The organism is Ewingella sp. AOP9-I1-14 (genome assembly GCF_052375995.1).
In the GTDB taxonomy this organism is placed as follows: Bacteria; Pseudomonadota; Gammaproteobacteria; order Enterobacterales; family Enterobacteriaceae; genus Ewingella; species Ewingella allii.
This window is the reverse complement of record NZ_JBQSVA010000013.1, coordinates 1-46,548: the sequence shown is the minus strand read 5'-3', so window position 1 is coordinate 46,548 and position 46,548 is coordinate 1. Positions and strand designations below refer to the sequence as shown.

At 55.7% G+C, this 46,548-nt stretch carries 42 protein-coding genes; 13 read left to right on the top strand and 29 right to left on the bottom strand.

Annotation, left to right across the window (positions count from 1 at the left end):
• Window positions 1-173: 173 nt before the first annotated feature.
• The 5 genes from ACT3RT_RS21640 to trxC all read right to left on the bottom strand — a co-directional run bounded on the left by ACT3RT_RS21640 (window position 174) and on the right by trxC (window position 6,018).
• A complete protein-coding gene (locus tag ACT3RT_RS21640) occupies window positions 174-521 on the bottom strand; it encodes a YfiM family lipoprotein (RefSeq protein WP_496201035.1) in 348 nt (115 codons plus the stop codon).
• Between the two features lie 61 nt (window positions 522-582).
• Entirely contained in the window at window positions 583-1,938 is a 1,356-nt protein-coding gene (gene pssA, locus ACT3RT_RS21635; RefSeq protein WP_396131217.1) for a CDP-diacylglycerol--serine O-phosphatidyltransferase, read from the bottom strand.
• Window positions 1,939-2,052: 114 nt separating this feature from the next.
• Window positions 2,053-4,731, bottom strand: coding sequence for a bifunctional acetate--CoA ligase family protein/GNAT family N-acetyltransferase (locus tag ACT3RT_RS21630; protein WP_485903456.1), 2,679 nt, complete (start codon window positions 4,729-4,731; stop codon window positions 2,053-2,055).
• Window positions 4,732-4,763: 32 nt separating this feature from the next.
• Complete coding sequence (locus tag ACT3RT_RS21625; protein WP_485903457.1) at window positions 4,764-5,468, bottom strand: tRNA-uridine aminocarboxypropyltransferase; 705 nt, start codon at window positions 5,466-5,468, stop codon at window positions 4,764-4,766.
• A gap of 130 nt (window positions 5,469-5,598) precedes the next feature.
• Window positions 5,599-6,018 (bottom strand): thioredoxin TrxC, encoded by a 420-nt coding sequence (gene trxC / locus ACT3RT_RS21620; protein WP_034792689.1) that lies wholly within the window; start codon window positions 6,016-6,018, stop codon window positions 5,599-5,601.
• Window positions 6,019-6,246: 228 nt separating this feature from the next.
• Here trxC and ACT3RT_RS21615 point away from each other — a divergent pair, with 228 nt between their 5' ends.
• Complete coding sequence (locus ACT3RT_RS21615) at window positions 6,247-7,380, top strand: tRNA/rRNA methyltransferase (RefSeq protein WP_353503221.1); 1,134 nt, start codon at window positions 6,247-6,249, stop codon at window positions 7,378-7,380.
• A 99-nt stretch (window positions 7,381-7,479) separates the two neighbouring features.
• Here ACT3RT_RS21615 and emrB read toward each other — a convergent pair whose 3' ends face one another.
• The 5 genes from emrB to ACT3RT_RS21590 form a co-directional block, all read right to left on the bottom strand.
• Complete coding sequence (gene emrB, locus ACT3RT_RS21610) at window positions 7,480-9,024, bottom strand: multidrug efflux MFS transporter permease subunit EmrB (RefSeq protein ID WP_496203724.1); 1,545 nt, start codon at window positions 9,022-9,024, stop codon at window positions 7,480-7,482.
• 17 nt (window positions 9,025-9,041) lie between these two features.
• Window positions 9,042-10,238: a multidrug efflux MFS transporter periplasmic adaptor subunit EmrA gene (gene emrA / locus ACT3RT_RS21605; protein WP_353503219.1), complete on the bottom strand. Its 1,197-nt coding sequence runs from the start codon at window positions 10,236-10,238 to the stop codon at window positions 9,042-9,044.
• A 29-nt stretch (window positions 10,239-10,267) separates the two neighbouring features.
• A complete protein-coding gene (locus ACT3RT_RS21600; RefSeq protein WP_496203723.1) occupies window positions 10,268-11,722 on the bottom strand; it encodes an efflux transporter outer membrane subunit in 1,455 nt (484 codons plus the stop codon).
• 22 nt (window positions 11,723-11,744) lie between these two features.
• Complete coding sequence (mprA, locus tag ACT3RT_RS21595) at window positions 11,745-12,266, bottom strand: transcriptional repressor MprA (RefSeq protein ID WP_034792674.1); 522 nt, start codon at window positions 12,264-12,266, stop codon at window positions 11,745-11,747.
• Between the two features lie 570 nt (window positions 12,267-12,836).
• Entirely contained in the window at window positions 12,837-14,021 is a 1,185-nt protein-coding gene (locus ACT3RT_RS21590; protein WP_496203722.1) for an MFS transporter, read from the bottom strand.
• A 144-nt stretch (window positions 14,022-14,165) separates the two neighbouring features.
• On the opposite strand from ACT3RT_RS21590, the gene ACT3RT_RS21585 reads away from it, so the two are divergent.
• Entirely contained in the window at window positions 14,166-15,047 is an 882-nt protein-coding gene (locus ACT3RT_RS21585) for a LysR family transcriptional regulator (RefSeq protein ID WP_353503215.1), read from the top strand.
• 75 nt (window positions 15,048-15,122) lie between these two features.
• Here ACT3RT_RS21585 and proX (ACT3RT_RS21580) read toward each other — a convergent pair whose 3' ends face one another.
• The 6 genes from proX (ACT3RT_RS21580) to ACT3RT_RS21555 all read right to left on the bottom strand — a co-directional run bounded on the left by proX (ACT3RT_RS21580) (window position 15,123) and on the right by ACT3RT_RS21555 (window position 22,801).
• Entirely contained in the window at window positions 15,123-16,121 is a 999-nt protein-coding gene (gene proX, locus ACT3RT_RS21580; protein ID WP_485903461.1) for a glycine betaine/L-proline ABC transporter substrate-binding protein ProX, read from the bottom strand.
• A 56-nt stretch (window positions 16,122-16,177) separates the two neighbouring features.
• Complete coding sequence (gene proX, locus ACT3RT_RS21575; protein ID WP_496203721.1) at window positions 16,178-17,182, bottom strand: glycine betaine/L-proline ABC transporter substrate-binding protein ProX; 1,005 nt, start codon at window positions 17,180-17,182, stop codon at window positions 16,178-16,180.
• A 130-nt stretch (window positions 17,183-17,312) separates the two neighbouring features.
• Complete coding sequence (proW, locus tag ACT3RT_RS21570; RefSeq protein WP_485903463.1) at window positions 17,313-18,527, bottom strand: glycine betaine/L-proline ABC transporter permease ProW; 1,215 nt, start codon at window positions 18,525-18,527, stop codon at window positions 17,313-17,315.
• Entirely contained in the window at window positions 18,527-19,723 is a 1,197-nt protein-coding gene (gene proV / locus ACT3RT_RS21565; RefSeq protein WP_185689337.1) for a glycine betaine/L-proline ABC transporter ATP-binding protein ProV, read from the bottom strand. The genes proW and proV overlap by 1 nt, the downstream gene beginning before the upstream one ends.
• 599 nt (window positions 19,724-20,322) lie before the next feature.
• On the bottom strand, window positions 20,323-21,042 hold the full coding sequence (locus ACT3RT_RS21560; protein ID WP_353504023.1) for a response regulator: 720 nt from the start codon (window positions 21,040-21,042) through the stop codon (window positions 20,323-20,325).
• A 121-nt stretch (window positions 21,043-21,163) separates the two neighbouring features.
• Window positions 21,164-22,801 (bottom strand): ATP-binding protein, encoded by a 1,638-nt coding sequence (locus tag ACT3RT_RS21555; protein WP_034792739.1) that lies wholly within the window; start codon window positions 22,799-22,801, stop codon window positions 21,164-21,166.
• A gap of 312 nt (window positions 22,802-23,113) precedes the next feature.
• Here ACT3RT_RS21555 and ACT3RT_RS21550 point away from each other — a divergent pair, with 312 nt between their 5' ends.
• On the top strand, window positions 23,114-24,469 hold the full coding sequence (locus tag ACT3RT_RS21550) for a 2-hydroxycarboxylate transporter family protein (RefSeq protein ID WP_496203720.1): 1,356 nt from the start codon (window positions 23,114-23,116) through the stop codon (window positions 24,467-24,469).
• Window positions 24,470-24,606: 137 nt separating this feature from the next.
• A complete protein-coding gene (locus ACT3RT_RS21545) occupies window positions 24,607-26,247 on the top strand; it encodes an ABC1 kinase family protein (protein WP_496203719.1) in 1,641 nt (546 codons plus the stop codon).
• Here the strand turns inward: ACT3RT_RS21545 and nrdF are convergent.
• From nrdF to ACT3RT_RS21520, 5 genes are all read right to left on the bottom strand, one after another.
• On the bottom strand, window positions 26,244-27,227 hold the full coding sequence (nrdF, locus tag ACT3RT_RS21540; RefSeq protein ID WP_034792655.1) for a class 1b ribonucleoside-diphosphate reductase subunit beta: 984 nt from the start codon (window positions 27,225-27,227) through the stop codon (window positions 26,244-26,246). The genes ACT3RT_RS21545 and nrdF overlap by 4 nt on opposite strands.
• 20 nt (window positions 27,228-27,247) lie before the next feature.
• Window positions 27,248-29,410: a class 1b ribonucleoside-diphosphate reductase subunit alpha gene (gene nrdE, locus ACT3RT_RS21535; RefSeq protein WP_486031371.1), complete on the bottom strand. Its 2,163-nt coding sequence runs from the start codon at window positions 29,408-29,410 to the stop codon at window positions 27,248-27,250.
• Window positions 29,392-29,796: a class Ib ribonucleoside-diphosphate reductase assembly flavoprotein NrdI gene (gene nrdI / locus ACT3RT_RS21530; protein WP_034792650.1), complete on the bottom strand. Its 405-nt coding sequence runs from the start codon at window positions 29,794-29,796 to the stop codon at window positions 29,392-29,394. Before nrdI ends, nrdE begins: the two co-directional genes overlap by 19 nt.
• Window positions 29,797-29,806: 10 nt before the next feature.
• Window positions 29,807-30,046 carry a glutaredoxin-like protein NrdH gene (nrdH, locus tag ACT3RT_RS21525; RefSeq protein WP_100937547.1) on the bottom strand — a complete coding sequence of 80 codons (240 nt, stop codon included), beginning with the start codon at window positions 30,044-30,046 and terminating at the stop codon, window positions 29,807-29,809.
• A gap of 257 nt (window positions 30,047-30,303) precedes the next feature.
• Window positions 30,304-30,735: a carboxymuconolactone decarboxylase family protein gene (locus ACT3RT_RS21520; RefSeq protein WP_396131201.1), complete on the bottom strand. Its 432-nt coding sequence runs from the start codon at window positions 30,733-30,735 to the stop codon at window positions 30,304-30,306.
• Between the two features lie 91 nt (window positions 30,736-30,826).
• On the opposite strand from ACT3RT_RS21520, the gene pdxR reads away from it, so the two are divergent.
• Complete coding sequence (gene pdxR / locus ACT3RT_RS21515; RefSeq protein WP_485903467.1) at window positions 30,827-32,287, top strand: MocR-like pyridoxine biosynthesis transcription factor PdxR; 1,461 nt, start codon at window positions 30,827-30,829, stop codon at window positions 32,285-32,287.
• 260 nt (window positions 32,288-32,547) lie between these two features.
• On the opposite strand, the gene ACT3RT_RS21510 is transcribed toward pdxR, so the two are convergent.
• On the bottom strand, window positions 32,548-32,856 hold the full coding sequence (locus ACT3RT_RS21510) for a DUF883 family protein (RefSeq protein ID WP_034792638.1): 309 nt from the start codon (window positions 32,854-32,856) through the stop codon (window positions 32,548-32,550).
• A 280-nt stretch (window positions 32,857-33,136) separates the two neighbouring features.
• Here ACT3RT_RS21510 and ACT3RT_RS21505 point away from each other — a divergent pair, with 280 nt between their 5' ends.
• Entirely contained in the window at window positions 33,137-34,333 is a 1,197-nt protein-coding gene (locus ACT3RT_RS21505) for an MFS transporter (protein ID WP_496203718.1), read from the top strand.
• Window positions 34,334-34,481: 148 nt separating this feature from the next.
• Complete coding sequence (locus ACT3RT_RS21500; RefSeq protein WP_034792632.1) at window positions 34,482-34,817, top strand: DUF2002 family protein; 336 nt, start codon at window positions 34,482-34,484, stop codon at window positions 34,815-34,817.
• A gap of 66 nt (window positions 34,818-34,883) precedes the next feature.
• On the opposite strand, the gene ACT3RT_RS21495 is transcribed toward ACT3RT_RS21500, so the two are convergent.
• Together ACT3RT_RS21495 and ACT3RT_RS21490 are read right to left on the bottom strand one after the other, a co-directional pair.
• Complete coding sequence (locus tag ACT3RT_RS21495) at window positions 34,884-35,771, bottom strand: AraC family transcriptional regulator (protein ID WP_353503204.1); 888 nt, start codon at window positions 35,769-35,771, stop codon at window positions 34,884-34,886.
• A 135-nt stretch (window positions 35,772-35,906) separates the two neighbouring features.
• Window positions 35,907-36,347 (bottom strand): DUF1198 domain-containing protein, encoded by a 441-nt coding sequence (locus ACT3RT_RS21490; RefSeq protein WP_034792620.1) that lies wholly within the window; start codon window positions 36,345-36,347, stop codon window positions 35,907-35,909.
• A gap of 207 nt (window positions 36,348-36,554) precedes the next feature.
• Between ACT3RT_RS21490 and ACT3RT_RS21485 the strand changes: the two genes are divergently transcribed.
• Window positions 36,555-37,076, top strand: coding sequence for a class IV adenylate cyclase (locus ACT3RT_RS21485; protein ID WP_496203717.1), 522 nt, complete (start codon window positions 36,555-36,557; stop codon window positions 37,074-37,076).
• Here the strand turns inward: ACT3RT_RS21485 and ACT3RT_RS21480 are convergent.
• Window positions 37,073-38,392: a lysine N(6)-hydroxylase/L-ornithine N(5)-oxygenase family protein gene (locus tag ACT3RT_RS21480; protein ID WP_496203716.1), complete on the bottom strand. Its 1,320-nt coding sequence runs from the start codon at window positions 38,390-38,392 to the stop codon at window positions 37,073-37,075. The genes ACT3RT_RS21485 and ACT3RT_RS21480 overlap by 4 nt on opposite strands.
• An 89-nt stretch (window positions 38,393-38,481) precedes the next feature.
• On the opposite strand from ACT3RT_RS21480, the gene ACT3RT_RS21475 reads away from it, so the two are divergent.
• Window positions 38,482-39,363 carry a PhzF family phenazine biosynthesis protein gene (locus ACT3RT_RS21475; protein WP_496203715.1) on the top strand — a complete coding sequence of 294 codons (882 nt, stop codon included), beginning with the start codon at window positions 38,482-38,484 and terminating at the stop codon, window positions 39,361-39,363.
• A 17-nt stretch (window positions 39,364-39,380) separates the two neighbouring features.
• Here the strand turns inward: ACT3RT_RS21475 and ACT3RT_RS21470 are convergent, their stop codons facing one another.
• Window positions 39,381-40,250, bottom strand: a complete 870-nt coding sequence (locus tag ACT3RT_RS21470) for a LysR family transcriptional regulator (protein WP_396131194.1) — start codon at window positions 40,248-40,250, stop codon at window positions 39,381-39,383.
• A gap of 205 nt (window positions 40,251-40,455) precedes the next feature.
• Here ACT3RT_RS21470 and ACT3RT_RS21465 point away from each other — a divergent pair, with 205 nt between their 5' ends.
• The 3 genes from ACT3RT_RS21465 (at window position 40,456) to ada (ending at window position 43,709) form a co-directional block, all read left to right on the top strand.
• Window positions 40,456-41,643 carry a M20 family metallopeptidase gene (locus ACT3RT_RS21465; protein WP_496203714.1) on the top strand — a complete coding sequence of 396 codons (1,188 nt, stop codon included), beginning with the start codon at window positions 40,456-40,458 and terminating at the stop codon, window positions 41,641-41,643.
• A gap of 21 nt (window positions 41,644-41,664) precedes the next feature.
• On the top strand, window positions 41,665-42,456 hold the full coding sequence (locus tag ACT3RT_RS21460; protein ID WP_485903482.1) for a transporter substrate-binding domain-containing protein: 792 nt from the start codon (window positions 41,665-41,667) through the stop codon (window positions 42,454-42,456).
• Between the two features lie 170 nt (window positions 42,457-42,626).
• Window positions 42,627-43,709 (top strand): bifunctional DNA-binding transcriptional regulator/O6-methylguanine-DNA methyltransferase Ada, encoded by a 1,083-nt coding sequence (gene ada, locus ACT3RT_RS21455; protein WP_496203713.1) that lies wholly within the window; start codon window positions 42,627-42,629, stop codon window positions 43,707-43,709.
• Here the strand turns inward: ada and fos are convergent.
• On the bottom strand, window positions 43,696-44,106 hold the full coding sequence (gene fos, locus ACT3RT_RS21450; protein WP_485903485.1) for a fosfomycin resistance glutathione transferase: 411 nt from the start codon (window positions 44,104-44,106) through the stop codon (window positions 43,696-43,698). The two genes, ada and fos, sit on opposite strands and share 14 nt — an antisense overlap.
• 95 nt (window positions 44,107-44,201) lie before the next feature.
• On the opposite strand from fos, the gene ACT3RT_RS21445 reads away from it, so the two are divergent.
• Window positions 44,202-44,738, top strand: a complete 537-nt coding sequence (locus ACT3RT_RS21445; protein ID WP_496203712.1) for a GNAT family N-acetyltransferase — start codon at window positions 44,202-44,204, stop codon at window positions 44,736-44,738.
• Between the two features lie 5 nt (window positions 44,739-44,743).
• On the opposite strand, the gene ACT3RT_RS21440 is transcribed toward ACT3RT_RS21445, so the two are convergent.
• Together ACT3RT_RS21440 and ACT3RT_RS21435 are read right to left on the bottom strand one after the other, a co-directional pair.
• Complete coding sequence (locus tag ACT3RT_RS21440) at window positions 44,744-45,448, bottom strand: GNAT family N-acetyltransferase (RefSeq protein ID WP_353503193.1); 705 nt, start codon at window positions 45,446-45,448, stop codon at window positions 44,744-44,746.
• A 168-nt stretch (window positions 45,449-45,616) separates the two neighbouring features.
• The gene (locus ACT3RT_RS21435) at window positions 45,617-46,405 is read right to left on the bottom strand and encodes an ABC transporter substrate-binding protein (protein ID WP_496203711.1); all 789 of its coding nucleotides are present in this window, start codon (window positions 46,403-46,405) and stop codon (window positions 45,617-45,619) included.
• Between the last annotated feature and the right edge of the window lie 143 nt (window positions 46,406-46,548).

Sequence of the window (46,548 nt, the reverse complement as noted above, 5' to 3'; positions counted from 1 at the left end):
TGGCAAAGTGCAAAACAAAGAAGCCCCCCTGCTCTGGCGAGCCGGGGGGCTTTTTACGTCATGGCTTAGTGATCACTGTGCGCGGTTGTTAAGCCAGTGGATCACAAACTGAGCGACGTTTTCTATCTTACTGAAATATAGTGATATTAGATTGATGGCTGGCAGAATCAATTCTAATTATGAATCGCCTGATAAGCCCCATAGCCTGCAGCTGCCCCGGCAATATCCCAGGCAAAATCCTTCCAACTCCACCCTGTACCCGCTTCTCGGCTGTCATAAAGCTCTTTCCCTGCACCTAATCCGACAGAAAATAGCAGCCCGAAAGACCGGCTTTTAGCATCATTCCACCCCTGACGCTCACCATAAGATGTGCCCGCAGCGGCTAAGATTGCCGAACTCATAAAATGCTGAGCTTTGTCCTTGCCTGTCCAATTGTCATTGGCGTAATGGCTACATCCGGAGGAGAGTATAATAGGGATGAGAAGGGCTACAGTAGGTAAGCGTGAGAGCAAGAGCTTCATGACTGATATTCCTGACATAAAAAAAGCCTGATCACATCGATCAGGCTTCTAGTATAGCGGATCACAAAATTCGGCTAATTAATCTGTCGATTCGAATTCGGCGTAAACGCCTAATAAGCTTACGAACTTTGATTGGGTAGTTAGGAATGCTTTCCAATTCCATATAATGAGAAACGATCTGCGTATGTTCGCGGATCTCATCCAGCTCTTTAGAGCGCTGCACCACCATTTCGCGATGCGGGTCGTGGATCAGAATGGCGTTTTCTAAGTCCAGACGCCAGGCGCGCGGGTTGAGGTTGTTACCGGTGATCAGTTGCCAGCGATCGTCAACCCACATTCCTTTTAAGTGGTAGCTGTTTTCGCCATCTTTCCAAAGACGAATAATCAGCTGGCCGCTGTCGACAAAGCGCTGTAAGCGGCTGAGGAATCGGCGCAGGTTGATTTCATACAGATAAGGCAGCGCGCCGATGATTTTAAATGGCTGATCCTGCGGGATATAGAAGTCGTTTGCCGTTTTGTCGCCGACGATAATCTCGACTTGTTTACCCCGGCGCAGCAGAGCGACGATGTTACGAGCGAGCAGGGCAGGCATATTAAAATAAGGGGTGCAGAGAGTGAGCTTTTGCTCGGCGCTGGCCATAAGATGGTGAATGGTGCGATTAAGCGAGTTTTGCTTACCCAAACCCACCATTGGCGTCACCGTCAGCTCATCATTACCCGCAGTACCGGTAAAGTGATAGCTGCTGTCTTTTAGCGACTGCCTGAACTGGCGAGTTTCGTTTTTAATCTCAATGCTTTTTGGGCGATCCTGGCGATCAAGGCGTTGCACCGCGCTGGCAGAGAGAATCGACTTCTTCATAAAGTCGACCATGGAATCGGCCAATGCAGCATTGGTGATCAGATGGTAGCGGTCATAGCGGTATTTGGCGTGACGGTGCAGGTAGACGTCGTTGAGACTGGCGCCGCTGTAGATGACTCGGTTATCCACAACAAAGCCTTTGAGATGAAGAACCCCAAGAGCTTCGCGAGTGTTAACCGGGACGCCATAAATCGGCACCAGAACGTCAGGATGCTGCTGCGCCATGCTGCAATACCAGTCGGCATTGGTATTGGACGCGGCATCGCCAATACGACCACGCTGGGCGCGGTGCCAGTCGACCAGGATACAAATTTCTAGCTCAGGCCTTAGTTGTTTTGCAGCATAGAGTGCTGACAGAACATCCCGACCACCGTCATCATTTTCGAGATACAGCGCGGCCAGATAAATCCGTTGAGTTGCTTTGGCGATAGCCTCGAGCAGCGTTGTGCGGAAATCCGTTGGGCAGTACAGCGTCTGTACAGCGTCAACCGTTTGGGGGAGTTTTGGCAGTTGAGCAAGGTGTTGTTGATGTTTATTACGTTTAAATTTTGACAACATCACAGTGCGCTTCTTCTCTCTTTAGGTAATAGCGATAGCGGTACAGACAGAACATGTACACCGCACAATCGGTCGATAATACCATTAGTAATCCCCATTGTGCGTATGTTTTGCCTATTTATGGCCTTCAGCGGCGAGGTTATGGCTAGAATTGAGGGCTAGCGTGAGATTAACGATGCCATCCTGCAATTGGATATCCACCTCAAACCCAAGCTTCCTCGCCAGTGCCACCATACCCTGATTATTCGGCATCGTGATACCTGTCAGACGCTGTATTCCGTGCTCTGTGGTGTAAATGATCATCTTTTCGAGCAGGCGTCTGCCAAGGCCAAGTCCCTTGAGATCTGAACGAACCAGCACCGAGAATTCAGCATCAATATTGTCGGGATCGGACACTGCGCGCGTCACGCCAATGATTTCAGATTTTTCATCAAAATCTCTTACCGCCACGAAAGCCATCTCGCGATCGTAGTCGATTTGGGTCATGTTGGCTAAATCCTCGTGGGTAAACTCGTTGATCTCACTGAAGTAGCGATAGTAGAGATCCTCTTTAGTCACCTTAAGGATAAAGGCTTTCAGCAGCGGCTCATCTTCAGGAAGGATGGGGCGGAAGAGGCAGCCTGAGCCATCTTTCAGCGTGACCGGCTCTTCCAGCTCTTGAGGGTAAGGGCGAATAGCCAGTCTGGATGGCCCGATATCGCTGACGTCGCTAAGTTGGAGCGTGACATCCAGCAGATTCAGTTCATCGCCGGAAGCTAGCAGCGGGTGGATCTCCAGACGGGTGATCTGCGGGCAGTCAACAATCAGGTTGGAGACTTTGACCAACAGCTGGCTGAGCGCGGGAATGTCCAGCGGGCGTGAGACATTGTGCGCCCGCACTTTGCCGCCTTTCACTGCTTGCAGCACCAAATAGCGCGCCAGCGCCTGATTGAGTGGAGGAAGTGCCACCGCGGCCTGCTTCTCAGGCCGCCATTCGCTGCCTCCTTCGCCAAGCATAATCAACGGGCCGAACACCGCGTCTTGCTCAACTACGATTCGCAACTCTTGCGAGCCGGGGCGGTTGGCCATAGTTTGCACTAACAAACCGTGAATTCTGGCCTGCGGGAAAACCTGCCTGGCGCGATCAAAAATGGCGTTAGCGGCCTGCTCGACTTCACTCGCGGTACGTAAATAGAGCATAACCCCCTGAACTTCAGAGTTATGCGGAATATCCGGCGAACGCAGTTTCAGCGCCACCGGGTAACCTACTTGCCCGGCAATATGTACCGCCTCGGCGCTGTCACTGGCAATCCAGGTTGGCAGCACCTCCATGCCGTACGCATGCAAAATGGTGCGAACTTCATGGGTATCCAGCTGGGTTGCCCCCTCGGCCAGCGCCTGAGTGATTAACCTGTGTGCCTCATCGGTATTTTGCTGCAACCCAACGGGCAGGGAGGGCGTCTCCTTCAGCTGCTTTTGGTTGCGGCGGTATTCCACCATGTGCATAAAGGCCGTGACCGTGCCTTCTGGAGTGCGATAAGTCGGGATCCCCGCCTCAGTGAATAGTCTGCGCGCCTCTTGTGACGAGTATTCGCCGCACCAGTTGGTCAGCAGGGTCACGCGCTTGCCGCGCGAATGGCCTTTCAAAGTGGCAATTAGCCGCTCGGCCGTCACCGTACCGTGCGCGGCGGCGCTTGGCGCGTGGATAACCAGCAGGGCGTCATAGTCATTGCTGTCTAGTAGCGAAGTAAGCACTGACTGATAACGCTCGGGCGTGGCGTCATCATGCAGATCTAAAGGGTTGGATATGGCAATGCTCTGCGGCAACGCGGCGCGAAGTGCGGCCTGAGTCTCTTCGCCGAGAGCCGCCAGTTTGCCATTGCGCGCCAGTAGCTGGTCGAGGGCCATGGCCGCCGGAGCGGCTCCATTACTGACAATAAGCAAGCGCTCACCTCGCAGCGGGTGCATGTGGCTTAAGGTCTCTACGGCAGAGAACAGCTCGTGGGTGTCCTGCACGCGCAGCAAGCCCGCGCGCTGAATGGCGGCGTCATACGCCACGTCCAGACTGAGCGGGCTATTGAGCAGCTTCTGCGCCTGCGTGCTGCGACCGCTTTTAATCACCAGAATCGGCTTGTTGCGCGAGGCACTGCGCGAAGCCGACAGGAAGCGACGAGCGTCGCTGACGTGCTCGAGATAGAGCAAAATGGCGCTGGTTTTACTGTCCCGCGCCAAGAAATCCAGCAGGTCATCGACATCAATATCGAGGCTGTCGCCAAGGGAAATAAAGTAGGAGAAGCCCACCGAGCGCTGCTGCGCCCAGTCGAGGATCGTGTTAGCCACGGCGGCGGACTGAGAGATAAATGCCAGTTTGCCGGGCAGGATCGGCACCGGCGAGAAGCTGGCATTGAGCCTTTGCCACGGCGCGAGTATCCCAAGGCTATTCGGCCCGAGCAGGCGCATGGCGTAGCGCTGGGCACAGGCTTTGAGTTCGGTAAATTGCTGGGAGTGGGAAGAGAGGATGATCACCGTCTTGCAGCCGCGCTGGCCCAATTGCTCGAGCAGCGCGAGGTTGCGCTCGGCGCGGGTACAGAGAATGGCTAAATCGGGCGTGATGGGCAGGCTGGCGACATCTACATAAGCCAGCACGCCGCACACCGCGCGGTAAGCCGGCGTGACGGGCAGGACTGGCCCGTTAAAACCGCCACCCAGCAGATTGCGCATCATCAGATATCCGGCGCGGCCCGGCTTGTCGCTCGCCCCTAATACCGCAATGGATTTAGGTCTTAGTAAGGCTTCTAGTCCACGCTGGCTCATTCTCTTTCCTCAAATCCGTGATGCTTTTGATTCTAGAAGCTTTCCGGCTCTTTTGCTGTGAGTTGGTGCACCGGATGATGAGGTTTTCCGGCTAAATATTGGGTGCGGAAGTGGGTAAAGTGGCGCGAAAGGCCAGCCGAGGCGGCCAGATCTCCGGCTTTTTCAAGTGCTGCAGCTGCCACTTCTACCGTGCAGTGCAGTTCCGGGCGCGAGGCTTCGCGCAGGATGTAGTCGGAGCTGACACTCACATCGAGCGAGAACACCGGCAGGTTATCCAGATAAGGGCTTTTGCGGAACATCTTGCGGGCTTCGGTCCAGGTGCCATCGAGCATGATAAACAGCGGCGGCTTGCTGTCTGCCGGAATTTCAGTAAAGACCTGGCGCGGAGGCTGGGCGAAAGAGGCCGGGAACACTACGTAAGCCTGACGCATTGGGTCAGCAATGGCTTCCAGTAAAGCCGGATCGGTTTCAGTGCGCGACCACATAAAGGCTTGGGTATCAGGCAGCACGTCAGCGATCAGCCGCCCGGTATTGCTCGGCTTCATGGGTTCGGTGTCGAACATCACCAAGCAGAAGCGGCTGGTGGCCTGATGAATCTCCCGCGTGGCGCAGATGCAATTGCGTTTCGGCAGCAGGCAGGACTGGCAGCGAATAGCCCGCGAGCCGCGCGCCAGAAAGGGACGAGTAGATTGAGCTAAACGCTGCGCACGCAGGCGAAGAACGGCATTGTCTGACATAAGCATTCCGCGGGTGGAAAACCGGCTATTCTAATCGCCGTTGCCCGCAAGTGGTAGGTTCTTGTCAGCATAAAAACCAATGGCCCGCATCAAGCAGGCCATTGGTCAGGGCTTAATTCTGACTTATGCGTTACAATGATTCATTCAGCCAATTGTTGAAAGGCGTCTTGGGCATGGCACCGCCCAGAGAGTCGACCATTTTGCCCTCATTGAATACCATAATGGTAGGAATGCTGCGGATGCGAAAACGCGCACTCAGCTCCGGCTCGGCTTCAGTATTGACTTTAATGAAGCGGATTTTACCGGCACGTTCCTGCGCGACGTCTTCGAAGATCGGCGCAAAGCTCACGCACGGGCCGCACCACGGGGCCCAGAAGTCGATAACCACCGGCAGATCATCTTGCAGGTATTTATCCAGCGTACTGGCAGTTGCATGAACCACGCTGCCGGAAAATAGGGCATGGCCGCATCGGCCACACTTAGCGCCGTCATTGATACGATCCTCTGGCAGGCGATTAGTGGCCTGACATGATGGACAAATCGTATTCATAAAATAGCCTCTGTATTGCTCAAATGGGATCGGATCAACCCGAACCTGTTAGCGGTAACCGCGGGGCTGATATGTTACTTATTTGTTGTAAGTATGGAGAGATGCGGGCGAGCGAACAACGTGGTTTATTCAATGAATACGATAGTTTTAAGCTTTTGGTCCAAAGCAAGTGGCTTAGCACACAGACATCAGGTAATCTTCGCGCCCTGCGCGTAGGTGGAGAGAGAAATGAACGATTCATTCAGTGGCAAAAACGGCAAAGTCAAAGTGATGTACGTCCGCAGTGACGACGACGGCGATAACCGCAATAACGATAAACGTCCTTCCAACAATAAAGGACGTCCAGGCGATAAACCTCGCCAAGGATCCCGTCCAGACGATGCCCGCCGCAATGAGCGTCGTAGCAGCGATAACCGTGGTGATTCACGCGGTCCTGACGCACGTCGTGGCGATGCTCGCCCGCAGCGTACAGGTCGTGATGCACCTCGTCCTGCGCGTTCCACGCGTGACGATGACGGCCCGTATTCTTCTCCGTGGAAAACCGTTTCCCGCGCGCCAGACGATGAGTCAGCTCCGGATCACGGCGGAATCAGCGGCAAAAGCTTTATCGACCCAGAGCAGCTGCGTCGTCAGCGTCAGGAAGAGACCCGTGTCTACGGCGAAAACGCCTGTCAGGCGCTGTTCGCTAGCCGTCCTGACTCCATTGTTCGCGCCTGGTTCGTGCAGTCTGTGACGCCGCGTTTCCGCGAAGCGCTGCGCTGGATGGCGGCGAATCGCAAAGCCTACCACGTGGTCGAAGATGACGAGCTGGCGAAAGCTTCTGGCACCGAGCACCACGGCGGCGTTTGCTTCCTGATCAAAAAGCGTCAGGGCTTGGATGCAGACACTTATCTGCAAACGGCTCCGGCGAAAGATTGCGTACTGGCACTGGAAAACGTCGGTAATCCGCACAACCTTGGCGGCATTATGCGTAGCTGCGCGCACTTCGGTGTGAAAGGTTTGCTGGTTCAAGACCCGGCTCTGCTGGAGTCTGGTGCTGCGGTGCGTACTGCCGAAGGCGGCGCGGAACACGTTAAAGCCATTAGCGCTGACAACTTCCTCGACGTGCTGGCCAGCTTCCGCAAAGCCGGTTACACCATCGTGACCACTTCCAGCCACAAAGGCACCGCGCTCGGCAAAGCCGAACTGCCTGCCAAAATTGTGTTGGTGCTGGGTGAAGAGAGCGATGGTCTGTCCGACAGCGCATGGCAGCAGGGTGACATCAACATCTCTATTGGTGGTACCGGTAAAGTGGAAAGTCTGAACGTATCTGTCGCAACCGGTATCTTGCTGGCCGACTGGTGGCGTCAGAATCAGGGGTAATTCCCGCAGATTCACTCGCTTAAAGCATTAAAAAAGGACGCCTCAGGGCGTCCTTTTTATTTATGATTTACTTGGCGAAAAGCCTATTCAGTCAGCGGCTTAGTGCGCGCCGCCGCCGTCCTTGCTGCCACCCGCACCGCCAAACGGAGGTCGGGCAAACCAGATTAAGACCAGCAACACCAAGAAGGCTCCACCGGATAGCCAGAAAATCTCATTGGCAGAGATGATCAGCCCCTGATTGGTTATCTCCCGCGCAATCCAACCCGACGCCTGCTGGTGGCTCATTCCCATCCCTTCTAACTGCTGATAGGTCTGCTGCGCCTCTGGGTTGAACGGCGTGATGTTTTCAGTCAGGTGCGCGTGGTGCAGCGACTCGCGATTAGCCCACATGGTGGTGGTGACCGAGGTACCAATCGAGCCGGCCAGCGTACGAATAAAGTTCGACAAGCTGGATGCCGCCGCCATGCGTTCTGGCGGCAGGCCGGACAGAATAATGGTGGTCAGCGGCATAAAGAAGCAGCCGACGGCGAAGCCCTGAATAAACTGCGGCCACGCCGAAGCGCCAAAGTCCATGCCCGGCTCGAAGGTGTAAGCACGCCAGTAGAAGCACACCGCGTACATGATAAAGCTGAAGGTGATCAGCTTACGCATGTCCAGCCTGTGGGCGAAGCGGCCAATGATCGGCGACATCACTACTGGCAATATCCCCACCGGCGCTGACGCCAGGCCCGCCCAGGTCGCGGTATACCCATAGACCTCTTGCAGTAGCTGCGGCAGCAGAACAATTGCGCCGAAGTAGAGCATGTAAGCCAGACTGATACAGAGCACGCCGATGGTGAAGTTTCGCGACTTGAACAGCGACAGGTCGACTATCGGGTGGTTGTCGGTCAACTCCCAGACCACCAGGAAGCAGAGCGCCACCACCGCCACGGCGGCCAGCACGATAATTTCCGTGGAGTTAAACCAGTCCAGCTCTTTGCCCCGGTCGAGCATCACCTGCAAGCAGCCGATCCCCAGCACCAGCAGCACTAGCCCGACGCTGTCGATCGGCCGGATCTGCGTTGCCGTTTCGCGCCCTTTAAGGGTTTTCAGCGTCAAGGCCACCACGGCGATACCGATCGGCACGTTGATAAAGAAGATCCAACCCCAATGGTAGTTATCACTGATATAACCGCCGAGGATCGGGCCGCAAATGGGCGCCACGATCACCGTCATCGACCATAGCGCTAAGGCGGTACTTCGCTTGGCCGGAGGATAGTTATTCAGCAATAGACTTTGCGATAGCGGGATCAGTGGACCTGCCACCACGCCCTGCACCACACGGAAGAAGATCAACATTTCCAGACTGTTGGACATGCCGCACAGCCAAGATGCGAAAGCAAACAGTACCGTAGACCACAGGAACAGTTTGACCTCGCCGATGCGTTTCGCCAGCCAGCCGGTGATGGGGATCGAGATGGCGTTAGCCACCCCGAACGAGGTGATAACCCAGGTGCCCTGCGAGTTCGAGGCACCGAGGTTGCCGGCAATGGTCGGAATAGCCACGTTGGCGATGGTGGAGTCCAGCACCTGCATAAACGTGGCCATCGACAGCGCCACCGTCATCCAGGCTAACGGCGCGCCGACTAATGGTTTCTTATCCACGTTGGCCTCCGAAGCCGTTAGCCAGCATTGGCGTTGATCACATCAGCAATAATGGCGTTAACCGGTGCCAGATCCAGCGTTAGCGCGGTGGTCTGATACAGAGGTTCGGTACGCACTTTATCAGCCAGCACCAGGCCATTCAGGTCTTGAGTATCGACCGTCACCAGCGTGGACAAGCCAATGCGCAGCGGGTGCTTCGCCACTTGTTCGTCGTCGAGCTGAATACGCACAGGCAGGCGCTGAACCACTTTGATCCAGTTACCGGTGGCGTTCTGAGCAGGCAGCAGGGAGAACGCGCCGCCGGTACCCATATCCATCCCGACCACTTTGCCTTTATAGGTCACGTCGTCGCCGTACATATCGCTGACCACGGTAGCGGATTGGCCGATACGCATGTTCGCCAGCTGAGTCTCTTTGAAGTTAGCATCCACCCACACGTGATTGGCAGGAACCACCGCCATCAGCGCGGTTCCTGGGGTGATTTGCTGGCCGACCTGTACCGTACGGCGTGAAACCAGACCGTCGATTGGGCTGACCACCTTAGTACGTTGCAGGGATAGCCAGGCATCGCGAACCTGCGCGGCGGCCTGTAATACCTGCGGCTGTTTATCAACCGGGGTGTTCAGGATCATCGCCTGATTGGCGTTGTACTGCTGCACGGCCACGTCGAGCTGGGCTTTGGCGGTGTCGACGGCATCATGGGCATGTTGCAGCTCTTCGCGGCCAATCGCATCCACGTTTCCCAGCACCACGCGGCGTTTCAGGTCAGCTTCAGCCTGTTTCAGCTGGGTCTGGCGCAACGCCACGTTAGCCTGATATTGACGGCCATTGATGATTGACTGGTGCGTTTGGCGCACGCTATTGGCCAGCGCGGTTTTGGCGCGCTCGAAAGCCTGTTGGGCGTCGGTTGGGTCGAGGACAACCAGCGTATCGCCTTTCTTGACGTAGTCGGTGCTATCAAAGTTCACGTCGGTCACGCTGCCCGACACCTGAGCCATGATCTGCACCTGATTACCGGCGACGTAGGCGTCATCGGTACTTTGGAAATGACGCAGCACCAGCAGCCAGTAAATCAGATAGGCGATGGCGATGATGACAAATACCCCCGTTAAGAACAGCAAGGCAATTTTGCGTGATTTCTTTTTGTTGTGTGGCTGCTTAGTCGCAACCGGCTCCTGCGGAGGCGTTGACTGAATGCCCGCATTATCGCTCATGGTTTTCTCCATCCACGCTTAGGTTTTTATTATTGGTTTTTTTCCGCTGCCGGGGCCTGATAGCCGCCGCCGAGCTCGCGAATTAGACTGATTTTCGCCTGCAACAAATTACTGCTGGCATTCAACTGCGTCTGTTGCTGCTGCAACAAAGCGGACTGGCCGGTGAGTAGCTCATCGCGGCCAATCACCCCGGCTTTATAACGCGCATCTGCCACCCGATAGACATCTTCAATCGACTTCACGGCGGAAGAGGCTTGTTGCAACTGAGCCGCGCTGCTTTGCGCCACGGTCATGGCATCGGCAGTTTGCTGGACGGCGGTCAGGATGGTCTGGTTGTAAGACTCAACGGCCTCGTCGTAGCGCGCGGAGTCTCCGGCTAACTGGGAACGCAACTCTCCGCCGTGGAAGATAGGCAGGGAGAGGGCCGGTGTGATGTTCCACGCCTTGCTCGCCGCCTCTAACAGGTTCGGGTGCGTGCCGCCAAAATCAGTGGTGTTCAATCCGGCGAAGGCGCTGATGGTTAGGCTCGGGTAGAACTCTTTCTTGGTGGCTTTGACGGTCTGCAAATAGGACTCAACCAGCGAGCGCTGCGCGGCGATATCCGGGCGTTTACCCAGTAAGTCGAGCGTCAATTCACCCTTCGGCGAGATAGCATCGTCGGCAGGAAGCGGCACTTCGCGCAGATTGTTCATCGCGTCAGGACCTTGCCCCGCAAGGGCCGCCAACTGGTGTTTCAGTTGATCAATCTGGGATTGCGACTCAATCAGCTGCTGCTTGGCGCTGTCGGCCTGAGCCTGAATCTGCTGCGGCACGTCCACGCCGTAGATCCCTGCCTGATACTGCGCTTTACGCAAATCTGCCAGACGCTGATTGTTGTCGACTTCCTGTTTCAAGACTTTCTGCACCGCCAGATTCGCCTGCAACTGATAGTAAGCAGAGGCGACGGAGCTGGTCAGATTAAGCGCGGCCTGAGCCTGCTCGGCGCGCGCGGAGTCAACCTGCGCTTTGGCAGCATTGACCTGATTTTGGAACTTGCCCCACCAGTCCAGCTCATAGTTGAAGTTCAGCCCGAGCGCGTTACTGGTGTCATAGATAGGCGCTGACGGGTAGCTGGTCAGGAAAGGCGGGATGGTATTTTTTGAAATACGTTCGCGACGCCGAGAAGCCGTAGCATCAATATTCGGGGTCTGCGCCGCGTGGGCTCCTCCAAGGATGCTTTGCGCTTCGCGGACCCGAGCCGCGGCCTGGCGCAGTGACGGCGAATTTTGCAATGTCGTTGTCATCAGCGCATCAAGTTGCGGGTCGTTAAGACTGCGCCACCACTGCGGGCTTATCGACATTGAACTGACTTTCGGTTGTGCCAGTTTCAACTGCTGGGTATCCAGCAAGGTTGACTGCGGAGCGAGGTTATCGCTGGAGGCGCAGCCCGCCAATAACAGAACGGCGAACAGCGGCGTGAGTCTCCAGCTGGCTTGGAGTGACATGTGTGGTTTACCTGAACAGAAATTAGAAAAATTGTGTCGCGGTGACATCCATCTGATCGAGGCGGGTTAACAATTTGCGAGTCAGGATTTCCAACTGCTTTTGTTCATCAGCATCAAGAGTCGACCAAAGGAAATGCAGGCACTTATGTTGAGGCGGTAACACCTTCTGGATGAAAGCTTCGCCATCCGTCGTTAAATGCAAATGCAGGCATCGACGGTCATTATCGCTCTCACGGCGCTCAATCCAGCCGCGCTTCTCCAGTTCATCGGCAATACGGGTGGCGTTGGTACGCGAAGAACCCAGTGCGGAACTCAGCTCTGAAGGCTGAATGCTGTGGCTCTCCTGAGCATCCAGAGTCAGAAGCGCCATAAACAGCGTTTCATTAATACCCTGTGCTTTCAGCATCTTATTGCGATTTTCTAACAATTTACTTTGCATGTGCATCGACAACCGAGTCAGCAAAATTTCCTGATAAGGGAAATCTTTCTGTTTCTTGGCGCGGATATTTAACATGTTTTCAATTGGCGCGAACGAGCTGTCCATATGAGAAGCCTCATTAGTTACGGTTGACATAGTAACGATCGTAATTAGTAATATCAATGTCAGGAATCACCAAAGCTTTAGCAATAAGTGTGATTCATAACTCCGGTGAATTATTCGAAAGGTAATACGTTTCGCTGGCCAAATGGCGCCTCAGCCAACGAATGTTTTTCTGCCTGCCAGAAGCCAGAAATTAAACGCCTGCCCGATGAAAACAGTGCCAAAAGGCGCGAGTTAGCGGGCATCAATAAGACGCCAAAGCCAAAAAGGAATGCGAAAGGGAGATAACCAATAGTGATGGGCGGACCGTCAACCATTCCTAGCTTGAACATAGATTCATGCGGGGTAAGTGTCGTCTTTAAGACTCTGTGGGTTTGCATAGGACAGTCGGTGCGGCGTCAACGATGTATATCGTTCATGAATAATTTATAGGGCAAACATTACCAGACTGTCTGTAGTGATAACACCCTCGGAGGAAAATAAATTTCCATCATTATTATTTGCATGCTAATCAGGGGGCGTGATGATTGCCCCCGTTTGTCAGTTTTTATCAAGGCTTAGCCCGTCTGGGTCTCAGGTCATTTTGTATTTGTAACCCGACCACCAGACCAGCAGGTTTAAGGTACTCATCACCACGCCAGCGGCGGAAACGCCATACCATCCGGCCCACTCATAGGCCGAAGCAGACAAAACAGAACCTATCGCGCCGCCGATGAAATAGGTGGTCATGTAACCTGCGGTGAGGCGGTTACGCGCTTCCGGCATCGACTTATAAATCACGCTCTGGTTGGTGATGTGCACACCCTGCGCTGCCAAATCCAGCACGATAATGCCGATAATCAACGAGACCACCGAGTGCTGGCCGTAGGCGATAGCCGCCCATGACAGCAAGATAAGAATCAAACCGTAAGTGGTGGTCAACTGCGCCTTGCCTTTATCTGCCAGCTGCCCGGCGCGGGTCGCCGCCAGTGCGCCCGCCGCGCCGACCAGCCCGAACAGCCCAATCACTCCTTCGGAATAGCCATAGGCCGGGCCCGCCAGCAGGAAGGCCATGGAGGTCCACAAAATGCTGAAGTTGGCGAAGGAGCACAGGCCGATTAACGCGCGGGTACGCAGCACCGGCGTTTTGAAGAAAAGGCTAAAAATGGATTTCAACAGCTGGCCGTAGTTCAGGTCGGTGTGCTGTTTGTGGGTCGGCAGACGACGCCAAAGGATCACCGCCAAAATCAGCATCAGGGCGCTGGCCACCCAGTAGACGGTACGCCAGCCGCCGAGCTGCGCCAGCGCGCCCGCCACGGTTCGCGCCAGCAGGATACCCAGCAGCAGGCCGGACATAATCAATCCGATCACTTTGCCGCGTTTCGCCGGTTCAGCCAGGGTGGCGGCCAGTGGCACCAGAATCTGCGCCACCACCGAGAACAGCCCGGTCAACGCGGTACCAATCAGCATAATGGTCAGCGTCGGGGCCATGGCGGTGATAAACAACCCGACAGCGGAGAGGGCGGTCATCACCACGATCAGTTTGCGGCGCTCGAACATATCCCCCAGCGGGACGATAAACATCAGGCCAAAGGCATAGCCGAGCTGGGCAATGGTGACGATAAAACCGGCCTGATTGACTGACAGACCAAAGGCGCGTGCGATGGTCTCCAGCAGGGGTTGCGGATAGTAGTTACTGGCGACCGCCAGGCCCGTGGCTATCGCCATAAGAACGATCAGCCCCGGCGTGAGAGGGGAGTGCTTGGTTGAATTAGTCATTTTATTTTCATTATTAGAGAGGGAAGCAGGTTTTGGCCCATTCGCGGCGTTGCGCCACATTGAGCGAGGGCGAGTATCACCCAGCTTTAAATAGTAAACCAATGTATAATTTTCATCTTAACTATCTCATTTCGCGATGAATCGATGAACCTCAAACAGATCCGTTTTGCCCTTGCGGTGGCGCAAGAACAGAATTTCACCCGCGCAGCCCAGCGCTGCCACACCGTGCAGTCGGCCCTTAGCCACCAGATAGCCAAATTGGAAGAGGAGCTAGGCTGCGTGCTGTTTGAACGCACTTCGCGGCAAGTGAGATTGACCGCGGCGGGGCGAGCTTTTATCGGGCCAGCGGAGCAGTTGCTCGCCGCGCAAACCCACCTGCTGGATACCATGGACGCCTTGAAAGGCGAAGTGAGCGGCACTCTCACCGTAGGCATTATTTCAACGCTTAACGCGATAGATGTTATTGGCCAACTGGCGAGTTTTACCGAGCGCTACCCGCGGGTGAATATCCGCATGTATGTCGCGATGAGCGAGAAGCTGCTGGAAGACGTGCAACAGCTGCGCACCGACGTGGCTTTTGTCGGTTTATGGCCGGGAGACAGCGCCGCGCTCCGTTTGCCAAACCGCCTGCTGGCCGACGAACCCCTGGTGGCGCTGCTCAGCCCGACACATCCTTTCGCTACTTGCCCGCAGCTCACGCTTAGCCAGCTGGCCCAGGTGCCGCTGGTGGATTTTTATGCCGGAGCCGGGGCCAGGCGGCAGACCGACAGCGCCTTCAGCGAAGCCGGAATAACGCGCCACGTCAGCTTTGAAATCGACCACATCGAGTGGCTGGAGAGCATCGTTCGCCGCTCGCTGGCGGCGGGCATTGTGCCGCTTTCTCACGCCCAACACGCCAAAGACCTGATCTCGGTTCCTATCGAAAACGCCCCGCGTCGACAGGTGTTGTGCGTCTGGCAAAACAGCCTCTCCACCGCCGCCGAACGCTTTTTGGCGTTTGCAGAGGAGGAGGAAGGGGAAAAATAAAAAGGCGCTGAATAATTATTCAGCGCCTCTGCCTACTTCGCCCCGAGAAAACTCAAGGCATTTATAGAAAAGCTATTAAGACTTAGCTGCCGCAGCCGCCTCTTTTACCCAGCCATCAAAGGTGGCCTGGTGGGCTTTGATCCAGCCGTCGGTCTGGTTATTGATATCGGCTTCAGAACTTTGGCCTGCGTGCATCGCCGAGTTCTGCGCGTTGATGTCTTTCAGAGGCAACTGCATGATGGCGAACAATTTGGCGGCGGCTGGGTTAGCTTCGGCCCATTTCTTGTTCGCGACGATGTGCATGGTGCTGACTTTGAAACCGTAGTTTTTGCCATTCGGCAGCGCGGTGTCGGCGTCTTTCTCTCCCGGAACTACGGAGAACGGCACCTGCATCCACAGCACGTCTTTACCCGGCACTAACACGTCGCTGACCCAGTACGGCGTCCAGGTGTAATAGAAGATAGGTTTACCTTCTTTATAACGGGTGATGGTGTCGGCGATCATCGCCGAGTAATTGCCCTGATTGTGATTGACGGTTTTTTCCAAGCCGTAGGCTTTCAGCTGCTCATTCAGCGCGGCCTCACAGCCCCAGCCCGGCGTACAGCCCGTCAGGTCGGCCTTGCCGTCACCATTGGTGTCAAACAGCTTGGCGATTTTGGGATCTTTCAGCTGTTCGATATTGGTGATGTGGTACTTCTCGGCGGTTTTCTTGTCAATCAGGTAACCCTGCGCGGCGCCGTTGACATAGGTCCCTTGGCGATAGAAGGTCTTGTCGCCACCGGCGGCTTTGTACATTTCATCATGGAGCGGCGACCAGTTAACGGCGGTGAAAGTGGCATCACCGGCGGCAATGGTGGTGTAACCCACGTTGTAATCCACTTCGCGGATCGGCTGAACGTCGTAACCCAGTTTTTCCAGCGCCTTGCTGACCAGCAGGGTCTGGAAGGTCTCTTCACTGATGGTGCTCTGAATCGGGGTGACGGTGACGCCTTTACCCGGCAGGTCAGCGGCGAAAGTGGTGGCCGAGGCCAGCGTTGTCAGGGCGGCGGCCGCCCAGAGAGTTGATTTACGCATAGAAGAATGTCCTGTTTATGGTCGATTTATCGTCATTGTTATTACTGCTGTGCGAATTAGGATTTTTTAGCTGCGGCGGCAGCTTCGGCAATCCAGCCGTCGAAAGTGGCCTGATGAGCTTTGATCCAGCCATCCACATGCTGCTGAATGTCTGCCGTTGAGGATTCGCCTTCGTGCATCCGCAGGTTTTGCGCATTCACGTCAGCCAGAGGCAGTTTGATGATGGCGAACAGCTTAGCGGCGGCCGGGTTAGCTTCGGCCCACTGTTTGTTGGCCACGATATGTTCATTGTTGACCGGGAAACCGTAATTCTTGCCGTTAGGCAGCTTGGTGTCCAAATCTTTGTTCGAACCCGGATTCGCTGAGAATGGCACCGTCAGCCAGACCACGTCTTTGCCCGGTTTCATCTCGTTGCTCACCCAATACGGCGTCCAGGTGTAGTAGAGCACCGGCTTGCCGCTTTTGAAGCGCGTCAGAGTGTCGGCGATGATGGCCGAATAGTTGCCCTGATTCTGCTGCACCGTGCTGTCGAGGCCGTAAGCCTTGAGCTGGGTGCTAATCACGTTGCCGCATTCCCAACCCGGATCGCAGCCAGCGAGGTCGGCCTTGCCGTCGCCATTGGCGTCAAATAGCTTGGCGAGCTTGGGATCTTTCAGCTGATCGAGGCTGGTGATGTGGTATTGATCGGCGGTTTTTTTGTCGATCAAATAACCCTGCGCCGCGCCGCTGATGAAGGTCCCCTGACGGTAAAACTTCTTGTCACCGCCCGCGCCGTCATATATATCGACCTGCATTGGGTCCCAGTTCACCGCCATGTAGGTAGAGTCGCCGCTGGCGATGGCGGTGTAGGCGACGTTGTAATCCACCTCACCCGTCGGCTGCACGTCATAACCCAGCTTTTGCAGGGCGCGATTCACCAGTTCGGTTTGGAATGATTCTTCTGGAAGCGTGCTTTGCAGCGGCTTCACCACCACGCCTTTACCCGGCAGGTCGGCGGCGAAAGCGGCAGGTGCCGCCAGTAATACGGAGAGAGCAATCGCTCTGATGTGTGTCGTGCGCATAGTGAACCCTTATTCTTTTATTAAATAATTTAAGAGTGGACTGCGTTTTATGAGGCGAAGGTGCGTTAACGCGTAGTGGTACAACTTTTATGTCTCCCGGCGGCGAACCGCCGGGATGAACAGCGAGCTGTTAGGCTTTTTTGGCGAAAGGCTTGGTCAATAAGCCAATTGGACCACGGGTAAACCAGCGATGGCCACCCTTGCTGCGGGTATCTTGACCCATCGACTGTGTCAGGCGGTCGAGGATAATGGCGAGGATAACGATACCTGCACCACCCACCGACGCCAGACCCATATCCAGACGGCCGATGCCGCGCAGCACCATCTGACCCAGACCGCCTACGGCGATCATCGAGGCGATAACCACCATCGACAGCGCCAGCATCAGCGTCTGGTTAATACCGGCCATGATGGTCGGCATCGCCAGCGGCAACTGCACTTTGAACAGCATCTGGCTCGGGCTTGCGCCGAAGGACTGCGAAGCTTCAATCAAATCTTCCGGCACCTGATTAATCCCGAGGATGGTCAGACGCACGATAGGCGGCAGGGCGAAGATGATGGTCACGACGACGCCCGGCACGTTACCGATACCAAACAGCATGACGATCGGCACCAAGTAGACGAACGCTGGGGTGGTCTGCATCGCATCAAGCAGGGGGCGAATGATTTTCGCCGCGCGCTGGCTGCGAGCCAGCCAGATACCGAGCGGAAGTCCTATCAGCACGCAGAAGAACAGCGAGGTCAGCACCAGCGCCAAAGTCACCATGGCCTGTGACCACGCGCCGATAGCGCCAATCACCACCAGAGAAACCAGCGTGGCGACACCCATGCCTAACCCCGCCATCTGCCAGGCAATCAGAGCAAAAATCAGCATGGCGATAGGGGCCGGGAGTGACTCAAGGCCGTGTTGGAAACCACTGAGCACGAAGTCTACCGGCACGCGAATGCCCTGAAAAACCGGGCGGAAATTGGTTACCAGCCAGTCGATACCCTCTGTAACCCAGCGATCGAGAGGAATGAGCGTGGTGTGAAACGGGTCGAGAATGTTGAACTGGTCATGCTGCGCCGGGGCGACGTTCAGCCAGTCGTTGGCCTGCGTCGCCGCCTGATGGGTGGCATCCGGCGCGCTGTGGGCGGTCGTGGTTGCGGCATCGCTGCCGCCGGACGCGCCGCCCCAAGGATCGCTGCTGCCCGCATCGGTCGGTGCCGATGTGGCTGACTGCGCGGCGTCAACATGACCGCCGCTGGCGTTGTCCGCACTCCACGGATCGACGGACGGATCGAGTTCTTGAGTGGCTGCCTGCGCGTGTTGCACGATGCTATCGTTATGAATTGAATGCTTCATTATTCGTTACCCCCTTCTTTGTCCAGAGCACGAAGTAGCATGGCTTTGGAAATAATACCGATATAGTTATTGCTCTCATTGACCACCGGCACGGCGTACGGCGCGGCGGCAACGTGAGAAATCAGTTCACTGAGCGGCATGTCTGCCTGCACCGGTGCCGGGAACTCCAGCAGGGCGGACTCCAGTGAAAGATTGGCTTTTAGCGCGGTTTTCAGTGAGTCAATCGACACAACGCCGATAAAGCGTTCACCACGTTCCAGCACATAACCATATTCGCGGTCTGCATCTTCCAGCAGCTTGAGGGCTGCCCTCGGACCAAAACCGGGGGTTTTACGAATTAATGTCCCGCGACGGCGGGCGATATCTTTGGCGCTAAACACCTGACTGATGTCCACGCCGCGGAAGAAGGTGCGCACATAGTCATTGGCCGGATTATTCAAAATCTCTTCCGGCGTGCCGACCTGCACCACTTCGCCGCCCTGCATAATGGCAATACGGTCGCCAATGCGCATGGCTTCGTCGAGGTCATGGGAAATAAACACAATGGTGCGCTGATGCTGGGATTGCAGCTTCACCAGCTCATCTTGCATCTCGGTACGGATCAGGGGATCGAGCGCGGAGAAGGCCTCATCCATCAGCAGAATGTCGGGGTTATTCGCCATGGCGCGGGCCAGGCCAACGCGTTGACGCATACCGCCGGACAGCTCATCGGGATAAGAGTTAGCGTAATTTTCCAGACCAACCTGACGCAGAGACTCGAGGGCTTTTTGGTTGCGCTCCTCGGTTGGCACGCCAGCCAGCTCCATACCAAAGGCAGTGTTGTTCAACACGGTCAGATGGGGCATCAGGGCGAAGGATTGGAAAACCATGCTGATTTTGCTGCGGCGAACCTGGCGCAGTTTGGATTCGGAGATCTTGGCGATGTCTTCGCCGTCAATCAGCACTTCACCGCGGGTGGGTTCTATCAGACGATTGAGAAGGCGTACCATAGTGGATTTACCGGAGCCGGATAATCCCATGATGACGAAAATCTCGCCTTCTTCAATGGCCAGACTGGCGTTTTTGACACCCAATGACAGCCCGGTTTTCTCAAATATTTCTTCTTTACTCTTGCCGGAATCTATCAGCTTAAATGCGCGCTCAGGGTGCTCGCCAAATACCTTATACAGGTTCTTTACTTCGATTTTAATTGTCATGCAATGTGCATTCCTTGGAAAGAAATAGCCATCGGCTATAAATGGGTCTAGTTGTGTTTGAACTCTATAGAATCTACTTAGTACGCAAAGTACGGAAATATCGAACGGTTTACACCCTACCACAATGAGAGTCTGAGACAAGTCTCAATCTTTCTGAATAATATTCCTCGGTGCACTCCCCTGTGGCTAATTTGGCGCGAAATTTTGTTGGGTTTTTTTGTTATTTCACGTCAATTATCAGCTGTTTTCTGCATGAATTAGTGCAATGAAATCACAGGTTTTTTTGACTATTTCCACATGCTGAGATAATTATTATATTGGATTCAATTTATTGATTTTTATAGGTTTAATTGTTGTATTGTTTTTGTGGTTTATGTACAGAATAATATTCTGTTAGCGCAAGATAGAGATATTTCAAGGGGTTTTGTCATTTGGGTGAAATAGTCATTTCGCTAACAGGCTGAGAAGAGGTGGAAATCTGCTGAAGAAAAAATGTGTCGGCTGGGAATAATCCACGGATGCCGGTGGAGAATCTGTCGAAATGTAACGAAATTGTGTCAGTGAGACGCAAAAATTATCCGGCCCTTGAGCCGGATAATTTAGTCATGAACAGGGGCCTGATCTTCGCGGAATATCAGCCGGTAAAGTCGCCGTGGATGGCCAATATTTCCGTACTGCATTTCCACCGCGATAAAGCCTATTTCCACGCAATATTCCAGATACCGCCGCCCGGTAGTTTTGCTAATTCCTACCTGTTCCACCACCTGATCAACTGACCAATTGCGGTCCGGCTCGGCGATAAACACCCGGCGAACCAGCTCCAGCGTATTCGGCTCAATGCCTTTGGTCGCAGGGGCTGCGGGCATGTCAGTGGCGGGCAGGTTATACAGCCTGTCGAGCGCCTGTTGGTCGAGCACCTTCACATTGCGCAACTGATGCACAAACTGCAAAAAGCGCTCGAGCGAATTGCGCAGGCGCTGGAAAGAAACCGGCTTGATGATGTAGTCAAACGCGCCATAGCGCATCGCCTGACTGCAGGTATTCATGTCGCTGGCGGCGGTGATGAAAATCACCGAGCAGTCGAGGCTTTTCAGCAGCGCGCTGTCGATAAGCTCAATGCCTTGGCCGTCCGGCAGATAGTTGTCCAGCAGCACCAGCCGTGGCCGGTAGAGTTGCAGCTGAGTTCTGGCCTGCGCCAGCGTGGCGGCGATGCTCACCACTCGCAGATTGAAGTTTTGCTCAATAAAGTCACGGTGCAGGCCGGCCAGATAAGGCTCGTCTTCGACAATCACCACGTCCAGCGCGCTGCCGTTATTGATACTGCCCCCGTTGTTGAAACTACTCTTGTTCATCGTGTTTCCTGACATGCTCATAAAGTAGGGTAGGTCATGATTTTCTTATTAAAATAGTGCACTTAGCGCTGTTCCAGTCTGTCAAATTTTAGCTGTTGCTGCCCGGCGGTTTCGGATTGGGAATAAACAGTGAGAACACCGTACCCCGCGGCTGATTGTCTGAAATCTCAATCATGCCCTGCGCCTGATGCACATAGCTGGCGACCACATATAGCCCGATGCCGTGCTCCCCGCCGGTTTGGTCAGCCGAGGAGAGCGGCTTGGTGGTTGCGCCCTGTTCGAAAATACGCGGACGGATCTCCGCCGACAACCCCGCGCCCTGATCCGCCACTTCTATCAGCAGCTCGTCATTGCGATCGGTGAGGTAGAACTCTACCGGCTGATGCGGCCCCGGCGCGGCCAACGTGGCGTCTACCGCGTTATCAATCAGATTGCCGATAATCGACATCAGCTCCGACTCGCTCAACGCGGCGGGCATGCGCTGAAGCTGGCAAGCCGGGTCGAAGGTCAGCTCAATGCCTTTTTCCCGCGCGCTGGAGTATTTCCCTAACAATAAACCGCAAATCGTCGGCGAGGCAAAGCGCTCTGAAACAAAATCCAGCACTGCCTGCGCCCCTTCGGACTGCGCCTGAATGTAGCCCATTGCCTCGTCATAGCGTTTCATCTGCAACAGGCCGGCCAGCGTCGCCGTCCAGTTAAGCTGCTCGTGGCGCATGATACGCAGGTTGTCAGCATAGCGTTTCACCTGACTGAGCTGGCTGCTGAGGGTGTTAATGTCGTTTTTATCGCGGAAACTGACCACCCAGCCGATCTCCGATGACGGCCCAAGTTCAATGCGCACGCGGTTGACGATCACCTGCCGCTGATTAAAACGCGTCACCTCATCGTGGCTGTTGGGCGTTTCGCGGTCGCCGGTGAAGAACTCCGCGCCGGTGTGGATGATGTCGCGGATGTGCTGGCCGACCAGCAGGTCTTCCGGCTGGTGGATGTCCAGCAGCTCGCGGGCGGCGTGGTTGATGGACAAAATCCGCTGCTGGTGATCAATGGCGATCACCCCTTCATAAATGGCTTCCAGCAGCGCCTTCTGTTGGCGAACTAATAGCGCAATCTCTTTTGGCTCCAGCCAGAACATCTGTTTCTTGAGATTCTTACTGAATAACCATGAGAAAAGAAACAGCAGGGCTAATAGCAGAATGCCGGACAGGGCGGTCTGCGCCAGCAATTTCACCGTGACGTCATCGATATAAGAAATCAGGTATCCGACGGAGACAATGCCGATGACTTTATTATTGGCGTCTACGATTGGCGCTTTACTGCGTAAAGAGATTCCGATGCCGCCCTGACGCACGGTAATAATAGTTTTTCCCTCGAGCACTTCGGCGTTATCCCCGCCAACCAGAGGTTTACCGAGGCGTTCCGGCGACTGCGAATGGTACAGGTGGTCGGCATGCACATCGCCAATAACGATATAACTGGCATCGCTTTTCGCCCGCAGCGGCGCGACCAGTTTTGCCACTCCCGCGCTGTCTTCGGCCTCGACGCGCTCAGCCAGGCCGGGCATCAGGGCGATTTGCGAAGCCTGCACTTTGGCGCGGCTGCCCAAATCTTTATGCAGTTGTTCATCCACGGTGCGGAATAAAAGTAGCCCAAGTACCGCCAAAAGCACGCAGGAAAAACCCACCAGAGAGAGAAAGAGCTTTATTTGAAAGGTGAATCGTAATCGCATTCTGGCAGCCACCAAGTAAACAGAGAATAAGCCTAACATGGCGTTTTCAGCGGCGTCATTCCCATCGCGCGGTGTTGTGAGGAAATACGCAACTGCCGTGCGCCGCGGGGCTTAATAGCCACAATAATAAAAAGGCTAAAGGCGCGATTTACTACAAAGCTGATAAGCTTTGCAGCCTAAGTAACATTAACGCCATTAAAACCATTACAACCTTTAAATCAGCGATTTTAATTTGAACAGCCTCACAACGATGCGGGGTCGCTATTTTCTATCCTCATTACTAATGAAGTTTTAAAGTATGAGGAAAGTATTATGAGCACCACTGATGATTCCTACGTTGTTGTGAAAAAGAAGGAAACCCCGGCCGTTTCTGCCAAGGAGCGCTGGTGGCATATCTTGGATAACTACAAGATAGGGATCATTCCGCTGCCTTTCTTCCTGCTGGCGGGGGTGCTGATTCTGCTCGACTGCCTGAATGGCAAACTGCCGAGCGACATCGTGGTGATGGTGGCGACGCTGGCCTTCTTCGGCTTTGCCTGCGGCGAGTTCGGCAAACGCCTGCCTATCATCGGCAAGCTGGGCGCAGCGGCAATCTGCGCCACCTTTATTCCTTCCGCGCTGGTGCACTATGGCCTGCTGCCGGACGTGGTGGTCGACTCGACGGTCAAATTCTATAAATCCACCAATATTCTCTATCTCTACATCTGCTGCATTATTGTCGGCAGCATCATGAGCATGAACCGTCAGGTGCTGATTCAGGGCTTCCTGCGGATCTTCATCCCAATGCTGTGTGGCGAAATCGTCGGCATGGTGGCGGGGCTGGCGATGGGCATGGCACTTGGCCTGCCGCCGTTCCAGACCTTCTTCTTCCTTATTCTGCCGATCATGGCCGGTGGCGTGGGCGAAGGTGCTATCCCGCTGTCGATGGGTTATGCGACCATTCTGCACATGGAGCAGGGCGTGGCGCTGGGCCGCATTCTGCCTATCGTGATGCTGGGTGGTTTGACCGCTATCGTGCTGGCGGGCGTGCTGAACCAAATCGGTAAACGCTATCCGCACCTCACTGGCGAAGGCCAGCTGATGCCAGCGAAAAATGGCCTGATCGGCCACTGTTTGGAAGAGTTCAAAGGCAAGCCGGACGTCAACGCGCTGGCCTGCGGCGCGCTGCTGGCGGTGCTGCTGTACATGGTGGGGATGCTGGGTCAGCGCCTGATTGGCCTGCCAGCGCCGGTCGGCATGCTGTTCGCGGCGGTGGTGGTCAAACTGCTGAACGGCGTGTCACCGACCATTCAACAAGGGTCGATGACGGTGTACAAATTCTTCCGCACGGCGGTGACTTACCCGGTGCTGTTCGCGGTGGGCGTGGCTATCACCCCTTGGCAGGAGCTGGTTAACGCCTTCACCATTTCGAACCTGTGCGTGATTGTGACCACGGTCTGCGCGCTGGTCGGCACAGGCTATTTTGTCGGCAAGAAAATCGGCATGCACCCTATCGACGTGGCTATTGTTTCTTGCTGCCAGAGCGGGCAGGGCGGCACCGGCGACGTGGCTATCCTGACCTCCGGCAATCGCATGGCGCTGATGCCCTTCGCGCAAATTGCCACCCGCATCGGTGGCGCGATCAACGTGTCGGTTGGCCTGCTGGTCTTGGCGAAATTCTTCGCCTGATTGCTCCTTGTGCGTCACCAAGGCCCGGTTAATCACCGGGCCTTTTTCGTTTTAGCATTTCGGCGTTTATGCCACGCGGTGCGCTACAATGAGAGTATGAAATTTGCCGCAACCACACTTCAGGGACGGAGCTGTATATGTTGAAAATGATGTACGTGACGGTGCGCGACCGCGCCAGACTCAAGCAGATCACCGAGGTGCTGATCCGCTACGGTTTGCAGGATTTGCTCGCCATCGTAGGGCTAGGCGGGTTGGTGAAATCGCGCCTGGCCGCCAATGATGAGGCTGATATCCAGACTATGCCGCAGAGGCTGCGCGCCGCGCTGGAGGCCCTCGGACCGACCTTTGTGAAGTTCGGCCAGATACTGGCGACGCGCTCCGACCTGCTCGACCAGCGTTGGATTGATGAGCTGGATAAGTTGCACAGTCAGGCGCAGTTTCTACCGTGGGAAGCTATTCGCGATCAGGTGAGTCGCGACTTAGGCGGCGACCCGCAGCAGGTTTTCGCCGAGTTTGATTTAGAACCTTTGGCGGCGGCCTCCATGGCGCAAATCTACCGAGCCCGGCTGCACAGTGGCGAAGAGGTGGTGGTTAAAGTTCTGCGGCCTGAGCTGGAGAAAACCATTCAGGCCGACCTGCGCCTGCTGGCCTATCTGGCGGATACCGCCGCCGAGCAAAGCCCGATGATGGCGCGTTTCCGCCCGCAGCAGATTGTCAGGACGCTGGAGATTGCCCTCAACCACGAATTAGATCTCAGCCACGAAGGCTACAACTGTCGGCAGATCGGCGACTATTTCCGCGATCGGCCGGAGATCGTCATTCCCAAAATTTACACCCAATTCTCTTCCCCGCGCCTGCTGGTGCAGCAATATTTGCCCGGCGTTTCGCCTTCTAATCAGGCCGATTTGATCGCCGCAGGCTTTGATCGCCCGCTGCTGGCGCGGCGTGGGGCCATCGCCTTTATGAAAATGGTGCTGGATCTGCGCCTCTACCATGCCGATCCCCATCCGGGGAACCTGATGGCGCTGGAGGGGGATAAAGTCGGTTTTATCGATTTCGGTATGGTCGGCAGCCTCTCCGAGCGGCGGCGCAACCAGCTGCTGCTGTTGCTGCACGCGCTGGTGGAGCGCGACACGGCGGGGATCGTCAACACGCTGGTGGCCTGGACCGACACCGACGCGGTGGATTTGATGGACCTAGAGCTGGCGGCGCAGAACTTCTTTGACCGGCAGCTTTCTGCCCCGATGACCCTCGGCGGCGCGTTAACCGATTTCCTGCTGATGGCCCGCGAGCATCAGCTGATCCTGCCCTCCGATCTGGTGCTGCTGTTTAAGGCGCTGATCACCGCCGACGGCGTGCTGCACCGGCTGGATCCGCAGTTTGATATTGTCGCCACGCTGCGCCCGATGCTGGAAAAAATGATGCTGCAGCGCTTCTCGCCGGAGGCGACGCGCCAGCGTCTGGTGAACTTGGGGATTGAAGCCGTGGAGGCCAGCGAGGAGCTGCCGCAAACCCTGCGGCTGATCACCCAGCGGCTGAAAAGCGGCAGGCTGCACGCCGGAGTGGAGATCAAAAACCTCAGTGAGCTGAGCCGTTCGCTGGAACGCGCGGCTATTACGCTGGCGATAGCCATTGTGACTGCCGCCTTCGCGCTGGGGATCGCGCCGTACTTGATGAATTCGACCGTCAATCTATGGGGAATTCCGTTGTTCCCACTGTTGGGAACAACGGTTTGTATCGCGGGGTTGGTGCTGCTGGTGCTAAGACTGCGGCGTTAGAAGTCCCAGTCTTCGTCTTCGGTATTCACCGCCGTGCCAATCACGTAGGACGAGCCGGAGCCGGAGAAGAAGTCGTGGTTTTCATCGGCGTTCGGCGACAGGGCTGACAAGATAGCCGGGTTGACGTCCGCCATGCTGGCCGGGAACAGGGCTTCATAACCCAGATTCATCAGCGCCTTATTGGCGTTATAGTGCAGGAACTTCTTCACGTCCTCGCTCCAGCCCACGTCGTCATACAACTCTTCGGTATAGCGAATTTCGTTGTCGTACAGATCCTGAATCAGATCAAACGCCTGCGCTTTGATCTGCCGCTGGCGCTCTTCGCTTTCCAAAGCCAAGGCCTTCTGGAACTTATAACCAATGTAATAGCCGTGCACGGCCTCATCGCGAATGATCAGGCGGATCAGATCGGCGGTGTTGGTCAGCTTGGCGCGGCTGGACCAGTACATCGGCAGATAGAAGCCGGAGTAGAACAGGAAAGATTCGAGGAACACGCTGGCGACTTTCTTCATCAGCGGATCTTGCCCGTCATAATAGGAGAGAATGATCGCCGCCTTGTTTTGCAGCGCGACGTTCTCTTCGCTCCAGCGATAAGCTTCGTCAACGTCCGACGTGGCGCACAGCGTTGAGAAAATCGAGCTGTACGAGCGGGCGTGTACCGCCTCCATAAAGCAGATATTGGAGTAAACCGCCTCTTCGTGTGGCGTGACCGCGTCTTTCATCAAGGTCGGCGCGCCCACCACGTTTTGCACCGTGTCGAGCAGCGTCAGGCCGGTAAATACGCGGATAGTCAGCTGCTTCTCTTTTGGACTCAGCGTGGCCCAAGAGGGAATGTCATTGGACAGCGGCACCTTCTCCGGTAGCCAGAAGTTGGAGGTCAGACGATTCCACACCTCCAAATCTTTATCATCCTGAATCTTGTTCCAGTTGATGGCTTTGCTAATTGGCTGCGGAACTAATAATTGTTTTACTGCGCTCATTTTTAAGTCCTTTCAATCGATCACAGTGTGCAAGACACGCAACCCTGAACTTCAGTCCCGGCCAGCGCCATCTGGCGCAGACGGATGTAATAGATGGTTTTGATGCCTTTACGCCAGGCGTAAATCTGCGCTTTGTTGATGTCGCGCGTGGTGGCGGTGTCGCGGAAGAACAGCGTCAGCGACAGCCCCTGATCCACATGCTGCGTGGCTTCGGCATAGGTATCGATGATCTTTTCCGGCCCAATCTCATAGGCATCCTGATAGTAATCAAGGTTGTCATTGGTCATAAACGCTGCCGGATAGTAGACGCGGCCAATCTTGCCCTCTTTGCGGATCTCCACCCGTGAAACAATCGGGTGAATGCTTGAGGTCGAGTTATTGATGTAAGAAATAGATCCGGTCGGCGGCACCGCCTGTAAGTTCTGGTTGTACAGCCCGTGCTGCATCACCGAGGCCTTCAGCGCTGCCCAGTCTTGGGTCGTTGGGATGTGAATTCCCGCCTCGCTAAACAGCTCGCGCACGCGCTCGGTTTTCGGCTGCCACTTGTCGGCCTGGGCTTCATCGACATATTTGTCGAAGTAGCTGCCGCTGGCGTAGGTCGAATCCTCAAAGCCTTTGAAACGCTGGTTGCGCTCAATCGCCAGCTGGTTGGAGGCGCGCACGGCGTGATAAGCCACGCTGTAGAAATAGATATTGGTGAAGTCCAAACCGGCTTCTGAACCATAGTAAATGCGTTCGCGACACAGGTAGCCGTGCAGGTTCATCTGCCCAAGGCCGATGGCGTGGGAGTCCTGATTGCCCTGATCGATAGAGGGCACCGAGCGGATGTTGCTCATGTCGGAGACCGCCGTCAGCGCGCGGATAGCCATTTCTACCGTGTTGCCGAAGTCCGGCGAGTCCATCGCCGAGGCGATATTCAGCGAGCCGAGATTACAGGAGATATCTTTCCCCACCTGCTGATAAGAGAGATCTTCGCCATAAACGGTCGGCGTGTTGACCTGCAAAATCTCCGAGCAGAGGTTACTCATGTTGATGCGACCCTTGATCGGGTTCGCGCGGTTCACCGTGTCTTCAAACATCATGTACGGATAACCGGACTCAAACTGAATCTCTGCCAGAATCTGGAAGAACTCGCGGGCGTTGATCTTGGTTTTATGGATGCGCTTGTCGTTAACCATTTCACGGTATTTCTCCGTGATGCTGATTTCAGACATCGGCACGCCGTAGACCTTCTCCACGTGATACGGCGAGAACAGGTACATATCTTCATTGTTCTTCGCCAGCTCAAAGGTGATATCCGGGATCACTACGCCAAGAGAGAGGGTTTTGATGCGGATCTTCTCGTCGGCGTTTTCGCGCTTGGTATCAAGGAAACGCAGGATGTCCGGGTGGTGCGCGTTGAGATACACCGCGCCCGCGCCCTGACGCGCGCCAAGCTGGTTGGCGTAGGAGAAGGCGTCTTCCAGCATCTTCATAATAGGAATGACGCCGGATGACTGGTTCTCAATGCGTTTAATCGGCGCGCCGACTTCACGGATGTTGGTCAGCATAAAGGCCACGCCGCCGCCGCGTTTGGACAGTTGCAGCGCCGAGTTCACCGAGCGACCAATCGACTCCATGTTGTCTTCGATGCGCAGCAGGAAGCAGGAGACCAGCTCGCCGCGCTGCTTTTTGCCGCAGTTGAGGAAAGTGGGCGTGGCAGGCTGGAAGCGGCCAGAGATGATCTCATCCACAAAGTGCCCGGCGAGGGCGATATCGCCCTGAGCCAGCGTCAGCGCCACCATGCACACGCGGTCTTCGTAACGCTCAAGATAGCGTTTGCCGTCGAAGGTTTTCAGCGTGTAGCTGGTGTAATACTTGAAGGCCCCCAGAAAGGTCTGGAAGCGGAATTTTTTGGCATAAGCCTGTTTAAACAAACGCTTAATGTCTTCGAAGGCGTACTGATCCAGCACCTGCGCTTCGTAATAACCTTCTTCCACCAGATAACGCAGCTTTTCCGCCAAATTGTGGAAAAACACCGTGTTTTGATTCACGTGCTGCAGGAAGTACTGGCGCGCCGCAAGCCTGTCTTTGTCGAATTGGATACGGCCTTCGGCATCGAACAGATTCAACATCGCGTTCAGAGCGTGATAGTCCGGGCTGCTGGTGTCTGCCTCGGTAAGACTCATTTCTGTCGTTGCCAAAATTCAGTAACTCCCTGTGTAACCTTTGCAACGTCTTCCGGCGTACCCAGTAATTCAAAGCGATACAGGTAAGGCACCTGACACTTTTGGGCGATGATGTCACCGGCAATACAATACGCTGCGCCGAAATTAGTGTTTCCGGCGGCGATAACGCCGCGGATAAGTGAACGATTGTGTTCGTCGTTCAGAAAACGAATGACCTGCGTGGGCACTGCGCCCTTGGCTGAGCCGCCGCCGTAACTCGGCACCACCAGAATGTAGGGCTGAGTGACGCGTAACTTCTCTGGCTGGCGGTCAATCGGAATTCGAATCGCCGGCAGACCTGTTCTACCGACGAAACGATGAGTGTTCTCTGAACTACTGGAAAAATAGACCAACGGATTCATCCGCCTGGCCTCAGAACGCGGTTTGCAGTTGGCGCAATTCGCTGATTTTGTCTGGGCGGAAGCCAGACCAGTGATCGTCACCGGCCACGATCACCGGCACTTGCTGATAACCCATGGCGCGAACCTGGCCCAGTGCTTGCGCATCCTGCGTTAAGTCGATGACTTGGTAGGCAATGCCTTGCTTATCTAAAGCGCGGTAGGTGGCGTTGCATTGGACACAGTCTGGCTTGCTGTAAATAATAATGCTCATGATTCGTATTCCCATCCATAATGAAATCAGAGACAATTTTTGCCCGGTCGCTGTGGCGATGGCTTCAGCAGTTAGGGGGCGCGGGTGTCGGTGCTTTAGTAGCGTCCCGACGAATTGAATACTAGATGTGGTGATTTAAATTATCAACCATACAATATGTAGATATTTTAATTTTGCTTATTGCAAAAATGACAAAGCCCGCTGGGTGCGGGCTGAAGAGGGTGAGATTATTTTTTAAGCAGAGATTAACGGGTCATTTATTGACGCATCCCCACCGCAAGACGGTTAAACGCATTCATCAGACCAATAGCAAAAGTCAATTCAGAGATTTCAACGTCGCTAAATTGCGCCTTTAATGGCTCATAATCGCTATCCGCTGCGCCGGTGGCAGCAATCAGCGTCAGGCTCTCTGCCCATGCCAGCGCCGCGCGCTCCTGTTCGGAATAGGCGTGGCTGACACGCCATCCCGCCAGTTGATCCAATTTTCCCTGTGGGTATTCCGCCTTGCGCAGCGCCTTCGCGTGCATATCCAGACAGTAGGCGCAGCCGTTGATTTGCGATACGCGCAGGAACACCAGCTCAATGATGATGTTGTCCAACGGGCCTTTCTCCAGCGCGCCAAGGGCGGCTTTCATCGGTTCCATCACGCTGGCGGACAGTTGGTAGTAAGGCAGGCGAAGCTGGGTCATGTTGATCTCCTCTTGGGTTGATAAGAGATACTTTAGCCGCTGCATGGACTATACTACAGAGCCATAAAATCACTTTTTGATAGGGCCATGAATGTCCGCGTTTTCGGCTTCCTTCCAGCTCGATCCCCAGCTCTCCGCGCCACTCTATCGGCAGATTTATCAGCGCTTTAAGCAGGCCATTATGCAGAATCAGCTACAGGCCGGAGAGCGCGTGCCCTCGGCGCGCAGCCTGGCGAGCGAGCTGGGCGTCGCCCGCGCCACGGTGGATAACGCCTACGGCCTGCTGATGGCGGAAGGCTTTTTGCAGAGCCGCGGACAGGCGGGGACGCGCGTCAGCCTGTCGCTGCCGACCCTTTCCTCCTTACCGGAGCGCGTCCCCGAGCCGCCGCGCTTTACGGTTAACCCGATGTTGCCCAACAGCCGGCCTTTTCCTCTGGAACTTGGCCTGCCCGCGCTTGACGCTTTCCCGCGCGCTATCTGGTCGCGCATCGTGGCGCGGCAAATTCGCCATACGCGAATCGAGGATCTCGGCCACGCGCCGCTCAACGGCGATGCCGCTCTGCGCCATGAAGTAGCGGCCTACTTGCAGTTGTCGCGCGGCTTCTCTTGCCGACCGGAGCAGGTTTTCATCTGTTCGGGCTACGCGGCTGTGCTGGATTTAGTGATAGGTAGCCTAATGCAGCCGCAGGATGGCGTTTGGCTGGAAGATCCCGGTTATCCGGTGACGCAGGCCTTTTTCCGCGCGGCGGGCGCCACGCCGATGGGCATCCCGGTGGACGGCGAGGGGATGGACATCGACCACGCCGTTCAGCACTTCCCGCAGGCGAAATTTGCCGTGGTCACCCCCGCGCACCAAAGCCCAATGGGCGTATCACTCAGCCTGTCGCGGCGCATGGCGCTGCTCGACTGGGCCGCCAGCCGTGAGGCGTGGATCATCGAAGACGACTATGACAGTGAGTTTCGCTATCAGGGCCAGCCGCTGCCGTCGCTGAAAAGCCTCGATGCTCGGGGGCGGGTGATTTACGCCGGGACCTTTAGCAAGGTGATGTTCCCCGCGTTGCGCCTCGGCTATGTGGTGGTGCCGGAAAAGCTGGTGGATAAGGTCAGTGATTATTGCCATTTGCGCGGCTGTGCCAGCCCGAGGCTGATGCAAACCGGCGTGGCTGAGTTTATCGCGCAGGGCCATTTTTATCGCCATCTCAAGCGTATGCGCCAGCTGTACGTCGAGCGCCGGGCCTTTTTGACTCAGGCGCTGGCGGCGCGTTTTCCACGCGACCAGCTGTGGGTTAATCCACAGGCCGGGGGGATCCAGCTGTGCGCCAATTTGGCCGCCAGCTTCGACGATGCTGCCATTGCGCGCCACGCCCGCTCGCAGGGGCTGGCCATTCAGGCGCTGTCAGATTGGCAAGTGGAGCCGAGGAAGAAGGGCGATGCGCAAAGGCCAAATGGCTTACTGATGGGCTTTCCCAATATTCTCAATCAACAGCAGGCCGACAAGCTGGTCGATAAATTAGCGGCGATTTTGATTGAGAGCGCGGAGAGGTTCCCCTAAATAATTCGAATGGATGGAAGGCGGCAAACGAAGGAATCCCGATGAGCTGACATGTGTCAGTGATTCGGGTGATTGAGTGAAGCCAACGCATCAGCCATTTGAAGTATGACGGGGAAATAGAAAACGGGGCCAATATTAAATTAGCCCCGCTTCTAAGCGGAATAATGAGGGGGTCAACTTCCGCTCAGGTGCTGGTACCCGACACAGGAATTAGCACCTGTCCTACTTACTACTCAGGTTACTTCTGCTTACCGAGGCGCTTAGCGGCGACCCAGTAAAACACCGAGCACGATACCTACGGCGGCACCGACACCGACGCCGTGCCACGGATTATCTTTCACGTAGTTGGTCGCCTGATTAGCCGCGTCAATCGCGTGCTGCTTAATGTTGCTGTTGCCGTTAAAGCGGGCACGAGCATCGCGTAAAACGCCTTCGGCTTTGCCGCGAATTTTTTCCAGCTCATCTTTCGATTTAGCGCCCGAAGATTGCAGCACCTCGTCAAGGGTATCGGCCAGCAGAGTTACATCCTCATTAATGTCTCGTTCTACTTTTTCTGATTTCTTAAACATTTGGCTCTCCTTGTTTGAACTGTACTTTAAGCATAGTCCAAAATGCTGCGATGGAAGGATCCATAGGGGAATCACCCGCGATTTTCGGCGATATTAGCGGTTCTGACTATGAAGCGGCACCAGTCCCCACGCGGCTTAGCGTGACGTGGCTCAGACTTTTCTGTAAGTGGAGAAAGGTTTTACAGCAGATAACATTTTTCCCCGGCAATTAGATTTCTACTTCTGCCAAACCTGTTTATCCTATAAATATTCAATCTGTGATCTCCGTTCGGGTTCTCCCATGTCAGTAAGTACGCTGCGCACCAATCTGCAATTAAATAAACGCATTTTGTCATTCATGATATTCACCTTTGTTTGCTATCTGACCATCGGCTTGCCGCTGGCGGTGCTGCCGGGCTTTGTGCATAACACGCTGGGTTTTAACTCGGTATTGGCTGGGCTAATTATCAGCGTGCAGTACTTCGCAACGCTCATCAGCCGCCCGCACGCCGGGCGCTATGCCGACCAGCTCGGGCCGAAAAAGGTGGTGCTGTTTGGCCTGACTTGCTGTGGTATCAGCGGCGTGTTCTACATGTTGGCGGTGCTGCTGGCGGGATATCCGCTGGTCAGCCTGCTGATGCTGTGCGTCGGCCGCCTGTTCTTGGGCGTGGGCGAAAGCTTTGCCAGCACCGGCACCACCCTGTGGGGTATTGGCGCGGTAGGAGCTATGCACACGGCGCGGGTGATTTCATGGAACGGCGTCGCCACCTACGGCGCGATGGCGGTGGGCGCGCCGCTGGGCGTGATGCTCAATGCGCATTTTGGCCTGACCGGCGTCGCGGTGCTGCTGGTGTTGTCCGTGCTGCTGGCCCTCTGGCTGGCGAGCCGTAAGCAGGATATTTCTGTTACGACGGGTAAGAGGATTGCGTTCAAAGCCGTGCTGGGGCGCATGTGGTTGCACGGTTTGGGCCTTGGCTTCGGTACCGTGGGTTTCGGGGTGATCGCCACCTTCATCACTCTCTACTACGCGGAGAAGAACTGGAGCGGCGCGGCTTTCACCCTGACCCTGTTCAGTCTGGGCTTTGTGGGCATTCGCCTAATTCTTGCTAATACTATTAACCGCTTCGGCGGCCTGCGCGTGGCGCTGGCCTCCTTCCTGTTCGAAGCTCTGGGCCTGCTGATGATTTGGCTCGGCACTGACCCTATCACCGTTCAGCTGGGCGCATTGCTGACCGGCTGCGGCTTCTCGCTTATCTTCCCGGCCCTCGGCGTCGAGGCGGTGAAGCAGGTGCCGCCACAGAATCAGGGCACCGCGCTGGGGACATATTCGGCGTTTCTCGACCTCGGCTTGGGGCTGACCGGGCCGATTGCTGGCCTGCTGATCGCGCACGCGGGCACCTCGTCTATCTATCTGGCGGCGGCAATCATGGTGGTGTTGGCATGGTTAATGACGCTGCGCCTGTGGGCCAATGCCAAAGCGGCCCCGCCTTCGGCTTGAGGGTGAAAAAACATAGTGTAAAACCCCGAGAATTTATCTTTATTGGCTTTAGATAAATCCTAAAGAGGCCAAATCTCGGGATAAAGTGGTTATTCAGGCGGATGAATACGGTAAGGTCGCTCTGCGGTTAAAGAAGCGAGGAGCAACCATGTATTTACGGCCAGATGAAGTGGCGCGCGTTTTAGAAAATTCAGGTTTTGAGCGCGATTTTGTTGATGATAAAGCCTACGGTTACCACCGGGGTGAGCACTACGTGTATGTGAACCGGGAAGCGCGGTTTGGTCGGACTGCCCTGGTGATACATCCGGCGCTGAAAGAGCGCAGTGAACGTTTCGCCGAGCCAACGGCCTCTTTTCGCAGTAGTCAGGTTTACACCCGTTTCCCGCTGGACGTCGCCAGTGAAAACGAAGCCTATTACGGCATCTGCCACGGTTTCAGCTCACGCCAAATTTTGGCGAGTTATCTCGAAAACGTCTTCCGCTAAGGCGGTCGAAAAGAAAATAGCGCTGAAAATTCAGCGCTATTTTTTTGCCTATGATTGGGCGAACGGCTATTTCAGCGGCAGCAGAATGTCAGTTTGCTGGGTGTGCTCCGGCAACTCTTGGTCAAGCTGCAAATAGCGGAAATAGACTGGGAAATCGCGCAGCTCTTCACCACTTTGCGGCAGCCACTGGCGATACAGGTTGTAGACCGTTTCACTGATGCGATCGTATGAACCCACGTGGCGCACCACGGCGCAGCGGCCGCCGGGCAGGGTTTTACTGATAACTCCCTGCGAATTAGCCGGGACTTTGCCCTGCGCCTGCGGGTTGAGTTCGCCACAAATGTCAAAGCGAAACTCCTCGCCCGGAGTGACCAGCGGGTCGTTATAAGGCACGCCGTAGGTGCCTTGCGTTGTGTAATCTGACAGCCCCGAGGCTTTGCGCCACTCAATAAAGGTCGCCACCGAGTTGCTGACCCGCATTGGATCGCCGTGGTGCTCCAGCACCGCCACCGGTATCGGCTCAACTTCAATAATTTTTACGTCCATCTTCTCCATCCTCTTCTGGGTTTCCATGCCGGGAAACTGGAAATGTTTATGCCAGTCCATCCATACGGGTGCCTTGCGGAACTCGCTGGGGGTCAGGCCAAAGGTATGCTTGAAGGCGCGGGAAAAGGACTCCGGGTTTTCAAAACCGGCATCTAACGCAATATCAATAATCTTGTCCGGCGACTGCTGAACCAGCCGGTACGAGGCGCGCTTGAGGCGCATCAGCGTGATATAGCGGCTGACGCTCACCCCGCAGAACTGGCTGAACTGGCGATGAAAGTGGAACCGCGAGAAGCAGGCTACTTCGCTGAGCTGTTCAACCGTCAGCGCGCTGTCCAGATGCTGTTCAATAAAATCAAATACCTGCTCGAAACGCCGGGCGTAATCATCAAATTTGTCGTTATTCATTTTCCCTCTCTTCAAGACACCACTTTGCCAGCGGCGGGAGGAGTCATCCTGACTGAGATTGCTCTTTTCAGTGCCAGAAACAAAAACGGCCCATATAAGGGGCCGTTTCGCGCTGCACTAACCCAGAGTCAGGCTTCAGACTAAGTGGATCTGATTATAGGTTTCATTGTACTGACGGCGGAACTGCGCCAACTCGAACGGTTCGATATCCAACTCGGAGAAGTAGAACAGCGCCAGCTCGGCATGCTCGCTGGAGAGCTGCGGCGGCAGGTGCGCGCGGATCAGAATTTCGCGCCATTTGATCACGTTTTCTTCCGAAGCGTCTTTAATAAAGGTGTGGTAAATAAACACCACATAGGCCGCCTTGCGGATCTCTTCGGCATAGCCGCCGCTGATGGAGCGGGTAAACATCTGGCTCTGGCGCTTGCCCATTTCTAACAGCATGGAATCGATATAAACCGGCTTAATTTTTAGCAGGCTGGCAAGGGAGTCATTCGCCTTACGGGTATCTGCGGTCATGAACCAATAGCCAACGATAAACACGACAACAACTGCAGCTAACATAATCCATATCATTCTGGACGCTGGCCTCCGGCCTTTGACTGACGTAATGAGAAAGGTGCGCGACACCCGATAGTGCGAGTTTATCTGGTTATTACCTGAAAAGCTTAAGGAGAAAACCAAGAATTTGCGCCGCGTCGATTAACCCTGCGGATGTCACGGTGGTTTCATCATGATAGGGTAAAACGTCTAACTTTTATGGACTGTTTTTAAGGAGAGGGCATGGCCAGAAATGTTGAAATAAAAGCCAGAATTGATGATTTTTCAGCGATGTATGAAAAGCTCGCCCTACTGGCTGAGGGATTGCCGACGCTGATTGATCAAGATGATACTTTCTTTGTTTGCCCGCACGGTCGCCTCAAGCTGCGCACCTTCTCAGCGGATCGCGGTGAGCTGATCTTCTACCAGCGGCCGGATCAGTCCGGGCCGAAAACCAGTTTCTACACCCTGACCGAAACCGCCGATCCCGGCGGGCTACGCCATACCCTGACGCAGGCCTACGGCGCGGCCGGGCGGGTTATCAAGCAGCGCACTTTATTTATGATTGGTCAGACGCGGCTGCATTTGGATCGCGTTAAGCACCTCGGTGACTATCTGGAGTTTGAAGTGGTGTTGGCCGACCACGAAACCCAAGAGCAGGGCGTGGCCATTGCCGAAGATCTGCTGGAAAAGCTGCACATAGACCGTCAGGAGTTAATCGATCAGGCCTATGTGGATCTGCTAAAAGCCAAAGGCCGGCACTAGTTGCCGCTCCACCACTGCACCAGCGACGGGCCGGGGCTGAGGTCGTAATGCGCCTCGCCCAGCAGGTGGTTGAGGATCTTCGCCGAGCGCCACGCGGTGAGGGTTAGCTGGCCTTCGGCGCTGCCGTGGCTATGGATCCCGGCGTTTACCGCGTAAATGCGGTTGTTGGCCGGGCCTTCCCATTGCAGGTTGAAATTAGGCCGCAGCGGCAGGTGCTGCTCGCGGTCATAGGGAATGCGATCCAGCAGCGGCGCGAGGTAGTCCGGCAGGGCCGGGCGGTAGCCAGTAGCCAGAATCACCACGTCAGCGTCGAAATGCTCCTCGACATTTTCCAGCCCGTGCAAGGCCTGGAGGCGATAGCTGCCGTCGGCCTGCTGGCGGATAGCGTCCAGCGCGCGGTGTGGGAACAGGCGCACATTGCGCGGCTGATGCAGCACGTCAAACTTGTGGTAAAGCTGCTTATAGATGGCTTCCAGCGTGTGGTAGCTGATGCCGTCGGAAGGCAGTTTCTGGGTTTGAATCTCCCGCTCGCGGATCTCTTCCGGCAGGGTGTAGAAGTAATCCACGTATTCCGGTGTGAAATACTCATTGGTGAAAATCGACTCATCCAGCGGCTGGAAGTTGGGGCGGCGCGACAGCCAGCTCAGCTCGGCGAACTCCCCCCAGTGGCCGTCGAGGGCGTTGAGCACGATGTCTGCGCCGCTCTGGCCGCCGCCAACAATCATCACTCTTTTGCCGGTAAAATCATGCTCGCGCAGCTCAATCTCGGCGGCGTGAAAACACTGTTTGCCCAGCGCCGCGCGGGCGCTTTTCGGCACCCAGGGCGCGTGGCCGGTGCCCAGACAGATGTTGCGCGCCCGGTGATCGCCCTGCGGGGTGTGCACCACAAATTCCTCGGCGTCGTCGTCAAAGTCGATGGCGTCCACTGGCTGGGAGAAATGCAGATTGTCGATGCGATCGCAGGCCCACTGAAGGTAGTCTGAGAACTCATCGCGGCTGATGATCAGCTGCTCGGTGGCGAGGAAGCGATAAATTTTCTTCTGCTCCACCAGATAATTGATAAATGAGAATTCGCTGCGCGGCGCGACGGTGGTCACCAGATCCTGCAACACGTAGGTCTGCATGGTGGCCGTCGGCAGTAACATGCCGGGGTGCCAGCGGAAGGCGTCATTGGCATCGAAAAAATGGCTGGTCACTTTGCCGGAATCTTTTGCCAGCGCCGCCAGACTCAGGTTGAAAGGCCCAATCCCGACCCCTATCAGGTCAACTGCTGTACTCTTTTCACTGTTTTTAGACATAAATGGCATGGTGGACATACAAGTCTCTTTTGACTTTCGGATGCAGTAATCATAGAACACTGCTTTGAATGTGGATTTTTAATCGCTGAAATTAGACAGGATCTCTCATGACCCGCACACGCCGTTTTAAGCAAGTAGATGTATTTACTGCTGTTCCACTCAAAGGCAACCCGCTGGCTGTTATCTTCGACGCCGACGACCTGAGTGATGAACAAATGAGCGCCATGGCGCGCTGGACCAATCTTTCGGAAACCACTTTTGTGCTTAAACCGACCGACCCGGCGGCGGATTATCGGGTGCGTATTTTCACCCCGGACACGGAGTTCCAGTTCGCGGGCCACCCGACCTTGGGCACGGCGCACTCGCTGCTGGAGGCGGGATTGAAGCCAAAAAACGCGGGTCATTTGATTCAGGAGTGCGGCGTCGGGCTGGTGCCGGTCAAGATGCTGGAAGAGGGCGGTTTGGCCTTCCGCGCGCCCCCTGCCAGCCTGTCAGCGCTGGCGGCAGAGCACCTGCCGCTGCTGGATAAAGCCTTAAAAGGGGCGAAACGCCAGCAGGATGCCGTGCCGGTGGCGGTCAGCATGGGGTTGGGTTGGCTGGTGGTGCGTATGGAGAGTGCCAAAGCCTGTCTCGCCGCGCAGTTTGACGCGGAGGCCTTGCAAGAGATCGTACATAAGTCAGAGATGCACGGTTTGGCGATCTTCGGCCTGCATGACCAGGACGGCCCGGCGGATTATGAGCTGCGTGCTTTGATTATCGAGCAGGGCGTGCTGATTGAAGACCCGGTGACTGGCAGCGCCAACGCCTGTCTGGCGCGGGTGCTGAAGTCTCAGGGCTTCCCGGACGGAGCGCAAACCGGCGAACGCTATCAGGTGCGTCAGGGCACCATTCGCCAGCGCGAAGGCTGCGTGGCGGTGGAGTACATCGACGGTGAGCCTTGGATTGGCGGCAATACCTGCACGCTGATTGACGGCACCGTGACCCTCTAAATTTTAGTTGCTGTGAATCAATTTCTCGCCTCGTCGTGCAGCGCCATTTGCATCAAATGGATAAACGGCTGCATCACCGGCGAGGTGTCCAAATTATGGCGGTGAAGCAGCCAGGTTCGGTTCTTCACCGTTTTGCCATCGACCGTGATCGGGCGGCGATAAAGGTGCTCGGCCAGAGGTAAGTAGCTGGCGACAATGGCATAACCCAGCCCGTGCTCGACCATCGCCAGACAAACCTCCAGCTTATCGACCTCCATCGCAATGTTCGGCGCATGGGAGAAATTGGCGTTCCACCAACGCTCAATCAGTTGGGTGACGTGCGCGCCGTGGTGGATTTTTATCTGCGGCATTTGCGGCAATAAAGAGAAGTCGAAATCCTGTCGGTTCACTAAAAAATAGTCGTCCTCCTCCACCAAATGTTTGCCCTCTTTCCAGCTAAAGTCGTCCTTCACCAGCGCCATGTCGATTTCGTTTCGCAGCAGCTTTTGGAAGATCTGTTCGCTAAAGCCACTCATCACGTGAACGCGAATGCCGGGATGGGTTTGCTGAAACTGTTTGAGCAGGGCGGGCAGGCGATAAGCCGCGTAGTTGCTGGAGACGCCGAGGGTGATCTCCCCCTGCTGGCCGCGCTCCATGCTGTGCAGGGTGATTTTCAACTGCTGCAAATCCGCCAGCACCTTCAGAGCGTGCTGGGCGAGATACTCCCCCTGCGCGGTAAACACCAGCCCCTTTTGCCCTTCGGCGAACAGCCGAATCGCCAACTTGCGCTCAATTTGCCGCAGGCGATAACTCAGCGCGGGCTGCGAGGTGTAAAGCTGCTCGGCGGCGCGGGTGATATTTTTATGTTGATAGACCGCCCTAAGAATCAGCCAATCTTTTTCATTCATTGCCGCCCCGTTCCCCGTTTGTTGATGAAATGCCTCAGCCATAAAATAATTTTTGGCTAATAAGCGCAACAGATAAAAAGGCTCAATTGGACGCTTTCGGCAAAAAGCCCTATTTCTGAGGGTGTTCGTCCTGCTCTGCGAAGCATGTCCATGGCGGCGGGCGAAAATAATTTTTGGTTTTTTGCACCACGGCAGGGAAAACAACATGGCTTTTTGCACCATAACAGAACATAAAAATCGCGTGATTGGCGCGGTTGACCAGCTTTCGGATGAGGTAACGCTGCTGGCGCTAAACCTGCATGCCAATCCTGAATTGAGCTTTGAAGAGGTGAAGTCCGCCGCCGCGCTGATTGCGCCGCTGCGCGCCGCTGGTTTTAGCATTGAAGAGGGCATTGGCGACCTGCCGACGGCGTTTCGCGCCACTTTCGACAGCGGCAGGCCCGGCCCGACCCTTGCACTTTTAGCCGAATATGACGCGCTGGAAGGTCTGGGCCACGCCTGCGGCCACAACCTGATTGGCACGGCGTCAATCACCGCCGCACTGGCCTTAAAAGCCTGCGGCGAAGCCCTGACCGGCAAGCTGGAAGTGATTGGTACACCCGCAGAAGAAGAGGGCGGCGGCAAAATTATTCTGGCAAACCTGGGCTATTTCGACCACGTGGACGCCGTGATGATGTTCCACCCGCGAGATAAAACCATGGTGACGCGTGGCGGCCTGGCCTGTGTCGATGCCACCTTTAAATTTTACGGCAAGGCGGCCCACGCGGCGTCGGCGCCGCAAAACGGTATCAGCGCGCTGGACGCGGTGATTCACACTTTCGTCGGCATTAACGCCCTGCGCCAGCTGTTCACCGATGACGTCCGCGTCCACGGCATCATCACCAACGGCGGCAGCGCCACCAATATCGTTCCGGCCTATGCCGAGGCGAAATTCCTGATGCGCGCCAACACCGTCAAAGGGCTGGCTATCGTCAAACAGAAAGCGTTTGCCGCCGCACAAGGGGCGGCCGACATGAGCGGCGCGCGGCTGGAAATCGAAGAAGGGCTGACCTACGCCGAGCGCAACAACAATCAGACGCTGGCCGTTTTCTTCCAACAAAACCTGGAGATACTGGGTGTGGAAGTGGTGCCACCGCCACTCAGCGGCGGCATTGGTTCCTCTGATATCGGCAACGTCAGCCAGATCACAGCGGCCATCCACCCTTATCTGCGCATTGGCGATGTGCTGCCGCACACCCCGGAATTTGCCGAAGCCGCGGGCTCTCCGGCCGGGCTGCAAACCATGTTACAGGCCGCCAAGGCGCTGGCGATGACCGCGATCGACTTGTATCAGGACCCGGCGATGCTCAGAGCGGTGCGCGAAGAGTTTTCACAGTGGCATTCACAGCGATAACCTTGGGAAAGAGAGAACATAATGATGAGAAAAACACTGGTTTTGGCGGCTTTCGGCCTGATGATGAGCAGCATGGCGCACGCCGAAGGTGAGACGCTGCGCGTCGGCGCGGATCTGGCTTTCCCGCCTTTTCAGTTCCGTGATGCCAGCGGCAACCCGAGCGGCTTTGAAATTGACGTCACCAACGCCATTTGCAAGGCGGTTAACGTCAAATGCGAATACGTGGTGAGCAGCTTCGATGCCGAGATCCCCTCGCTGATGGCGAAAAAGGTCGATTTCATCTCGCCACAGGGCGCGACGGAAAAGCGCCGTAAAGTGATTGATTTCAGCGACTTCGTGTTCCACATCCCGACCAAACTGGTGGCCCCAAAAGGCAGCCCGCTGCTGCCAACGCCGGAGTCTCTCAAAGGCAAGCGCGTGGCGGTGCAGCAAGGGTCGATTCAGGAGATGTATGCCAATACTTTCTGGCTGCCGAAAGGGGTAGACGTGGTGGCTTACGCCGATCAGGACACCATCTATCAGGACCTGATTGCAGGCCGCCTTGATGCCTCGCTCAGCCCCGGCGTGGCGGTGACCTTTGGCTTCCTCAACAAGCCGGAAGGCAAAGACTTCGCCCTGACCGGCCCGGAAGTGCGTGACGACAAGCTGTTCAGCATCGGCTCCGCCTACGGCCTGCGCAAAGGCGATGACAAGGTAAAAGCCTTGCTCAACCAAGGGCTGGCGAAAATCATCGCCGACGGCACCTGGGAGAAAATCAAAACGCACTACTTTGGCAATTTAGAAATGGCGGTAAAACGCCCGGCAGGCCAGTAAGCTTCACCCCAACAGCCCTGATATCAGGGCTGTCGGATGACAGACATAATGACGAGCAGCCTCGACCCGTGCAGAATGAAAAAGCAAGAGTCGGAGGGGAGGAGAAAGCTCGTGGCGCTAGACTGGCCTTACTGAATGCGCTTCACTCCGCCTAACAAGAGAGGTCTGTTATGTCAGCCAATCCGAAACATGATGTGCAAAACGATCCGCGCTGGCAGGCGGTGGTGAACTGCGATGCCGCCGCCGACGGCCAGTTTGTCTATGCGGTGAAAACCACCGGCATCTACTGCGCGCCGTCTTGCGCCTCACGCCAGCCAAACCCTGAAAATGTGCAGTTCTTCAGCGACGCCGCCAGCGCCGAGCAGGCCGGGTATCGCCCTTGCAAACGCTGCCGCCAGGGTATGATCTCGCTGGCGCAGTTCCACGCCGAGCGTATTGCCCAAGCCTGCCGCCTGATAGAGCAGGCCAGCGAGCCTTATCCGTTGAAGCAGCTGGCGAGCGACGTCGGCATCAGCGCTTACCACTTCCATCGCCTGTTTAAAGCCCATACTGGCGTGACTCCCAAAGAGTATGCGCAGGCCCTGCGCGGCAAACGCCTGCAACAGAACCTGTCGCAGGATGGGCGGGTGACGGATGCGATTTACCAGTCTGGCTATGCTTCCGATGGCCGGTTTTATGAGAATGCCACGGCGACCTTAGGCATGACGCCAAAAGCTTTCAAAGACGGCGGGCGAAATGTCGAAGTGTGGTTCGCCGTCGGCCAGTGCTCTCTGGGCCATATTCTGGTGGCTGAAAGCGCGCGGGGGATTTGCGCTATTTTGCTGGGGGATGACCCGGACGCGCTGGTGCAGTCACTTCAGCAGCGTTTCCCGCACGCCGCGCTACAGGGGGCGGATGCTGAGTTTGAACAGCGGATCGCGACCATCGTCGGCTTTGTCGATGCGCCGGAAACCGGGCTGAACCTGCCGCTGGATATCCGTGGGACGGCTTTCCAGCAGCGCGTCTGGCAGGCGCTGCGCGACATTCCGCTCGGCAGCACGGCGAGCTATTCGCAAATCGCCGAGAAGATTGGCGCGCCGAAGGCCGTTCGCGCGGTGGCGGGAGCCTGCGCCGCTAACTGGCTGGCGGTGGCTATCCCTTGTCACCGGGTGGTGAAAAACGACGGCCAGCTTTCGGGTTACCGTTGGGGCGTTGAGCGCAAAAAAGCCTTGCTCGATCAAGAGCATAAAAGCCACGCGGCTAGTCGAAAATAGTCATTCCGGCATAAGGCTGGTTTCTACAGGCGGCCAGCCGATGGTGCAGGCTGCCGTCGTGGGCTTCCAGCTTATGGCCGTCCGGGTCAAGAAAATAGCAGGAGTCGCCCTGACTGCGGTTCTGCTTCCACTCAATCACGCCAGCCTCCCGCAACTTCTGCCTGAACGCCGCCATATGCTCACTGCTAATGCTGAACGCGTAGTGAGTGTATTCCTCGTGCGGCGTCGGCGGTTTGACCTGCTCCTTGCTCAGGCAGAGCCACAGGCCGGGTAGCGACAGATACGCGCCGTTGTCCCAGATGGCGTCCAGCTTAAAGCCCAGCAGATCGCGGTAAAAGGGCACGCTTCTCTCAAGATCGCGGCAAGAGAGGGTCAAATGATTGAAACCGGTGAGCATTGTTGTCTCCTTGAGTGAGGGACTCAGTCTATACTGGCGCGTTGACTTTTCGATGACGAAAGCCAAACCCAATAATAACTAAAGGATATCTTCCTGTGACGACTCTGGCTATCAGGGATGCACGAGCATCCGACGCGGCCGCACTGGCTCGCCTGCACGTGGCCGTATGGCGCGAAACTTATCGTGAATTAGCACCGGCCGAGGCGTTTGACGCACTGGATGAAGCCCGCCGTCTGGCTTTCTGGCAGGACAAATTCGCCAACCCGGCCCCAAGGCAGTTTGCTTTGCTGGCTGAGATTGACGGGCAGTTGGTGGGATTCACGCTGGCATCTGAGTCGGGCAATCCGCAGTTTGGCGAGATGGCTGAGATTAAGCTGCTGTATGTCGACACTCAATTTGCGCGTCAGGGCATTGGCCGCTGTTTATTAACGGAAATCGCCCAGCGCCTTAAAAAACATGGCTTTACCGCCGCCGGATTGGGCGTGGTGGTGGGGAATCAACCCGCCATTAACTTCTACACGGCGCTAGGGGGCCAAGAGGCCGGACGCTATACCGATTCCGGCCCTCTGTGGCTTTCCGACAATCTGATTTATGCGTGGCAAGACATCGATCAGCTGCTGCCTTCACGCTAAAACGACTATTTTCTGAAGGCTTCTAAACGCTGTTTCTGCTGGCCGTCGGCGTCGTAGTTGTCGGCGCTCAGCCACTGCTCTAATTCGGCCTTACGCGCTGGCCATTCGCTGTCCAAAATCGAGAACCACTGGGTGTCGCGGTTGCGGCCCTTGGTAACGACTGCCTGGCGGAAAGTTCCTTCGTATTCAAAACCAAATCGCTTGGCGGCGGCGCTGGAGGGCGCGTTCAGGCTATGGCATTTCCACTCGCAGCGGCGATAATTTAGGCCGTCAAACACGTATTTCAGCAGCAGATAAATGGCTTCGGTGCTGTGGCTGCTGCGTTTCATCAGCGGCGACCAGTTCACCCAGCCAATTTCAATCACGCCGTTGACCGGGTCGATGCGCATCAGCGCGACGCTGCCAATGGTGCGCTGCGTGGCGTTATCTACCACGGCGTAAAACAGTGGATCTTTACTGGCGGCGTTGGCGGCGATAAAAGTGTCGCACTCGGCCTGCGTCGCCGGGCGCTCAACGGCGAGATAGGTCCAGTCGCGGCCATCGTCGATGGCATGCCAGGCCTCAAATAGCTCTTTGCTGTGGCGCTCCACGCTCAGCGGCTCTAAATGGCAAAAACGGCCATCCAGTTGAATGCGTTGCGGAAGTTCGCGAGGTTGCCAGCCCGGCAGTTCATCGCCGACGGGTTGTCCAAAGTGGTTCAGCTGGGTCATGTCTCATTCCATTTCGTCAGTTAGTAGTAAAACCTGCGCCTATAACAGCAGAAGCATGGCTCTCCTTCAAGCCGCCGGCGTGGTTAAAACTGTTATAACTGACTTATCTGCCGCCTGCTGACAGCGCGTTTAATTTCGCTGCCAGCGGGGGAGATCAGGGGGCAGGGGTTAAGCAGAAGGTTTGTTGTTTTTAAACACGTCGAAGGTGAAGTATTTCTTCTCTAACTGCTTATAAACGCCGTTCGCATGGATCCCGGCCAGCGCCTTGTTGATGATATCCATATCCGCCTGATCGTCTTTGCGCAGCGCAATGGCCGCCCCTTCACCGAGGTACTGCGGGTCTAATACCGTTTTACCCACAAAGGCAAAATCAGCTCCGGCCTTGGTTTTCAAAAAGCCGGTTTCCGCCGCCGCGGCGTTGGTGAAGGTGGCGTCAATGCGGCCGGATTCTAAATCCAGATTCACTGCGTCCTGATTCTGGTAAGAGACCACCTGCACGCCTTTCGACTGCCATACCGCCATGGCGTAGGTTTCCTGCGTGGTGCCCTGAGATACGCCGATAACTTTGCCTTTTAAGGCTTCTGCGGTGGCATCCAACGTGCTGCCTTTCTTGGCGACTAACACGCTAGGAATGTTGTACAGCACGTCGGTGAAATTGACCTGCGCTTTGCGTTTTGGCGTGATGGCCATGGCCGACAGCACGGCATCGAACTTCTTGGCGTTTAGCGCCGGAATGATGCTGTCATAGGCCGTTTCCAACCATTCGCACTTCATGTTGGCCTGCTTACAAATGGCATTGCCCAAATCGATATCAAAACCCACCAAGGTGCCGTCAGCCGCTTTGGATTCAAAAGGCGGGAAAGAAGGGTCCACCCCAAACTTAAGCACGGTTTCCGCGTGGCTCATCGCACTAAATGAACCCAGTAACGCCAACATCACTGCACTGTATTTTTTCACGATATTTCCCCTGGAATAAGACAAGTAGTAGAACGTAAAACCCACTGATTGAATTTAAAGCAAGTTGTGTGCCGTAACCCAGAAGTATTTATCTGTGCAGTTAGTTTAGAGGGATTTGCTTAGGGAGATGTGGGGGAGGGGGA

Coding starts and splice junctions, on each gene's coding strand:
- ACT3RT_RS21520 (WP_396131201.1), bottom strand. CDS start 30,735: ATGACCCAGCTTCGCCTGCCTTACTACCAACTGTCCGCCAGCGTGATG.
- ACT3RT_RS21615 (WP_353503221.1), top strand. CDS start 6,247: ATGAACGATTCATTCAGTGGCAAAAACGGCAAAGTCAAAGTGATGTAC.
- trxC (WP_034792689.1), bottom strand. CDS start 6,018: ATGAATACGATTTGTCCATCATGTCAGGCCACTAATCGCCTGCCAGAG.
- proX (WP_485903461.1), bottom strand. CDS start 16,121: ATGCGTAAATCAACTCTCTGGGCGGCCGCCGCCCTGACAACGCTGGCC.
- nrdI (WP_034792650.1), bottom strand. CDS start 29,796: ATGAATCCGTTGGTCTATTTTTCCAGTAGTTCAGAGAACACTCATCGT.
- ACT3RT_RS21490 (WP_034792620.1), bottom strand. CDS start 36,347: ATGATATGGATTATGTTAGCTGCAGTTGTTGTCGTGTTTATCGTTGGC.
- ACT3RT_RS21465 (WP_496203714.1), top strand. CDS start 40,456: ATGGCTTTTTGCACCATAACAGAACATAAAAATCGCGTGATTGGCGCG.
- pssA (WP_396131217.1), bottom strand. CDS start 1,938: ATGTTGTCAAAATTTAAACGTAATAAACATCAACAACACCTTGCTCAA.
- ACT3RT_RS21630 (WP_485903456.1), bottom strand. CDS start 4,731: ATGAGCCAGCGTGGACTAGAAGCCTTACTAAGACCTAAATCCATTGCG.
- ACT3RT_RS21510 (WP_034792638.1), bottom strand. CDS start 32,856: ATGTTTAAGAAATCAGAAAAAGTAGAACGAGACATTAATGAGGATGTA.
- ACT3RT_RS21495 (WP_353503204.1), bottom strand. CDS start 35,771: ATGAATAACGACAAATTTGATGATTACGCCCGGCGTTTCGAGCAGGTA.
- proX (WP_496203721.1), bottom strand. CDS start 17,182: ATGCGCACGACACACATCAGAGCGATTGCTCTCTCCGTATTACTGGCG.
- proV (WP_185689337.1), bottom strand. CDS start 19,723: ATGACAATTAAAATCGAAGTAAAGAACCTGTATAAGGTATTTGGCGAG.
- nrdF (WP_034792655.1), bottom strand. CDS start 27,227: ATGAGCGCAGTAAAACAATTATTAGTTCCGCAGCCAATTAGCAAAGCC.
- pdxR (WP_485903467.1), top strand. CDS start 30,827: ATGTCCGCGTTTTCGGCTTCCTTCCAGCTCGATCCCCAGCTCTCCGCG.
- ACT3RT_RS21640 (WP_496201035.1), bottom strand. CDS start 521: ATGAAGCTCTTGCTCTCACGCTTACCTACTGTAGCCCTTCTCATCCCT.
- ACT3RT_RS21585 (WP_353503215.1), top strand. CDS start 14,166: ATGAACCTCAAACAGATCCGTTTTGCCCTTGCGGTGGCGCAAGAACAG.
- ACT3RT_RS21555 (WP_034792739.1), bottom strand. CDS start 22,801: ATGCGATTACGATTCACCTTTCAAATAAAGCTCTTTCTCTCTCTGGTG.
- ada (WP_496203713.1), top strand. CDS start 42,627: ATGTCAGCCAATCCGAAACATGATGTGCAAAACGATCCGCGCTGGCAG.
- ACT3RT_RS21470 (WP_396131194.1), bottom strand. CDS start 40,250: ATGAATGAAAAAGATTGGCTGATTCTTAGGGCGGTCTATCAACATAAA.
- ACT3RT_RS21600 (WP_496203723.1), bottom strand. CDS start 11,722: ATGTCACTCCAAGCCAGCTGGAGACTCACGCCGCTGTTCGCCGTTCTG.
- proW (WP_485903463.1), bottom strand. CDS start 18,527: ATGAAGCATTCAATTCATAACGATAGCATCGTGCAACACGCGCAGGCA.
- fos (WP_485903485.1), bottom strand. CDS start 44,106: ATGCTCACCGGTTTCAATCATTTGACCCTCTCTTGCCGCGATCTTGAG.
- ACT3RT_RS21485 (WP_496203717.1), top strand. CDS start 36,555: ATGGCCAGAAATGTTGAAATAAAAGCCAGAATTGATGATTTTTCAGCG.
- ACT3RT_RS21475 (WP_496203715.1), top strand. CDS start 38,482: ATGACCCGCACACGCCGTTTTAAGCAAGTAGATGTATTTACTGCTGTT.
- ACT3RT_RS21460 (WP_485903482.1), top strand. CDS start 41,665: ATGATGAGAAAAACACTGGTTTTGGCGGCTTTCGGCCTGATGATGAGC.
- ACT3RT_RS21505 (WP_496203718.1), top strand. CDS start 33,137: ATGTCAGTAAGTACGCTGCGCACCAATCTGCAATTAAATAAACGCATT.
- ACT3RT_RS21545 (WP_496203719.1), top strand. CDS start 24,607: ATGTTGAAAATGATGTACGTGACGGTGCGCGACCGCGCCAGACTCAAG.
- mprA (WP_034792674.1), bottom strand. CDS start 12,266: ATGGACAGCTCGTTCGCGCCAATTGAAAACATGTTAAATATCCGCGCC.
- ACT3RT_RS21500 (WP_034792632.1), top strand. CDS start 34,482: ATGTATTTACGGCCAGATGAAGTGGCGCGCGTTTTAGAAAATTCAGGT.
- ACT3RT_RS21590 (WP_496203722.1), bottom strand. CDS start 14,021: ATGACTAATTCAACCAAGCACTCCCCTCTCACGCCGGGGCTGATCGTT.
- nrdH (WP_100937547.1), bottom strand. CDS start 30,046: ATGAGCATTATTATTTACAGCAAGCCAGACTGTGTCCAATGCAACGCC.
- ACT3RT_RS21480 (WP_496203716.1), bottom strand. CDS start 38,392: ATGTCCACCATGCCATTTATGTCTAAAAACAGTGAAAAGAGTACAGCA.
- emrA (WP_353503219.1), bottom strand. CDS start 10,238: ATGAGCGATAATGCGGGCATTCAGTCAACGCCTCCGCAGGAGCCGGTT.
- ACT3RT_RS21550 (WP_496203720.1), top strand. CDS start 23,114: ATGAGCACCACTGATGATTCCTACGTTGTTGTGAAAAAGAAGGAAACC.
- ACT3RT_RS21440 (WP_353503193.1), bottom strand. CDS start 45,448: ATGACCCAGCTGAACCACTTTGGACAACCCGTCGGCGATGAACTGCCG.
- ACT3RT_RS21625 (WP_485903457.1), bottom strand. CDS start 5,468: ATGTCAGACAATGCCGTTCTTCGCCTGCGTGCGCAGCGTTTAGCTCAA.